This window comes from Streptomyces sp. NRRL F-5650 (assembly GCF_000721365.1).
Taxonomy (GTDB): domain Bacteria; phylum Actinomycetota; class Actinomycetes; order Streptomycetales; family Streptomycetaceae; genus Streptomyces; species Streptomyces ardesiacus.
Map to the genome: position 1 here is coordinate 1 of NZ_JOGV01000046.1, position 56,635 is coordinate 56,635.

44 protein-coding genes and 1 pseudogene are annotated in these 56,635 nt (G+C 71.8%); 25 read left to right on the forward strand and 20 right to left on the reverse strand.

The window, feature by feature from the left end; translation table 11 throughout:
* The 3 genes and pseudogenes from IG88_RS0130740 to IG88_RS0130750 all read right to left on the reverse strand — a co-directional run.
* Positions 1-98, reverse strand: a pseudogene (locus IG88_RS0130740) (PadR family transcriptional regulator); the annotation flags it as partial.
* Between the two features lie 148 nt (positions 99-246).
* On the reverse strand, positions 247-525 hold the full coding sequence (locus IG88_RS0130745; protein ID WP_051852133.1) for a hypothetical protein: 279 nt from the start codon (positions 523-525) through the stop codon (positions 247-249).
* Entirely contained in the window at positions 522-1,460 is a 939-nt protein-coding gene (locus tag IG88_RS0130750) for an SPFH domain-containing protein (protein ID WP_031048346.1), read from the reverse strand. The genes IG88_RS0130745 and IG88_RS0130750 overlap by 4 nt, the downstream gene beginning before the upstream one ends.
* A 248-nt stretch (positions 1,461-1,708) precedes the next feature.
* Between IG88_RS0130750 and IG88_RS0130755 the strand changes: the two genes are divergently transcribed.
* The gene (locus tag IG88_RS0130755; protein WP_031048348.1) at positions 1,709-4,042 is read left to right on the forward strand and encodes a transglycosylase domain-containing protein; all 2,334 of its coding nucleotides are present in this window, start codon (positions 1,709-1,711) and stop codon (positions 4,040-4,042) included.
* Between the two features lie 88 nt (positions 4,043-4,130).
* On the opposite strand, the gene IG88_RS0130760 is transcribed toward IG88_RS0130755, so the two are convergent.
* The 4 genes from IG88_RS0130760 to IG88_RS0130775 form a co-directional block, all read right to left on the reverse strand.
* A complete protein-coding gene (locus IG88_RS0130760; RefSeq protein ID WP_078861664.1) occupies positions 4,131-6,293 on the reverse strand; it encodes a SpoIIE family protein phosphatase in 2,163 nt (720 codons plus the stop codon).
* A gap of 297 nt (positions 6,294-6,590) precedes the next feature.
* Positions 6,591-7,304 (reverse strand): DUF402 domain-containing protein, encoded by a 714-nt coding sequence (locus IG88_RS0130765; RefSeq protein WP_031048351.1) that lies wholly within the window; start codon positions 7,302-7,304, stop codon positions 6,591-6,593.
* A 92-nt stretch (positions 7,305-7,396) separates the two neighbouring features.
* Complete coding sequence (locus tag IG88_RS0130770) at positions 7,397-8,782, reverse strand: class II fumarate hydratase (protein ID WP_031048353.1); 1,386 nt, start codon at positions 8,780-8,782, stop codon at positions 7,397-7,399.
* Between the two features lie 106 nt (positions 8,783-8,888).
* Entirely contained in the window at positions 8,889-10,559 is a 1,671-nt protein-coding gene (locus IG88_RS0130775; protein ID WP_037837071.1) for a fumarate hydratase, read from the reverse strand.
* Positions 10,560-10,784: 225 nt separating this feature from the next.
* Between IG88_RS0130775 and IG88_RS0130780 the strand changes: the two genes are divergently transcribed.
* Positions 10,785-11,462 (forward strand): DUF1707 SHOCT-like domain-containing protein, encoded by a 678-nt coding sequence (locus IG88_RS0130780; protein ID WP_031048358.1) that lies wholly within the window; start codon positions 10,785-10,787, stop codon positions 11,460-11,462.
* A 105-nt stretch (positions 11,463-11,567) separates the two neighbouring features.
* On the forward strand, positions 11,568-11,945 hold the full coding sequence (locus IG88_RS0130785; protein WP_031048361.1) for a WhiB family transcriptional regulator: 378 nt from the start codon (positions 11,568-11,570) through the stop codon (positions 11,943-11,945).
* A gap of 205 nt (positions 11,946-12,150) precedes the next feature.
* Here IG88_RS0130785 and glpX read toward each other — a convergent pair whose 3' ends face one another.
* Entirely contained in the window at positions 12,151-13,182 is a 1,032-nt protein-coding gene (gene glpX, locus IG88_RS0130790; RefSeq protein ID WP_030400798.1) for a class II fructose-bisphosphatase, read from the reverse strand.
* A gap of 126 nt (positions 13,183-13,308) precedes the next feature.
* On the opposite strand from glpX, the gene IG88_RS0130795 reads away from it, so the two are divergent.
* Entirely contained in the window at positions 13,309-13,845 is a 537-nt protein-coding gene (locus IG88_RS0130795) for a DUF4245 domain-containing protein (protein WP_031048364.1), read from the forward strand.
* Positions 13,846-13,942: 97 nt separating this feature from the next.
* On the opposite strand, the gene IG88_RS0130800 is transcribed toward IG88_RS0130795, so the two are convergent.
* Positions 13,943-14,533 carry a malonic semialdehyde reductase gene (locus IG88_RS0130800; RefSeq protein ID WP_031048366.1) on the reverse strand — a complete coding sequence of 197 codons (591 nt, stop codon included), beginning with the start codon at positions 14,531-14,533 and terminating at the stop codon, positions 13,943-13,945.
* 247 nt (positions 14,534-14,780) lie between these two features.
* Between IG88_RS0130800 and IG88_RS0130805 the strand changes: the two genes are divergently transcribed.
* Positions 14,781-14,999 (forward strand): DUF4287 domain-containing protein, encoded by a 219-nt coding sequence (locus tag IG88_RS0130805; protein ID WP_031048368.1) that lies wholly within the window; start codon positions 14,781-14,783, stop codon positions 14,997-14,999.
* A gap of 64 nt (positions 15,000-15,063) precedes the next feature.
* Here IG88_RS0130805 and IG88_RS0130810 read toward each other — a convergent pair whose 3' ends face one another.
* The 4 genes from IG88_RS0130810 to IG88_RS0130825 form a co-directional block, all read right to left on the reverse strand.
* Positions 15,064-15,810, reverse strand: a complete 747-nt coding sequence (locus tag IG88_RS0130810; protein WP_031048371.1) for a phosphotransferase family protein — start codon at positions 15,808-15,810, stop codon at positions 15,064-15,066.
* 176 nt (positions 15,811-15,986) lie between these two features.
* Entirely contained in the window at positions 15,987-16,259 is a 273-nt protein-coding gene (locus IG88_RS0130815; RefSeq protein WP_031048373.1) for an exodeoxyribonuclease VII small subunit, read from the reverse strand.
* A 9-nt stretch (positions 16,260-16,268) separates the two neighbouring features.
* Positions 16,269-17,477: an exodeoxyribonuclease VII large subunit gene (xseA, locus tag IG88_RS0130820; protein ID WP_031048375.1), complete on the reverse strand. Its 1,209-nt coding sequence runs from the start codon at positions 17,475-17,477 to the stop codon at positions 16,269-16,271.
* Between the two features lie 378 nt (positions 17,478-17,855).
* Complete coding sequence (locus IG88_RS0130825) at positions 17,856-19,241, reverse strand: APC family permease (RefSeq protein ID WP_031048377.1); 1,386 nt, start codon at positions 19,239-19,241, stop codon at positions 17,856-17,858.
* Between the two features lie 104 nt (positions 19,242-19,345).
* On the opposite strand from IG88_RS0130825, the gene IG88_RS0130830 reads away from it, so the two are divergent.
* Positions 19,346-20,362, forward strand: coding sequence for a 4-hydroxy-3-methylbut-2-enyl diphosphate reductase (locus IG88_RS0130830; RefSeq protein WP_031048378.1), 1,017 nt, complete (start codon positions 19,346-19,348; stop codon positions 20,360-20,362).
* 53 nt (positions 20,363-20,415) lie between these two features.
* The gene (gene ppgK, locus IG88_RS0130835) at positions 20,416-21,156 is read left to right on the forward strand and encodes a polyphosphate--glucose phosphotransferase (RefSeq protein WP_031048380.1); all 741 of its coding nucleotides are present in this window, start codon (positions 20,416-20,418) and stop codon (positions 21,154-21,156) included.
* Between the two features lie 40 nt (positions 21,157-21,196).
* On the opposite strand, the gene IG88_RS0130840 is transcribed toward ppgK, so the two are convergent.
* Complete coding sequence (locus IG88_RS0130840; protein WP_031048383.1) at positions 21,197-21,805, reverse strand: DUF6542 domain-containing protein; 609 nt, start codon at positions 21,803-21,805, stop codon at positions 21,197-21,199.
* Positions 21,806-21,988: 183 nt separating this feature from the next.
* Here IG88_RS0130840 and ychF point away from each other — a divergent pair, with 183 nt between their 5' ends.
* Positions 21,989-23,077, forward strand: a complete 1,089-nt coding sequence (gene ychF / locus IG88_RS0130845) for a redox-regulated ATPase YchF (RefSeq protein ID WP_031048386.1) — start codon at positions 21,989-21,991, stop codon at positions 23,075-23,077.
* A 571-nt stretch (positions 23,078-23,648) separates the two neighbouring features.
* On the opposite strand, the gene IG88_RS0130855 is transcribed toward ychF, so the two are convergent.
* The gene (locus IG88_RS0130855; protein WP_031048392.1) at positions 23,649-23,888 is read right to left on the reverse strand and encodes a hypothetical protein; all 240 of its coding nucleotides are present in this window, start codon (positions 23,886-23,888) and stop codon (positions 23,649-23,651) included.
* 279 nt (positions 23,889-24,167) lie between these two features.
* Here IG88_RS0130855 and IG88_RS0130860 point away from each other — a divergent pair, with 279 nt between their 5' ends.
* The 3 genes from IG88_RS0130860 (at position 24,168) to IG88_RS0130875 (ending at position 30,818) form a co-directional block, all read left to right on the forward strand.
* On the forward strand, positions 24,168-27,536 hold the full coding sequence (locus IG88_RS0130860; RefSeq protein WP_158854124.1) for an NACHT domain-containing protein: 3,369 nt from the start codon (positions 24,168-24,170) through the stop codon (positions 27,534-27,536).
* A 472-nt stretch (positions 27,537-28,008) separates the two neighbouring features.
* Positions 28,009-28,581, forward strand: a complete 573-nt coding sequence (locus tag IG88_RS0130870) for a helix-turn-helix domain-containing protein (protein ID WP_031048396.1) — start codon at positions 28,009-28,011, stop codon at positions 28,579-28,581.
* A gap of 38 nt (positions 28,582-28,619) precedes the next feature.
* Positions 28,620-30,818, forward strand: a complete 2,199-nt coding sequence (locus tag IG88_RS0130875; RefSeq protein ID WP_031048399.1) for a DEAD/DEAH box helicase — start codon at positions 28,620-28,622, stop codon at positions 30,816-30,818.
* Positions 30,819-31,025: 207 nt separating this feature from the next.
* On the opposite strand, the gene IG88_RS45010 is transcribed toward IG88_RS0130875, so the two are convergent.
* A complete protein-coding gene (locus IG88_RS45010) occupies positions 31,026-33,164 on the reverse strand; it encodes a PQQ-binding-like beta-propeller repeat protein (RefSeq protein ID WP_158854127.1) in 2,139 nt (712 codons plus the stop codon).
* Positions 33,165-33,478: 314 nt separating this feature from the next.
* Between IG88_RS45010 and IG88_RS0130885 the strand changes: the two genes are divergently transcribed.
* From IG88_RS0130885 to IG88_RS0130915, 7 genes are all read left to right on the forward strand, one after another.
* Complete coding sequence (locus tag IG88_RS0130885) at positions 33,479-34,612, forward strand: DUF4190 domain-containing protein (RefSeq protein ID WP_037837069.1); 1,134 nt, start codon at positions 33,479-33,481, stop codon at positions 34,610-34,612.
* 147 nt (positions 34,613-34,759) lie between these two features.
* Positions 34,760-35,512 (forward strand): GntR family transcriptional regulator, encoded by a 753-nt coding sequence (locus IG88_RS0130890; protein WP_031048404.1) that lies wholly within the window; start codon positions 34,760-34,762, stop codon positions 35,510-35,512.
* Positions 35,513-35,914: 402 nt separating this feature from the next.
* On the forward strand, positions 35,915-36,118 hold the full coding sequence (locus IG88_RS0130895) for a hypothetical protein (protein ID WP_031048406.1): 204 nt from the start codon (positions 35,915-35,917) through the stop codon (positions 36,116-36,118).
* 58 nt (positions 36,119-36,176) lie between these two features.
* On the forward strand, positions 36,177-36,611 hold the full coding sequence (locus tag IG88_RS0130900) for a (deoxy)nucleoside triphosphate pyrophosphohydrolase (RefSeq protein WP_031048409.1): 435 nt from the start codon (positions 36,177-36,179) through the stop codon (positions 36,609-36,611).
* Between the two features lie 170 nt (positions 36,612-36,781).
* Entirely contained in the window at positions 36,782-37,228 is a 447-nt protein-coding gene (locus IG88_RS0130905) for an ATP-binding protein (RefSeq protein ID WP_031048412.1), read from the forward strand.
* A gap of 283 nt (positions 37,229-37,511) precedes the next feature.
* Complete coding sequence (locus IG88_RS0130910; RefSeq protein WP_031048415.1) at positions 37,512-40,121, forward strand: SpoIIE family protein phosphatase; 2,610 nt, start codon at positions 37,512-37,514, stop codon at positions 40,119-40,121.
* A 442-nt stretch (positions 40,122-40,563) separates the two neighbouring features.
* The gene (locus tag IG88_RS0130915) at positions 40,564-41,574 is read left to right on the forward strand and encodes a glycoside hydrolase family 18 protein (protein WP_420712109.1); all 1,011 of its coding nucleotides are present in this window, start codon (positions 40,564-40,566) and stop codon (positions 41,572-41,574) included.
* Here IG88_RS0130915 and IG88_RS0130920 read toward each other — a convergent pair.
* The 4 genes from IG88_RS0130920 to IG88_RS0130935 are packed head-to-tail and all read right to left on the reverse strand — an operon-like array spanning position 41,571 to position 45,478.
* Positions 41,571-42,350 carry a succinate dehydrogenase/fumarate reductase iron-sulfur subunit gene (locus IG88_RS0130920; protein WP_031048421.1) on the reverse strand — a complete coding sequence of 260 codons (780 nt, stop codon included), beginning with the start codon at positions 42,348-42,350 and terminating at the stop codon, positions 41,571-41,573. The genes IG88_RS0130915 and IG88_RS0130920 overlap by 4 nt on opposite strands.
* Positions 42,347-44,296 (reverse strand): fumarate reductase/succinate dehydrogenase flavoprotein subunit, encoded by a 1,950-nt coding sequence (locus IG88_RS0130925; protein WP_031048423.1) that lies wholly within the window; start codon positions 44,294-44,296, stop codon positions 42,347-42,349. The genes IG88_RS0130920 and IG88_RS0130925 overlap by 4 nt, the downstream gene beginning before the upstream one ends.
* Positions 44,296-45,132, reverse strand: a complete 837-nt coding sequence (locus IG88_RS0130930; RefSeq protein WP_031048425.1) for a hypothetical protein — start codon at positions 45,130-45,132, stop codon at positions 44,296-44,298. Before IG88_RS0130930 ends, IG88_RS0130925 begins: the two co-directional genes overlap by 1 nt.
* 58 nt (positions 45,133-45,190) lie before the next feature.
* Positions 45,191-45,478, reverse strand: coding sequence for a hypothetical protein (locus IG88_RS0130935; protein ID WP_031048426.1), 288 nt, complete (start codon positions 45,476-45,478; stop codon positions 45,191-45,193).
* A 314-nt stretch (positions 45,479-45,792) separates the two neighbouring features.
* Between IG88_RS0130935 and IG88_RS0130940 the strand changes: the two genes are divergently transcribed.
* The 7 genes from IG88_RS0130940 to IG88_RS0130970 form a co-directional block, all read left to right on the forward strand.
* On the forward strand, positions 45,793-48,111 hold the full coding sequence (locus IG88_RS0130940; protein ID WP_031048428.1) for an ABC transporter family substrate-binding protein: 2,319 nt from the start codon (positions 45,793-45,795) through the stop codon (positions 48,109-48,111).
* Between the two features lie 131 nt (positions 48,112-48,242).
* Positions 48,243-50,159: a translational GTPase TypA gene (gene typA / locus IG88_RS0130945; RefSeq protein WP_031048430.1), complete on the forward strand. Its 1,917-nt coding sequence runs from the start codon at positions 48,243-48,245 to the stop codon at positions 50,157-50,159.
* Between the two features lie 692 nt (positions 50,160-50,851).
* Positions 50,852-51,886: an ABC transporter permease gene (locus tag IG88_RS0130950; RefSeq protein WP_031048432.1), complete on the forward strand. Its 1,035-nt coding sequence runs from the start codon at positions 50,852-50,854 to the stop codon at positions 51,884-51,886.
* 100 nt (positions 51,887-51,986) lie between these two features.
* The gene (locus IG88_RS0130955; RefSeq protein ID WP_031048434.1) at positions 51,987-53,795 is read left to right on the forward strand and encodes an ABC transporter substrate-binding protein; all 1,809 of its coding nucleotides are present in this window, start codon (positions 51,987-51,989) and stop codon (positions 53,793-53,795) included.
* Positions 53,796-53,899: 104 nt separating this feature from the next.
* Positions 53,900-54,877, forward strand: coding sequence for an ABC transporter permease (locus tag IG88_RS0130960; RefSeq protein WP_031048435.1), 978 nt, complete (start codon positions 53,900-53,902; stop codon positions 54,875-54,877).
* Positions 54,878-54,886: 9 nt separating this feature from the next.
* On the forward strand, positions 54,887-55,948 hold the full coding sequence (locus IG88_RS0130965; protein ID WP_031048438.1) for an ABC transporter ATP-binding protein: 1,062 nt from the start codon (positions 54,887-54,889) through the stop codon (positions 55,946-55,948).
* 15 nt (positions 55,949-55,963) lie between these two features.
* The coding region (locus tag IG88_RS0130970) for an ATP-binding cassette domain-containing protein (RefSeq protein WP_031048442.1) at positions 55,964-56,635 on the forward strand (672 nt) is incomplete at its 3' end.

Consider the following 56,635-nt stretch of genomic DNA (forward strand, 5'->3'; position numbering starts at 1 on the left):
CGGTCGTGACCGAACTTCTCGTCGAAGGCGCGCTTGAGGTCGTAACCGTGGCGCGGCCCGGACTCCAGGAGTCCCAGGAGGGTGTGACCGATGGACATGCGGAGCACTCTACACACGGTGTATACGCACTATGTATACGCCCCGTGCAGAGACCATGGCGGCGGGTACAGGCGGACCGCTCCGGTGCAGGTCAGAGGGTGTGTGTCACGGTTTCGCCACGACGGGGCCGTACGCGCGGCCGTGCGGTCAGGGCGGTGGTGCGGCTCCCGGGCCGCCGCTCCTCGGCGGGCGGCCCCGGCGCGGCATGGGCCCGGTGTCGCCGGGCAGTCGGCCGGCCTCCGCCAGCGCCCTGCGGAGCAGGAACTCGATCTGAGCGTTGGCCGAGCGCAGCTCGTCGCCCGCCCAGCGGGCCAGTGCCTCGTACACCTGCGGGTCGAGCCGCAGCAGCACCTGCTTGCGCTGCTGCGGCCGTCGCCTCGGCGCCGGGCCCTCGGACGGCACGGAACCCTCGGGCGAGGTCGTCACTGGTAGAGCGTCCCCGTGTTCAGGACCGGCTGGGCGGCGCGGTCCCCGCAGAGCACGACCATCAGGTTGGACACCATCGCCGCCTTGCGCTCGTCGTCCAGCTCCACGATGTCCTGCTCGCTGATCCGGGCGAGCGCCGCCTCGACCATGCCGACCGCGCCGTCCACGATCTGCCGCCGCGCGGCGACCACCGCGCCGGCCTGCTGCCGCTGGAGCATCGCCGAGGCGATCTCGGGGGCGTACGCGAGGTGCGTGAAGCGGGACTCGATGATCTGCACGCCGGCCGCCTCCACGCGCGCGTGCAGCTCGACGGCGAGCTTCTCGGTGATCTCCTCGGCGTTGCCGCGCAGCGAGAGGCCGTCCTCGTCGTGGGCGTCGTAGGGGTACTCGATGGCGATGTGCCGCACGGCCGCCTCGGTCTGGGTGGAGACGAACTCGACGTAGTCGTCCACCTCGAAGGTGGCCTGCGCGGTGTCCTCCACCCGCCACACCACGACCGCGGCCAGCTCGATGGGGTTGCCGTAGGCGTCGTTCACCTTGAGCACGGCCGTCTCGTGATTGCGCACCCGGGTGGAGATCTTGGTGCGGGAGGTGAAGGGGTTCACCCAGCGCAGGCCGTCCTGCCGGATCGTGCCCCGGTACCGCCCGAAGAGCTGGACCACGCGGGCCTCGCCCGGCGCCACCATGTTGAGCCCGCACATCGCGAGGAACGCCGCCAGGGCGACCACGATGCCTCCGACGATCAGCGCGGCCTTCCCGCCGGCCGCGTCGACCGCGGTGGCGGCGACGACGAGGCCGGCGCCGACGAGCAGCCCGACCAGTCCGAGGAGCAGGGCGAACCCGCCGCCGATGCTGTGCGCCTGGCTCTCGCGGACCCGTGGGGCCGGCATCTGGGGCACATCGGCGGTGGCCTGCGGGGCATCGTGTGTGGACATGGGTGGTCCCCCGTTCTCTCTTTGCTTGCTAAGTGATATCACTTTACACCCCGATCACAACCCTGAACCCCTCTCGTACGTCGGTTCCTTTGGAGCGGGTGCTGATTCTCACGTCCGTACAAGGCTGGATCGGTAGCCCTTTGTCATATCTCCCGGTGTTAGCTTTCTGAGCTGACCTGAGCGACGAACCTGTGTGACGCGTGAGCGAGACGTGCCCACAGATGACCGAAGCGGAGCGGATCGGACCCATGGGGCGAGCGGAAGAGAGAAGAGCGCGACAGCGCGGTGGACGCCGCGCGGCGCCGAAACGCCGCCGTTCGCCGGCCCCCGGCGGAGCTGCGGGCGGCAAGAGCCGGATACGCCGGCTCTTCACCTGGAAGAAGATCGTCGGCACCTTCTTCGGCCTCTGCCTGCTCGGCATGGGCGCCTTCATCGTGCTGTACATGGTGATCGACATCCCCGAGGGGAACCCCGAGGCCGAGCTGCAGAGCAACGTCTACAAGTACAGCGACGGCAGCATCATGGCGCGCACCGGCGACCGCAACCGCGAGATCGTCGACCTCGCCAAGATCCCCAAGGACGTCCAGCGCACCTTCGTGGCCGCCGAGAACAAGACGTTCTACAAGGACGCCGGCGTCGACCTCAAGGGCACCGCGCGCGGTGTGCTCAACACCCTGTCCGGCAAGGGCGCGCAGGGCGGTTCGACGATCACCCAGCAGTACGTCAAGAACTACTACCTGACCCAGGAACAGACGGTCTCGCGCAAGCTGAAGGAACTGGTCATCTCCCTGAAGCTGGACCGGGAGAAGTCCAAGGACTACATCCTCGCCGGCTACATCAACACCAGCTACTACGGCCGCGGCGCCTACGGCATCCAGGCCGCCGCCCAGGCCTACTACCGTGTCGACGCCGAGGACCTGACCGTCGAGCAGGGCGCCTACCTGGCCGCCCTGCTCCAGGCGCCGAACCAGTACGACTGGGCGATCGCCAGCCCGACCGGCAAGAAGCTCGTCCAGGAGCGCTGGAACTACGTCCTGGACAACATGGTCGAGCAGAAGTGGCTGAACGCGGGCGACCGGCAGGGCATGAAGTTCCCGGAGCCCAAGGAGCCCAAGGGCGCCGCCGGAATGGAGGGCCAGACCGGCTACCTGGTGGAGGCCGCCAACTACTCGCTCAAGAAGCAGCTCGTCGCCCAGGGCGCCGCCGAGGACATGGAGCAGGCCAAGGCCCTGGTGGACCTCGGCGGCTACACCGTCACGCTCAACATCGACAAGAAGAAGCAGGCCGCGCTGGAGACGGCGGTCAAGGAGAAGCTCACCAGCAAACTGGACCCCGACAAGCGCAAGGTCGACGCCGACGTCCAGGCCGGAGCCGTCTCCGTCGACCCGAAGACGGGCTCCGTCGTGGCGATGTACGGCGGCGTGAACTACCTGAAGCACTACACCAACAACGCCACCCGCGACGACTACCAGCCCGCCTCCACCTTCAAGCCGGTGATCCTCGCCGCCGCCGTGGACCACGACGCCGAGACCCAGGACGGCGTGCCGATCACGGCCAACACCCTCTACGACGGCGACAGCGAGCGCCCCGTGATGGACGGCGACCAGGAGGTCGGCTTCGCCCCGCCCAACGAGGACGACCACGACTACGGCGAGATCGACGTCCAGGAGGCGATGAACAAGTCCGTCAACTCCGTCTTCGCGCAGATGGGCGTCGACGTCGGGATGACCGAGGTCATGAAGGTCGCGGCCGACCTCGGCATGGACACCGAGGGCGAGCAGGCCGTGCCCGCCCAGACCCTGGGCAGTATGGGCGCCAGCCCGCTGGAGATGGCCGGCGTCTACGCCACCTTCGACAACCACGGCAAGAAGGTCACCCCGGCCATCGTGAAGTCGGTCGAGCACAAGGACCGCACGATCGAGATGCCCGACCCGATCGGCGAGCAGGTCATCAGCCGGGAGGCCGCCGACACGGTCACCTCCGTGCTCACCGGCGTGGTCGACGACGGTACGGCCAAGACGTCCGTGCGCGAGAACCCGCTGCGCGACGGCCAGCAGGTGGCCGGCAAGACCGGTACGTCCGACAACAACAAGTCGGCCTGGTTCACCGGCTTCACCCCGGGGCTGGTCACCTCCGTCGGCCTGTTCGGCGAGGACGACAAGCCGCCGCACCCGCAGGTCCCGATGTACCGGGCGGCCGGCGTCGACTACCGCGTCAACGGCGGTGGGCCCCCGGCGGAGATCTGGGCCGCGTACACCTTCGGCGTCATGGACGAGGTCACCGAGTTCCACCTGAAGACCAAGCAGGGCGCCGCGGTCAAGCCCAGCACGTCGCCGTCCAGCTCCGGTTCGCCGAGCCAGTCGCCGTCCCATGAGGCGTCGACCGAGGCACCGCCGCCCTCGAACGACCCGTCGACCGAGGCGCCGCCCGCGTCCGACGACCCGTCGACCGAGGCGCCGCCCGAGTCGCCGACGCAGTCGCCGTCGAACAGCGCGTCCAGCGGTGAGACACCGCCGGACGGCGGCGGGGGCTCCACCGAGTCGGGCGGCCCGGACTTCCCCGGCGGGGACTGGGTGCCGTAGAGCGGCGGCAGCCGCGAGGACGCACGAAGGGGCGCCCGGTGCTCACCGGGCGCCCCTTCGCGTGCCGCCGCTCGCCGGCCGCGGCTGCTCAGCCGCGGTTCAGCTCGAACCACACCACCTTGCCGGTGCTCAGCCGCGTCGCGCCCCAGCGCCGGGCCAGCCGGTTCACCAGGTACAGGCCGCGCCCGCCCTCGTCGGTCGCCCGCGCCTGCCGCAGCCGGGGGAGCTGCGGCACGTCGTCGCCGACCTCGCAGCGCAGCACGTCCGTGCGCAGCAGCCGCAGGGTGACCGGCTTGGAGGCGTAGCGCACCGCGTTGGTCACGACCTCGCTGACCAGCAGCTCCACGGAGTCCGTGAGGTCCTCCATGCCCCAGCGGGCCAGAGCGCGCCGGGCCAGACGGCGGGCCTTGCCGGGAGCCGCATCCTCCGGCTCCAGGAACCAGTACGACACGTCGCTGGGCGCGATCCCGTCGAAGCGGGCGGCGAGCAGCGCGATGTCGTCGTCCCGGTCGCCCGGGCCGAGCATGTCCAGCACCTCGTCGCACAGGGCTTCCAGGGGCGGCGGGTGATCGGGGCCGGTGAGCTGCGCGGTCGCCGCCAGCCGCTCCCGCAACTGCTCTATGCCGGTCCACACGTCCCGCAGCCGGGACTCGACCAGGCCGTCCGTGTACAGGAGCAGGGTCGCGCCGGCCGGGGCGTCCAGCTCCACGGCCTCGAAGTCCACGCCGCCCACGCCGATCGGGGCGCCGGCCGGGACCCGCAGCACCTCGGCGTGGCCGCCCAGGTGCAGCAGGACGGGCGGCGGGTGGCCGGCGTTGGCGACGGTGATGCGGTGCGAGACCGGGTCGTACACCGCGTACAGGCAGGTGGCCATGCGGTCGGTGCCCAGGCGCTGGGCCTGCTCGTCCAGGTGGTGCAGCACCTCCTGCGGCGGCAGGTCGAGCCCGGCCAGGGTCTGGGCCGTGGTCCGCAACTGGCCCATGATGGCCGCCGACGTCATCGAGTGGCCCATCACGTCCCCGACGACCAGCGCGACCCGGCTGCCCGGCAGTGGGATGGCGTCGTACCAGTCGCCGCCGACCCGCGCGGTCTCGGCGGCCGGCAGGTAGCGGGAGGCCAGCCGTACGCCGGTGCAGCGCGGCAGGTTCTCCGGGAGCATCGTGCGCTGCAGCTCGTCGGCGATGTACGCCTCCCGCCCGTACAGCACCGCCTTGTCGATGCCCAGCGCGCTGTGCGTGGCGAGCTGGGCGGCCACCAGCAGGTCGTCGGCCTCGAAGGCGACGCGCTCCGGGCCGCGCAGGAAGAGCGCGGCACCGATCACCCGGCGCCGCCCGCGCAACGGCGCGAGGATCGCCCTGCGGCCGTCGGGCAGGGCCAAGCCCTTCTCCTCGCCCAGCAGTTCGGGCAGCGCCGCGCGGGCCGCCCGGGTGTCCGTGAAGACCGGGCGCACCCCGCGCAGCACCTCGGCGAGCGCGCTGCCCGGCCGCACCTCGCACAGTTCGGCGCCGAGCGTCTCCAGCTCCGAGGGCTCCGGCTGGACCGCCGGAGTGAAGCCGCCCTCGGTGTCCCGCTCGGCCGGTATGCGGTCGGTGCGCCGCAGCCGCAGCACCAGGGGACCGGTGGGGCGCTCGTCGCCGACGGGCAACGGCTCGCGCAGATAGACGAGGATGGCGTCCGCGAACGTCGGCACGGTGGCCCGGCACAGCCCCATCACGATCTCGTCCAGGTCCATGCCCCGCGCGATCCGCCGGGTCGCGGCGCCCACGAACCGCAGCCGGTCCCCGTCCCGCCGCATCGGCGTGGGCCGCCCGGGCGCGGTGGGCTGTCCGGTACGCCGGTCCGGCTCCGCCCCGCGCCGGGGCGCGGCACCGTCCTGCCGCCCGCCGTCCGGGACCAGGGCCCCCGGGGCGACACCACCGGCGGTCACGTCGCCGGAGGCCGTGCCCGCCGACGGCACGCCCTCCGGCTGCGCGGCGCCCGCCTGCCCGCCGTCGGGCTGGGCCGGGACCCCCTCGGCAACGGGGCGCGGACGGTGCGCGTCGGCCTCGGCGGCCTGCTCCGCGACCGGCTGCGCGTGCTCGGAGGTCCCCGTGGGGTCCGTGCCGGGCGGCGTCTCACCGCTGCGCCCCTGGACCGGTAACGCCGACCCGGAGGAGTCCGCCGGTACGGGGGTATGCAGGAGCGCCCCGCGGGGGTCCGTGGGGTCGGCGCCCGTGGAGGGGCGGTCGAAGGATGTCGGGTGCTCCGTCACGCGTGTCGAATCCATCCGTCCGGGACTGCGCGCGGCGCGTGCAGTTCGTCCCGCAGGAATCCCGATACCCGCAATCCGTGTCCGGGGAACGGGATTCCCGCGTGGTCAGAGGCAGTTCCTGTGTCGCCGGCGGACCGTCTGCGGCCCGTCTCCGTGTTGCCCTCGTACCCCTCGCTCACGTCCTGCCGCCCCTCGGTGACGATCGGTCAAGCACAGTGCGCACTCCGCCGGTTGCCGCTGCCGCGCTCGTTGCGGAGGACGATCCTACGTTTCTTGCCGGGGGGCACATCAAGGGTCTCATGAGGAGACGTGCGCGGGCGTGCGATCCCAGTCCCCCGGCAGGGTGGGCACCGGCCACGCCGGATCGGGCCGCCAGTCCTCCCAGCCGTCGGCGAACGGCGCCCCCCAGGCCCGGATCCCCGCGACCGCGGCCCGGCCCGCCCGCCGCACCCGCTCGGCCTGCGCCGGGTCCATCAGCCCGTCCCGCCCGGCCTGCGCGAACTCGTCCTCGTCGCGCCAGTGCCAGGTGCGGTCCGGGTGGACGGAGATGTCCAGGAAGTGGTCCTCGCTGTCGACCCCGCCCTCCCAACGGGACAGCGGCTCCTCCAGGTTGACGTACCAGTTCTTGAACCGCCAGCCCGGGTCCCAGAACAGCCACACCGACCAGGCCTCGCCGGGCCGCGCCAGCTTCAGCACCCCCGTGCCGAACCACCGGTCACGCTGCACGGTGCGGGGCTTGGTGTAGCGCGAGGCCAGCGGTTCCAGGTGCACGGGCGTGCCGTCCGCGAGGACCGGCTTCACACACTCCGTGCCGGGCGCCAGCCACACGGCGAGCAGTTCGGCGTCGTCCCGGACGACGGTGACGGGGCGGGCGATGTGCACGCGCGGGCCGCCGTTCTCCCGGTAACGCCACAGGATGTGACTGCCGGGCGCCCAGTGGTCCACCGGGGCCGCCGGGCCGTCCGCTGCCGGTCCCCTCGCCGCCGCGCTCACCGCTTCACCGTCTGCCATGGACAGATATTAGGTGCCACGGCCAATCGATGCGCCGAGGACCGCGGGGGCGTGCGCCCGCGCACGCCCCCGGCCCCGGTTGCCGGGTCCCCTCACGGACGGGTCATCCGCAGCACGTCGAGCGCCTCGTCCAGTTGCTCCTCGGTGAGGTCGCCGCGTTCGACGTACCCGCCCTCCACCACGACCTGGCGGATGGTCTTCCGCTCGGCCAGCGCCTTCTTGGCGACCTTCGCGGCCTCCTCGTACCCGATGTACTTGTTGAGCGGCGTGACGACGGAGGGGGACGACTCGGCGTACTCCCGCGCCCGTTCCCGGTGCGCGACGATCCCGTCCACGGTCCGGTCGGCGAGCAGCCGGGAGACGTTGGCCAGCAGCCGCACCGACTCCAGCACGTTCTTGGCGATGACCGGCAGCATGACGTTCAGCTCGAAGTTGCCGGCCGCCCCGGCGGCGGCGACCGTCGCGTCGTTCCCGGTGACCTGGGCGGCGACCATGAGGACGGCCTCGGGGATCACCGGGTTGACCTTGCCGGGCATGATGGACGACCCCGGCTGGAGGTCGGGGAGCGCGATCTCCGCGAGCCCGGTGCGCGGCCCGGACGCCATCCAGCGCAGGTCGTTGGCGATCTTCGTCAGCCCGACGCCGACGGTCCGCAACTGCCCGCTCGTCTCGACGACACCGTCCCGGGCGCCCTGCGCCTCGAAGTGGTCGCGCGCCTCGGTCAGCGGCAGCCCCGTCACGCGGGCCACCTCCTCGATGACGGCCGCGGAGAAGCCGGGCGGGGTGTTGATGCCGGTGCCCACGGCCGTGCCGCCCAGCGGCAGCTCGGCGAGGCGCGGCAGGGACGCCCGGAGCCGCTCGATGCCGTACCGGACCTGGGCCGCGTACCCGCCGAACTCCTGGCCCAGCGTGACGGGCGTGGCGTCCATCAGGTGCGTGCGCCCGGACTTCACCACGTCGGCGAACTCCTCCGCCTTGCGCTCCAGGGCGCCGGCGAGGTGGTCGAGGGCCGGGATCAGGTCACGGGTGACGGCGGCGGTCGCCGCGATGTGGATCGAGGAGGGGAAGACGTCGTTGGAGGACTGGGAGGCGTTGACGTGGTCGTTGGGGTGCACGTCGCGGCCGAGCCGCTCACCGGCCAGGGTGGCGATGACCTCGTTCGTGTTCATGTTGGACGAGGTCCCCGAACCCGTCTGGAACACGTCCACGGGGAAGTGCTCGTCCCACTTCCCCTCGGCGACCTCCGCGGCCGCCTCCTGGATCGCGGCCGCGAGGTCCTCGTCGAGCACCCCCAGCTCGGCGTTGACCTTCGCCGCCGCGCCCTTGATCCGGGCGAGCGCCTCGATGTGCGCGCGCTCGATCCGCTGCCCGGAGACGGGGAAGTTCTCGACGGCACGCTGCGTCTGCGCGCGCCACTTGGCGTGGGCGGGGACGCGGACCTCGCCCATGGAGTCGTGCTCGATGCGGTAGTCGCTCATACCGGGTACAGCGTGCGGGGCGGGGCGGATGTTCCAGGGGGAATCCCCCCGGACCGGGACGGGAAGGGGCGGCGGGCGAAGCATCCCCCCACCGCCCCGGACGGGCCTAGGCCAGCCCCGGGCCCCGCACCGGAATCGTCGTGAACGTCGGCTGCTCGGGTTCCGGCGAAGTGAAGAAGTCGTTGCCCTTGTCGTCCACCACGATGAACGCCGGGAAGTCCTCGACCTCGATCTTCCAGACCGCCTCCATGCCGAGCTCCTCGTACTCGACGACCTCGACCTTCTTGATGCAGTCCTGCGCCAGCCGGGCCGCCGGTCCGCCGATCGACCCCAGGTAGAAGCCGCCGTGCGCGTCGCACGCGTCCGTGACCTGCTTGCTCCGGTTCCCCTTCGCCAGCATCACCTTGGAGCCGCCCGCCGCCTGGAACTGCGCCACGTAGGAGTCCATGCGCCCGGCGGTGGTCGGGCCGAAGGACCCGGACGCGTACCCCTCCGGCGTCTTCGCGGGGCCGGCGTAGTACACCGGGTGGTCCTTCAGGTACTGCGGCATCTCCTCGCCCGCGTCCAGCCGCTCCTTGATCTTGGCGTGCGCGATGTCGCGGGCCACGACCAGCGGGCCGGTCAGCGACAGCCGGGTCTTGACCGGGTGCTTGGTCAGCTCGGCCAGGATCTCGTCCATCGGACGGTTGAGGTCGATCCTGACGACGTCCCCCTCCGACTCGAGGTGCTCGTCCGTCGTCTCCGGCAGGAACCGCGCCGGGTCGGTCTCGAGCTGCTCCAGGAAGACGCCCTCGGCGGTGATCTTCGCGACGGCCTGCCGGTCGGCGGAGCAGGACACGGCGATGGCGACCGGGCAGGACGCGCCGTGCCGGGGCAGCCGCACCACACGCACGTCGTGGCAGAAGTACTTGCCGCCGAACTGCGCGCCGATGCCGATCTTCTGGGTCAGCTCGAAGACCTTCTCCTCCAGCTCCTTGTCCCGGAAGCCGTGCCCGAGCGCAGAACCCTCGGCCGGGATCTCGTCCAGGTAGTGCGCGGAGGCGTACTTGGCGGTCTTCAGCGCGTACTCGGCCGACGTGCCGCCGACCACGATCGCCAGGTGGTACGGCGGGCAGGCGGCCGTGCCCAGCGAACGGATCTTCTCCTCCAGGAACTTCATCATGGAGGTCTCGTTCAGGACGGCCTTGGTCTCCTGGTACAGGAACGACTTGTTGGCCGAGCCGCCGCCCTTGGCCATGAAGAGGAACTTGTAGGCGCCGCCGTCGGTCGCGTACAGCTCGATCTGGGCGGGGAGGTTGGAGCCGGTGTTCTTCTCCTCCCACATGGTCAGCGGGGCCATCTGCGAGTAGCGCAGGTTCAGGTTCTGGTAGGCGTCGTAGATGCCCCGGCTCAGGGCCTCCTCGTCGCCGCCCGCGGTGAGCACGTTCTGGCCGCGCTTGCCCATGACGATCGCCGTGCCGGTGTCCTGGCACATCGGCAGCACGCCCGCCGCCGCGATGTTCGCGTTCTTCAGCAGGTCGAGGGCGACGAACTTGTCGTTGCCGGACGCCTCGGGGTCGTCGATGATGCGGCGCAGCTGCGCCAGGTGGGCCGGGCGCAGGTAGTGCTGGATGTCGTGGATGGCCTCTTCGGCCAGCTTGCGCAGCGCCTCCGGCTCCACCTTGAGGAACGTCCGCCCGTCGGCCTCGAAGGTGGAGACGCCCTCGGCGGTCACCAGCCGGTACGGAGTGGTGTCCTCGCCCTGGGGGAGCAGATCGGTGTACGCGAACTCAGGCATCTCGCCCATTCCTCACTAGACATCACGCGCGGCTGGACTTCGCTGGATCTCCGGCGGAGCTCCCAGCAACGACGGCTGGCCTCCATTGGCAGCGCCCACCAGCGTAAAACCTGCCCGCGGCGGCGAGCTTGTGAGGTAAGGCTCAGTTGGCCGGCCGCCCCGGTCCACGACGTCGTCGTCCACAGGGGCTGGTCGCGATCTATCGCGTTTCGGTACGCTACGGCCGTGGACCTTCACAAGCACGCCCCCGCCGCCCCGCGCACCTCCGAGCTGCGCGCCTCGGACGCCGACCGCGACCGCGTGGCCGACATGCTGCGCGAAGCCCTCGCCGAGGGGCGGCTCACCGCCGACGAGCACGCCGAGCGCGTCGAGGGCGTGCTGGCCGCCAAGACCGTCGGCGAGCTGGACGTCTTCGTACGGGACCTGCCGGCCGCCCATCGCGGCGGCACCCCGGCCCCGGCCCCGCACGCCCCCACCGCCGGCGCCATCCCGGCGGAGCCCGACGAGAACGTGGTGGCGGTCCTCAGCAGCGCCGTCCGCAAGGGCCGCTGGCGGGCCAACCGCCGCATCCACGCCTACGCGGTCTTCGGCAGCGTAGAGATAGACCTCAGCGAGGCGGTCTTCGAGTACCAGCAGGTCGTCATCAAGGCGTTCTCCGTCTTCGGCAGCGTCGACGTCCGTGTCCCGGAGAACGTCTCGGTGCGCGGCGCGGGAGGCAGCGTCCTCGGCAGCTTCGAGGTCCGCACCTGCGACTCCGACGAGGCCGAGGCGCCCGTGATCTACGTGGACGGCTGGGCCGTGCTCGGCAGCGTCGACGTGCGTCCCAAGCGCGGGAAGTTCGTCGCGGACATCCTCGACCGGGTGCAGCGCCGGGTCGAGAAGGGCATGCGCAAGCACCTGTAGCGCGGCCCCGGCGGCGGTTGAGGACTCAGTGCATAGGCGCGCGTACAACGGGTAAGCCTTGACGCATCGTCTCTCGCTAGCGAAGCCGTCGTCAGGAGTAGACCCGTGCTGCAACCGCCGCATTCGTCCCTGCAGGTAGCTGCCGTTCCGGCCCAGCGGGGGCCCGTGCGGGACAGGGACCAAGACGCTCCCTGGCACACCGAGGCGGTGTGCCGGCGCGACGAGGCCGGACTGTTCTTCGCCCCCTCCAAGGAACCGACCGCCGCCCGGCTCTCCCGCGAAGAGGCCGCCAAGCGCGTCTGCGCGCGCTGCCCGGTCATGGTCGAGTGCCGCGAGCACGCCCTCCTGCAACCCGAGCCCTACGGCGTCTGGGGCGGCCTCACCGCCGCCGAACGCCGCGTGGTCCTCGCGCGGCGCCGCCGCCGGGAGATGGAGCTCAAGAAGCCCGCCCGCACGACGGGCCGCATAGCCGCGGCAGGTTAGGTCCCGGGCAAGCGGAAGGGCACCCTCTCCGCACAGAGGGTGCCCCTTTCGGCGTCACGACCTGTCTACGGCACTTCCCGACGCCGGGCACCGCAGCCGGCCAAGGGGCGCGGGGAACCGCGCGACGGCGAGCCACGACGTATGCCGCACCCGCCTCCCGGCGGAGGCACCCCGACTCAGTGGGCGCCCCGCACGTTCGGCGGAGTCACTTCGCCCGGTCGAAGTCGATCGCGCTGTACGCCCGCAGTTTGCTCAGCCGGTGCTCGGAGTCGATCCTGCGCACCGTCCCCGACTTGGACCGCATCACGATCGAGTCGGTCGTCGCCGTCTCCGAGCGGTACCGCACCCCGCGCAGCAGCTCGCCGTCGGTGATGCCGGTGGCGACGAAGAAGACGTTGTCCCCGGAGACCAGGTCGTCGGTGGTGAGCACGCGGTCCAGGTCGTGCCCCGCGGCCACGGCACGCTGCCGCTCCTCGTCGTCCTTGGGCCACAGCTTGCCCTGGATCGTGCCGCCCAGGCACTTCACGGCACAGGCCGAGATGATGCCCTCCGGCGTGCCGCCGATGCCCAGCAGCAGGTCGATGCCGGTGCCCTCGCGCAGGGCCAGGATGGAGCCGGCCACGTCGCCGTCGGAGATCAGCTTGATCCGGGCGCCGGTCTCCCGGACCTCCTTGATCAGGCCCTGGTGCCGGGGCCGGTCGAGGATGACGACGGTGACGTCCTCGGGCGTGCGGCGCTTCGCCTTGGCGATCCGGCGGATGTTCACCGCCACGGGCGCGTTGATGTCGACGAAGTCGGCGGCCTCCGGGCCGGTGACCAGCTTGTCCATGTAGAAGACCGCGGACGGGTCGAACATGGAGCCGCGCTCGGCGGCGGCCAGTACCGCGATCGCGTTGGTCATGCCGTTGGCGGTCAGCGTGGTGCCGTCGATGGGATCGACCGCGATGTCGACCTCGGCCCCGGTGCCGTCGCCGACCCGCTCCCCGTTGAAGAGCATCGGGGCCTCGTCCTTCTCGCCCTCGCCGATGACGACGACGCCGTTCATCGAGACGGTGTGGACGAGGGTGCGCATCGCGCGCACCGCGGCACCGTCGGCGCCGTTCTTGTCACCGCGTCCGACCCAGCGGCCGGCGGCCATTGCCGCGGCCTCGGTGACCCGGACCAGCTCCATGGCGAGGTTGCGGTCGGGGGCCTCCGAGGGGACGTCCAGCTCGGACGGGAGATGATGCTCGGTCATCGGAACGCACCTTTCTGATACGACGACGGCCGGATGAGGGTTTGGCCACGACTCTATCGTCAGTCCGACTAAATGAGCAGGGGACCCCACGTATGAGCACATGGGGGACCTGCGACGATAGGACGCGTGGCAGGTACGAACGGCAAGCAGAAGACGGCCCGGGACATGGTCCTCTCCCTGGGGGTCATCGTTCTCGCGGGACTGGTCATGTGGCTCTTCATCCCGCACGACGACGACGGCGGGCCCGACATCAAGCGGGTGGACTACACGGTCGAGCTGACCACCGCGCGCCGCGCCGCGCCGTACCCGGTGGCGGCGCCCGAGGGGCTGGCCCAGGAGTGGAAGCCGACCTCCGTGCGCTACCGCGGCGCCGAGGACAACACCTGGCACCTGGGCTACCACGCCCCCGACGGGGAGTACGTGGCGGTCGAGCAGTCGACGGGCAAGCCGTCCGAGTTCATCGAGCAGGCCAGCCAGGGCGGGCGCAAGACCGGGACCACCGAGGAGATCGGCGGCCGGACGTGGACCCGTTACACGGGCGGGCGCTACGAGGCGCTGGTGCTGCAGGACACCGACGGCGTGAAGGGCGCGACGACGGTCGTGGCAGGCACGGGGTCGTTCGAGCAGCTCGGCCAGATGGCCGCGGCGCTGAAGCTGGCCTGACCCGGCCGGCCGCGCGGCACCCGTACGCTGCCGGCCGAGCGGCCGCGCACACGACGAAGCCCCCGGCGCACCGGGGGCTTCGTGACGTTCGCCGGTCTCAGACCGTGGTGACGACCTGCTCGTAGTCCAGGCGCGGGGAGCGCGGGAACCAGGCGTCCGGGCCGGGGCGGCCGATGTTGACGACCATCAGCGGGGTGTGGTCGTCGTCCAGGAACTCCTTGCGCACGCCCTCGAAGTCGAGGCCGGTCATCGGCCCGGCGGCCAGGCCGGCGGCGCGGACGCCGACGATGAAGTACGCGGCCTGCAGGGCGGCGTTCAGCGAGGCGGCGCCCTCGCGCACCGGGCGCTCGCTGAAGAAGGCGTCCTTGATCTGCGGGGCGTGCGGCATGAGCTGCGGCAGCTCCTCGTGGAACTCGTTGTCCGCCGACAGGATCGCGACCAGCGGGGCGGTCGCCGTCTTGGGCCGGTTGCCCTCGGCCATGTGCTTGACCAGACGCTCGCGGGCCTCGGCGGAGCGGACCAGCGTGATGCGCAGCGGCGACTGGTTGAAGGCGGTCGGGCCGTACTTGACCAGGTCGTAGATCGCCTGCACCTGCTCGTCGGTCACCGGCTCGTCGGTGAAGGTGTTCGCGGTGCGGGCCTCGCGGAACAGCAGGTCCTGGGCAGTGGGGTCAAGAACGAGAGACATACCTGATCTTTCATGCGGGTGCGTCGGCTTCCTGTGACGTGGGGCAGGAGCCGTTGACGGGGACGACCTTACGGCAAAGAAGTTCAAGCTTCAACCAAAACCGGGGGGCGGTGATCCGCTTCACATGATCACGGCGGGAGTGGTTCGGATCACAGCCGCCCGGCGATCAGTTCCCGGGCGGGCGTCGGTCTCATCTCCTGCGTCAGTCAGTCAGTACACGTCGTCCGAACCCGGGGAGAGCACCGACATGAACAGCAGCACCGTGAAGGGCCCGGCCTCCTACTTTCCGTCCATCGAGAAGAAGTACGGCCGTCCGGTCGCGGAGTGGAAGGACCTGATCCGCTCCTCGCCGCTCACCAAGCACATGGAGCTGGTCACCTGGCTCAAGACGGAGCACGGCCTGGGCCACGGGCACGCCAACGCGCTCGTCGCCCACACCCTGGCCGAGGGCACGGCGAAGGGCTGACCGGGGGCCCGGCGGCGGGGCGGGCCGACGACTCCCGACCCGCGGCGGCCGGGCCCGCGCGGCCTCACATCCGGGACTTCAGCACATCGACCTCGCAGCCGGGCGCGAACGGGTCGAACCCCTGCTCGATCAGCGGGCGCACCGCCAGCAGGCTCCGCAACGACGACCACGCGTGGATCACGTCGAGGTCGACGTCGCTGCCGTAGCCGGCGGCCACGTCGTCGAGGTGTTCCTCGTGGCCGAGCACGAAGGCGGCGAGGTCGTACAAGGGGTCTCCCTGGCCCGCCTCGGACCAGTCGATGATGCCGGTGACCTCGTCGCCGTCGACGAAGACGTGTGCGATCTGCAGGTCGCCGTGGGTGAACGCCGCAGTCCACGGTCGCAGCGCGGCCTCGGCGACCCGGCGGTTGCGGGCGACCAGGCGGGCCGGCAGGACACCGTTCCTCACGAGTGCCTCGCACTCGTCGGCGAGCTCCTGCGCCAACGCGTCGACGCTCCGCCCGGCGCGGCCGGGCCAGGGCGGCAACGGCGCGTCGTGCAGCTTCCTGATGGCGGCACCCGCCGCGGCCCACGCCTCCGGCGACCCGGTCGCCGGTCCCCCGAGGCGCCCCAGGGTCGTGCCCGGGAGCGCGGCGGTCGCGAGCACGGGCGGCTTGCGCCACAGGACCTCCGGGGTCGGAACCGGCGCGAGGGACATCGCCTCGACCTCGACGTCGACGCGCGTTTGATCGGCGTCCACCTTGAGGAACACGTCACCGACGCGCAGGGTCGCGCGCTGGGAATGGGCGACGACGACTTCCACCTCGTCCATGGCCGACCAGTATCCCGGGCCCGGTCGCCCGCGTCGCCGGGTTTGTCACGTGCGACGACGCGGCTCGCCGGGCCCGCCGTCCCGCCGTGTCGCGGTCCCGGGGGCCCCGGGGTTCCGCGGTTCCGAGCACACAGCGCGGGCGCGCGACCCTGACAAGGCCCGGCCCGCCGCTTCCGTCAGGACTCCCGGGAGGACTCGTCCTCGTCCTCGTCCTCGTCCTGCGTGTCCGCCTCCTCGGCCAGCGCCGCGTCCAGGCGGGCCCGGGCGCCGTCCAGCCGTCGGCGGCAGACCTTCGCCAGCTCCTCGCCCCGCTCCCACAGGGCGAGGGACTCCTCCAGCGTCGTGCCGCCGGCCTCCAGCCGCCGGACGACCTCGATCAGCTCGTCCCGCGCCTGCTCGTACCCGAGCGCCTCGGACATCGCCGTCGGCTGCTCCACCTCGCTGGTCATCCACCCACCCTATGCGTCGACTCGTACGGAGAAATCGCCCTCGGACACGCGTGCGCGCAGCGTCTCGCCGGGCTCCACCTCGCCGGGGTCGCGCACCGCGTGGCCGTCGGCCCGCTGCAGTACGGCGTACCCGCGCTTCAGGGTCGCGGCGGGGGAGAGGGCCACCACGCGCGCGTGCGTGTGCGTCAGCTCGGAGTCGGCCCGGTCGAGGTGGTGGCGCAGCGCACGGCGGCCCCGCTCCAGCAGGGCCGTCACCTGCTGGGCCCGCTCCTCGATCATCCGGTGCGGATCCTGTATGGACGGCCGGGCAAGAGCGTGCGCCAGCCCCCGCTCCTCACGGTCGACGAACGCCGCCACGCACCGCCGGGCGCGGTCGCGCAGCAGCCGGACCCGCTCGTACTCCTCGCCGACGTCCGGCACCACCTTCTTGGCGGCGTCGGTCGGCGTGGAGGCGCGCAGGTCGGCGACCAGGTCGAGCAGGGGGCTGTCCGGTTCGTGCCCGATCGCCGAGACGACCGGCGTACGGCAGGCGGCGACCGCCCGCACCAGTTGCTCGTCGGAGAACGGCAGCAGGTCCTCCACGCTGCCGCCGCCGCGCGCGACGACGATCACGTCCACGTCGTCCAGCGCGTCCAGCTCCTTCACCGCCTGCACCACCTGCGGCACCGCGTGCACGCCCTGCACCGGCACGTTGCGCACCTCGAAGCGGACGGCGGGCCAGCGGTGCCGGGCGTTCTCCAGGACGTCCCGCTCGGCCGCCGACGCCCGCCCGCACACCAGGCCGATCAACTGCGGCAGGAACGGCAGCGGCTTCTTGCGCCCGGCCGCGAACAGCCCCTCGCGCGCGAGTGCCTTCTTCAACTGCTCCAGGCGGGCCAGCAGCTCCCCGACGCCCACCGGCTTGATCTCGGCGGCCCGCAGCGACAACTGCCCGCGCGGTGCGTACCACTCCGGCTTGGCGTGCACCACCACCCGCGCACCCTCGCCCACCACGTCCGCCACGGCGTCGAACACCTGCCGGTAGCAGGTCACGCTCACGGAGATGTCGTACGACGGGTCGCGCAGCGTCAGGAACACCACACCGGCGCCCGGCCGCCGCGAGAGCTGGGTGATCTGCCCCTCGACCCACACCGCGCCGAGCCGGTCGATCCAGCCCCCGATCAGCCGGGACACCTCGCCCACGGGCAGCGGGCTTTCGGGAGTCGAGTTGACAGCCATGCGCCCGAGCGTAACGGCCGGGTCCGACAATCAGCCCCGCCCGTACCAGGAGGCCCCGCACGCGCGGCCTGCGCGCGCCCGTCGCCCCGCACGTCCTCGGCCGCGCAGTGTCCCCTCCCCGCTGTGCGTCGCAGGGCGGCGTTCTCCTGGCAGGCTGCGTTGCCCAGCCGCCCCTCAGCCCCGCCAGGGTCGCCCCTCGGCCCCTCGGCCGGCCGACGCCACGGCCCGGGATCTCGCAGAGGGCGGGCCCGCTCCCGTCCTCGGGCCGCGGTGCCTGCGCTCCCGCGCGGTGCGCGTGTTCCCGCGCGGTGCGCGCCCCCGGTCACCGCCGAGCAGCGTTCCCGCGCGGTGTCCGCGTTCCCGCGCGGTGTCCCGGCGTTACACCCCCGTCGGCTCCGCGTCCCCGCGGCGACCACGCCACTGAACAGCCAGCACCACCAGCCCCACCGCCAGCCAGATCGCCCCGACCACCTGGGCGGCCGCCGACGCCTCCACGATGACCGCGACCGTGATCGCCGCGCCCAGCACCGGCACCAGCAGGTGCCGCCACCAGCTCACCGCGCCCCCACCGCGCCGGACCACGAACCAACCCACGACGCTCGCGTGCAGCAGCGTGAAGGCGGTCAGCGCGCCGACGTCGACCACGGAGACCAGGTGGTCGAGACCGTCGCTGCGGCGGGCCGCCCACACCGCCGCCGCCATCGTGATCACGGCCGACACCAGCAGCGCCACGCGCGGCACCCCGGAGTCCGTCCGCGACAGCACCCCCGGCAGCCGCCGGTCGCGGCCCATCGCGAACAGCAGCCGCCCGGCCGCCGCCTGCCCGGCCAGCGCCGCGAACGCCGCGCCGATCGCCTTGCTCACCGCCACCAGGTCGTGCAGCCACGTGCCCACCGACGTGTCCACGGCGTCGTAGAACGCGGCCCCCTGCCGCTCCGGCTCCGCCGCCAGCGTCGCCGACGACACCGGCTCGATCAGCGCCACCAGGTACGTCTGCGCCACGAACAGCACACCGGCCAGCGCCAGACAGAACAGCAGCGCCCGCGCGACCTTCGCCGAACCGCCCGTGACCTCCTCCGCGAACGTGGCGATCGCGTCGAAGCCCAGGTACGACAGCACCGCCACCGACACCGCGCCGACCACGGCCGACAACGCGAACGCCCCCTGGCTGCCGTCCCCGGACAGCGGCGACAGCCAGTCGCGCTCGGCCCCGTCCTGCGCCAGCACCACGATCGCCGCGACCAGGAAGACGATCAGTACGACGATTTCCATGGCGAGGACCAGGAAGCCCACCCGCGCGGCCGTCCGCACCCCCCACAGGTTCAGCAGCGTCGTCACGACGACCGCGATCGCCGTCCACACCCATCGCGACACCTCGGGAACCAGCGCCTCCATCGCGATGCCGGAGAAGAGGTACGCCACCGCCGGGATCAGGACGTAGTCCAGCATCGCCATCCATCCGGCGATGAAACCGGCCCCCGTGCCGAGCCCCGCGCGCGCGTAGGCGAACACCGACCCCGCCTGGGGGACCACCCGCACCATCTGCGCGTAGCTGAATGCGGTGAACGCCATCGCGACCGTGGCGATGACGTAGACGAGGGCCACCGCACCGTGCGACTTGGCGTCCAGCGTGCCGAACACGCCGACCGGTGCCATGGGCGCGATGAACAGCAGCCCGTAGACGACCAGGTCCCTGAAGCCCAGACTGCGTTCGAGCTGCTGCTGCGCACCGGCCCCGCGGGCCGTCATACCGTTCTGCGACATCGTTCCTCCGCCGGCGCCTCGGACTCCGTCTCCAGACGTTCCCGCCAGTCTCCCCGGCCACGCCGTACCCACGCGATCTTTGACCCGCCGAACGCGGCCTTACGATGGGTGCCATGACTGCTTCGCCTGGCCGCCGTGTCCTGCTCGCCGCCCCCCGTGGCTACTGCGCGGGTGTGGACCGCGCCGTGATCGCCGTCGAGAAAGCCCTGGAGCAGTACGGGGCTCCGGTGTACGTCCGCCACGAGATCGTCCACAACAAGTACGTCGTGCAGACCCTGGAGAAGAAGGGCGCGATCTTCGTCGAGCAGACGGAGGAGGTCCCCCCGGGGAACATCGTGATGTTCTCCGCGCACGGCGTGGCGCCCGTCGTCCACGAGGAGGCCGAGCGCGGCAGGCTCGCCACCATCGACGCCACCTGCCCCCTCGTCACCAAGGTCCACAAGGAAGCCGTCCGCTTCGCCAACGACGACTACGACATCCTGCTGATCGGCCACGAGGGCCACGAAGAGGTCATCGGCACCTCCGGCGAGGCGCCCGACCACATCCAGCTCGTCGACGGCCCGGACGACGTGGCCAAGGTGGAGGTCCGCGACCCGTCGAAGGTCGTCTGGCTCTCCCAGACCACCCTGTCCGTCGACGAGACCATGGAGACCGTCGACGCGCTCAAGGACAAGTTCCCGCAGCTCGTCTCCCCGCCGAGCGACGACATCTGCTACGCCACGCAGAACCGCCAGCTCGCGGTCAAGCAGATGGGCGCCGAGGCCGAGCTGGTGATCGTCGTCGGCTCCCGCAACTCCTCCAACTCCAAGCGCCTCGTCGAGGTCGCCAAGCAGGCCGGCTCCCGCGAGGCGTACCTGGTGGACTTCGCCGACGAGATCGACGAGTCCTGGCTGGAGGGCGTCACCACGGTCGGCGTCACCTCCGGCGCCTCGGTCCCCGACGTCCTGGTCGAGCAGGTCCTGGAGTGGCTCTCGCGGCGCGGCTTCGAGGACGTGGAGATCGTCAAGGCCGCCGAGGAGTCGATCACCTTCTCCCTGCCCAAGGAGCTGCGCCGCGACCTGCGCGAGGAGGCGGCGTCCCTGGTGGCGGAGCGGGGCGGTTCCGGTACGGCGGGGGCCTGACCGGCCGGACCACCGCCTGGGTGACTGTCAGTCGTCCGTCGTAACGTAGGGCCATGCAGATCTTCGGCGTGGACATCGGCGGATCCGGGATCAAGGGCGCCCCTGTGGACCTCGACAGGGGCGACCTGGCCCAGGAGCGCTGCAAGGTGCTGACCCCGCACCCGGCGACCCCGGACGGAGTGGCCGACGGTGTCCGGCAGGTCGTCGAGCACTTCGGCTGGGCCGGGCGGGTCGGCCTCACCTTCCCGGGCGTCGTGACCGGCGGCGCCACGGTGCGCACCGCGGCCAACGTCGACAAGAGCTGGGTCGACACCGACGCCCGCGCCCTGTTCAGCGAGCGGCTGGGCGGGCTGGACGTGACGGTGGTCAACGACGCGGACGCGGCGGGCGTCGCCGAGATGCACTTCGGGGCCGGCCGCGGCCGCAAGGGCACGGTCGTCCTGCTGACCTTCGGCACCGGCATCGGCAGCGCCGTCTTCACCGACGGGGTCCTGGTCCCCAACACCGAGCTGGGCCACCTGGAGCTGGACGGGCACGACGCGGAGAAGCGCGCCTCCAGCAAGGTCAAGGACGACCACGACATGTCGTGGGAGCACTGGGCCCGCCGCGTCCAGAAGTACCTCGCACACGTCGAGATGCTCTTCTCGCCCGAGCTGTTCGTCATCGGCGGCGGGGTCAGCCGCAAGGCCCACAAGTTCCTGCCCCGCATCGAGGGCATCCAGGCGGAGATCGTCCCCGCTCAGCTCCAGAACAACGCCGGGATCGTGGGCGCGGCGATGCACGCGGCGGGCTGAGCGGCGCGGGTGCGCGTGCGGTTGCGGTCGGAGGGGCCGGTCACGGTCGGGCAGGGGGCCGGTTCCGGGCCGCCGCCCGTCGCCGCACCAGCCGGATCCGCCGGACGATCACGACCGTCCCGGCGATCAGCGTCCCGCCGTACAGCCATCCCGCCCCGGTGGCCAGCGCGGTCACCAGCCCCATCAGCCGCCCGCTCGGACCGTCCCCGCTCTCGGCCACGGCCACCAGCCCCACGGCGTAGGCGATCGGCACCACCACGGGCGCGGTCAGCAGGTCGCCCCGGCGCACCCAGAGCGCGGTGAGCAGGCTCACGGGCACGAAGAGCACGCCGTACACGGTCAGGGACGCGCCGAACAGCAGCTCGTCGAGGAACCCCAGCAGGGTCATCACGGCCGCGCAGAACAGGCCGCCGCCCAGCCCGGTCAGCCGGGGGTTGGGCAGCCCGCGCAGGGCGCGCACCACCCGGGCCACCGGTGAACCCGGCGGCCCGGGAGCCGGCCGGACCGGTGCCGGTCGCTGCCGCACCGGCCGCCCGACCCGCCCCGCCGGCGGCCGTGCGGTGGCGGCGCCGCCACGCCCCTGGGCGGGCAGCGGCGCCCGGTTCCGTTGCGGTCCGTACTGCGCAGGTCGCGTGCTGTATTGCTCCACTGGACCAACTTAGGTCGGTTTATGTGCCGAATAGCCCGACAGACACGCCGTCGGGCGCGCCTTGGCCAAGCGTTCGACTCCGCGGGGGCCGGCCGCGGCTCACCCCGTAGACTGGTGGATCGGCCCTGCCCGGCCGCCCCATCCCATCCACCGCTCCGCATCTCACGTACGGGAAGTCGCAACGTGTCGCTCACGATCGGAATCGTCGGTCTGCCGAATGTCGGCAAGTCGACCCTGTTCAACGCCCTGACCAAGAACGACGTGCTCGCGGCCAACTACCCGTTCGCCACGATCGAACCCAACGTCGGCGTCGTGGGCGTCCCCGACCCCCGCCTGGCCAGGCTGGCCGAGATCTTCTCCTCCGAGAAGATCCTCCCGGCCACGGTCGACTTCGTCGACATCGCGGGCATCGTGCGCGGCGCGAGCGAGGGCGAGGGGCTGGGCAACAAGTTCCTGGCCAACATCCGCGAGTCCGACGCGATCTGCCAGGTCATCCGTGCCTTCAAGGACGAGAACGTCGTCCACGTCGACGGCAAGGTCTCGCCGAAGGACGACATCGAGACGATCAACACCGAGCTGATCCTCGCCGACCTCCAGACCATCGAGAAGGTCCTCCCGCGCCTCCAGAAGGAGTCGCGCATCAAGAAGGACGTCGCTCCCAAGGTCAAGGCGGTCGAGGAGGCCAAGGAGATCCTGGAGAAGGGCGACACCCTCTTCTCCCGGGGCATCCTCCAGGGCACCGAGCGCGCGGAGCTCCTGCACGACCTCCACCTCCTCACGACGAAGCCCTTCCTCTACGTCTTCAACGTCGACGAGGACGAACTGACCGACGACGACTTCAAGAACGAGCAGCGCGCCCTGGTCGCCCCCGCCGAGGCGATCTTCCTCAACGCCAAGCTGGAGGCCGACCTCGCCGAGCTGGACGAGGACGAGGCCCTCGAACTCCTCCAGTCCGTCGGCCAGGACGAACCCGGCCTCGCCACCCTCGCCCACGTCGGCTTCCGCACCCTGGGCCTGCAGACCTACCTGACGGCAGGCCCCAAGGAATCCCGCGCCTGGACCATCAAAAAGGGCGCCACCGCCCCCGAGGCCGCCGGTGTCATCCACACCGACTTCCAGAAGGGCTTCATCAAGGCCGAGGTCATCTCCTTCGACGACCTGGTCACCACGGGCTCGGTCGCCGAGGCCCGCGCGAAGGGCAAGGCGCGCATGGAGGGCAAGGACTACGTGATGCAGGACGGGGATGTGGTGGAGTTCCGCTTCAACGTCTGACACGTCCGGCGAACGGCCGTCTGACCCGCGGCGGAGCGGGTTGGGCGGCCTTTGCGGTCCGCTGTTCGGCGGCATGGCCGCGTTGGTGTGGTTGAGGCGCTCGGAGACCGTCTTCACGGATTCGCCGTGCTTGATCAGCAGGCTGGCGTGGTGGTGCCGGAGGGCGTGGGGTCCGGTGCCCTTCGGTATGCCGGCCTTCGCGCAGGCGGGCCGCCAGGACGACCCGTCCATGAAGTGCGTGCAGACCACGGGTCCGCTTTGCGGCGCCGTGAGGATCCGGCCCTCGGGCCCCTCGGCGGGGAAGTCCCGCAGGCGGGCCTTCGTCGCATCCACCGCCGTGCGGGGGGAGCGGGACCGTACGAGGTGCCTTTGCTGCGGGAGGGCGCGGAGGTTCCACTGCGTGAGCTCGCAGTGAGGGGGCTGTCCCGCGTCGCCGATCCGGCAGAAGTGCGGGTCAGGAGGAGGGCGACTCTTCGGGCCGGATCCCTGGTCCCTCCCGTGCCGGGATGCCGGTGAGGAAGAGTGGCCCACAGGCGACCGGGGGCCTGAACCGGGCTCGTCGCCGCGGCGATCACAACGGGCGTTTCAGCTCCGCGCAGGCGGCTACCACCTCTGCGCGGTGCCGGGACTCCGTGCCGGACACGGCCGCTTCGATACGCCGGGTGTACTGCCGCTCACGCTCTCGTTCCCGGCGCTCCTCGGTCCGGTGGCGCACCCACCACCGTGCCGTTCCGCCGAGCACCACGAGGACCATGAGCAGCCACCCGTGCCCACCCGCCGAGGCCGCAGCCGCGTTCACCGCACCGACCATGGGGACCGTTCTCCTTCTGCCGTCGAGTCGATTTCCGGTGGTTGAACCGGTGGCGCCAACTCTCCGCGGCGGCCCGAGTTTCCGTCTAGCGTGAGGAAACAGAGGGGAAACCGACCACTGGGTGAGGGGGAGGACATGGGGGGCGGAAGGCCCGTCACGACGGGTGGCGAAGCGCAGCCCGAACTTGGCGAACTGGCCGAGCGGTTCCGTGCGGCCCTGCGAGCCGCGGGGTACGAGAGCCCCCATGCCTTCCTCACCGCGCGCGGTTCGGACCATCGGGTGCCTCACAAGAACACGGTCTACGAGATCATCGGTGCTCGGCGGCTCCATGAGCTGTCCACCACCGAGCAGTTCGGCGAGGTTCTGGGACTGCCACGGCAGGCGGTCGCCGACGTCTGGGGCAGGGCGCGGTTCGCGCTGGAGCGCCGGAAGCTGGCCGCCCGGCGGAACGAGCCCGGTCCTGTTCCCGCTGCCTGGTCCGGAATTCCGCTGCCCGATGCCTGGCTGGAAGACCTGCTCGGCAGTCAGGCGGAGGCCGCCGAGCAGTTCCCGTACGACCTGCTGGGCGTGCGCAAGCCCCCGTTGTCCCACATCCACATCGAGCAGGACCTGCAGCCGCTCTCCGAGAACGCCGCACGGCACGCGCCGCGCACCACGGGCCCCGCACCGACCCTGGCCGCCGCCTTGTCCGCCCACGACCACCTGTTCGTCACCGGTGGTCCGGGCGCGGGCAAGACCACTCTCGGCCGCCATCTGGTCCGGCAGCTCGCCCGCTACTGGCTGCGCGACGAGAGGGCGGAGAAGCCCTGGTGTCAGGAGGCGGTGGTCCCACTACGGGTCACGGCGACCGACCTGCGGACCCGCCGTGCCTTCCACCAACAGCTCAGTGACGCCGCCGACCGCACCGGAACGCTGCGCAGCGCCGTTCCGTCCGATCGATTCGCCGCAAGGCCGCACGGGGCGCGCTGGCTGGTGATCGTCGATGGCCTTGACGAGGTCGCTTCCCCGGACGACCGGCAGTTGATCCTCCAGAACCTCGCCCGGGAGATCCGGCCGCACGGTGTCTTCCGGCTGCTGATCACTTCCCGGCCGCTCCCCCAGGACGAGCTGACGCCCCTGCGGGACCTGCCGTCCATGGGCTTCTACACACTCGCCGGTTTCGACTCCGAACAGCAGTTGGCCTTCGCCCGGCGCTGGTTCGCCGCCCAAGGAGCCGACGACCCGGTCGCCGAAGCCCGGGCTTTCCTGGAGGAGGTCGGGCACGCCGGTCTCGGTGAGGTGCTGCAGGTGCCGTTGCTGACGACCATCGCCGCCGCGCACCGCAGCCGGAATCCCGGCGCGGCGTTGCCACGCGGACGGGTCGCACTGTACGAGCAGTTCCTCGCCGATGTCGCCACCGCCCGGGAGAGCGCGGACGCGGTGGACAAGGGGTTCCGGGCCCGTTGGGAGCGACGTGGCCAGGGACGGTTGGCCGAGTGGCTGCTGGCCCACCGCGATCACCTGGTGGCTCATCTGGCGGAGGTCCGCATCGCGAGCGCCTCCGCTTCTCTGCTGGACGCCGCCGTGCGGTGGCTGGACACGGAGTTGCCCGGGGACCTGGCCTGGCCGGCCGGGGCCCGCGAGGAACTGGGGCAGTTCCTCGGGCAGAGCGGGGCGCTCGTGCACGACCACGGTGAGCTGTCGTTCCTGCATCTGTCCTTCGCCGAGTTCCTCGCCGCGAGGGAGGATGCCGCCCGCATCCCGGCGGATTTCCCGGACCTCGACGACTGGGCCGATGACATCCGCAGCCCGTCCTCCCGGAACCGGGTGCTGTTCACCTTCGCCATGTGGGCCCGGCGCCCGGGGCACGACGTGACCCTGCTCGTACGGCATCTGCTGGCTGGTGACCTCGACCACCGGATCATGGCGCTGCGGCTGATCACCTCCGGCGTACGGCTGGGGGAGGCGCTGGAGGAGGCGGTCATCGAGCGGGTGGCCGACCTCGGGCGCGATTCCGACGACCTGGGCCGGTACCACGGCCGTGGCCGGCAGGTGCTTCGCGAGCTGTCCCAGCTACGGGGCAACCATCGCCTTGCGGCCAACCTGCGAAGGATCGCGGAGACCGACGGACTCCAAGTCTCCTTGCGCGTCGGCGCGGCCGCGGCGTACGCGGAGGTTGCCTCGCTTCCCCAGGGAGTCGCGCTGCTCCAGGACCTCGCACGGCGGCTCCCGGAGGAAGGCGCCCTGGACTGCTGCCGGGAGCTGGCCTCGCTCGATCCCGAGGGTACGGAGTTCCGGGCCGGGCTGCTGTCGGACGTACTCGCTTCGCCGACGACTTCCACCTGGCAACGCCTGACGGCCGCGGAGGAACTCGCCGCGCTGGGGTGTACCGAGGGGCTGGCAGGGTTCGCGTGCTCCATCCTGGCCGGCGATGAGGAGAACGGCGAAGCCCTGAGGCGAGCCGGTCAGTTCCTGTACCGCCTGGAGGGGCCGTCGGCCGCACCGCGCGTCAAGGCGGCGGTGGCAGGCCGCTCCCGCACGCTGGAGTGGGCCAAGGCCGCCCTGGCGCAGGTGCTCCTGCTCTTCGGGCTGGTCGAGGAGGCGCTCCCGCTCCTGGCGTACACCATCCAGAACAGCACGGACAGCGACTCCATCGACGACGTGGTGCGCAGTTGGCTCGACCAGGAGGGCGCGAAGGCCGCCGACGGCTTGGTCGAGTTGCTGCGTGGATACCGGGCCTGGAACTCGGACGAACGCCCGAGCATCGCCATCGACCTGGCCGCGGCAGGGTACCCGCGCCAGGCGGCGGAAGTGGTCCGGCTCAGCTTCGGTGATCCGGACCCCGACCTTCGGCACAACCTCGGGCTGGAGGCCATGGCGCTCATCCGGGCCCTCGGCCCGTCGGCTGCCGAGGAAGTCCTCGGCTGGCTGGACCGGCGCCGGGCGGACGCCGACTCCTACGCCATCGCGCTGCGGGACCTGGCAGAGGCCGGCGCCGACGCGGGCGGCCTGCTGCCGCTGGCGCGACGTTTGCTCCGCCACCCGGGCAGTGGACACGAGGGCTTTGTCTCGGCCGCCCGTGTCCTGTTCCGGCTCGCCGCGGAGGACGCCTGCGCAGAGGTGCTCGCCGCCCTGCGCGACCGCCCGTACGGCGGACCTGCTCTGCGGGCCGCGCTCCTTCCCCTGCTCGCCGAGCACGGTGAGGCGTCGGCCGTACGGGTGCTGGGCCAGGAGCTCCTGGCGGATCCCGGTCTGGTCGGCCGCGAACTGGAGGCCGTGGTCAAGGCATGGCTGGCGGTGGAAGGCCGGGAGGCGGCGTCCGACATCGTGGGCCGCATCCAAGCCGCGGTGCGCCTGACGGCCGAGCAGCACGTTTCCCTCGCACGGCTGTTGACTGCCAAAGGGCTCCCGGAGGCGGCAACCACCCTGTGGTGCCGGGTGGCAACAAACCCTGAGGCCGGTGTCGAGACCCGCTGGCGGGCCGCCCAGGAGCTGCTCGCTTCCGGCGGTGGCGCGCAAGCCGAACTGGGGCTGCGCACCGCGCTGACGGTTGCGCGCGACGCGGACGAGGCTCTGCTGCTGCGTCGCCTGTTGGCCTGGGTACGACCGCCTGGGGACCAGGCAAGGCAGGACGCCGCTGGGTGGTTGGGTGTGCCTGCGCGTGGCTGAGCGGTCTCCGCCACCCGACCTCGGGCTTCTTCGCCCTCGCCCTCGCCCTGGAGCCCGTCCCAGGACTTCAGCAGGACGACGATCCCACCGGCACCACCACCGGTGCCCTCAGGCGCACCGGCACCGGACTGTGCGACGGGAACCTCGTCGTCGCCGGCAAGGCCGTTCCCGTCGTCCGTCGCGGAGAAGGGGTACGTCGACCTGGCCCGGTGTTCACCACCCCAGGTCCAGCGCGTCGCCGGGAGACAGGCCGGTGACCGTCTCGACGAGACGGACGTTCGGCCGCGGGGCGTCGGACGCCGGGCGGGCGGCGTACACGGCGTCCCAGAACGTGACCGCGTCGCTGTCGCTCAGCGGAACTCCTTCCGCCGGGCTCGGCCGGGTCGGCCGGCCGTGAGCCTGGGATGCCGTCAGGGTTGGCAGCCGCCGCCCGAACCGGCACGGAATCTTGCCGTTGTGGCAAGGTGGCCCGATGGACGCCGCAACGGACGACGTACTCGACGCCGTGGGCCCGCGGCTGCGCACGCTGCGCCGGGAGCGCGGCATCACCCTCGCCCACCTCTCGGCCGCGACCGGCGTGTCGGAGAGCACCCTGTCCCGGCTGGAGAGCGGACGGCGCAGGGCGACGCTGGAACTGCTGCTGCCGCTCGCCCGGATCTACGGCGTCCCCCTGGACGACCTCGTCGGCGCCCCGCGCACCGGCGACCCCCGCATCCACCTGAAGCCGGTCAAGCGGTTCGGGATGGTCTTCGTACCGCTCTCCCGGCGGCCGGGCGGCACCCAGGCGTTCAAGATGATCATCCCCAGCCGTCCCGCGCCCCTCGAACCGTCCCCGCAGACCCACGAGGGCTCCGAGTGGCTGTACGTGCTCGGCGGACGGCTGCGGCTGCTGGTCGGCGAGCGCGACCTGACGCTGTCGCCCGGTGAGGCGGCCGAGTTCGACACGTCCCTGCCGCACTGGCTGGGCAGCGCCGACGGCGGCGCGGTGGAACTGCTCGTCCTGTTCGGACTGCAAGGAGTGCGGGCCCATGTGCACAGCGGCTGAGGGCCGTTCGGCGGGGCCGGGAGGGGACACGGTGCGCGATGGGACGCGCTGAGCGGGAGGCGGTCGTCCGCGGCAAGCGGCTCCAGGAGGCGGCGCGTGCCCTGACCGGTGACCACGAGCGGGCCGTCGGGGCCGTGAGCGCGGCCCTCAAGCCGCTGCACGACGCCGCGGCCCGGGAAGCCCTCGACGCCATCCCCGTGACGCGGCTGCTGGAGGCCGGCGGGGGGCGGCTGCGCCTGGAGGCCGTCGAGCGCGCCGGCTTCGGCACGGTCACCGCCGTACTCGACGCCGGGCCCTACCGCCTGCGGCAGATACCGGGGGTCGGGCAGCGCACCGTCGACCAGATCCTGGCCGCCGCACGGCAGTTGGCCGAGGCGGCCGGTGAGGCGGTCGCCGTCCACCTGGACGTGGACCGCCCCGAGCCCGGCACGACCGCGCTGGTCGCGGCCCTCCACGTCCTGGTGCAGGCGGGCCCGGAGGCGCGGCGCGCGGTCGACGAGGCCACCGCGCTGGCGGGCCGGCTCGAACCGCTGCTGACCGACGCCCGTCCGGCCGCCCGGCCCGGCGGACTGCTGCTGGCCGGACGGGCGCGCAGGGCCCGGGCGAGGGAGGCGGTCGCGGCGATCGGGGCCCTCGTGGAGGAGGCGGAGCGGGCCGGTGCCCCCGAGCGGTTCGCCCAGGCGTCGGTGGACCTGCTGCGCGGGCCGGCCGGCGACCTCGCGGCCTGGACCGACTTCGAGGTGCGCTCCGCCGAGTACTACGCGCTGCTCGGCGAGATCGTCACCCGTGCCCCCGACACCGCCGCCGCCCAGGGCTTCCTGCCCGACGACATCGCCGAGGGAGTGCGCGACCAGCATCTGGACGACACCCACCGCCGGGTGTCGCTGCGCGGGTACCAGGCGTTCGGGGCACGGTTCGCCCTCGCGCGGCGCCGGGTGATCCTGGGCGACGAGATGGGCCTCGGCAAGACCGTCCAGGCCATCGCGGCCCTGGCCCACCTGGCCGCGGGCGGCCGCACCCACTTCCTCGTGGTGTGCCCGGCGAGCGTCCTGGTCAACTGGACGCGCGAGGTCGCGTCCCGCAGCACGCTGCGGGTCCTCCCGCTGCACGGTCCTGACCGTCACGACGCCTTCGCCGACTGGCGGGAGCGGGGCGGGGTCGCGGTGACCACCTTCGACCTGCTGCGCCGGCTCCCGGCGCCGGAGACGGAGACGGACGGACTCGGGATGCTGGTGGTCGACGAGGCGCACGCCGTCAAGAACCCGCAGACCCTGCGGGCGCACGCGGTCGGCCGGTGGGCCGCCCGGTGCGAGCACGTCCTGTTCATGACGGGTACGCCGATGGAGAACCGGGTCGCCGAGTTCCGCAACCTGGTCCGGATGCTCGACCCCGAGGTGGCGGACCGGCTGGAGGACGGCACCGGGCCGGTCGACTCGGCGGCCTTCCGCCAGGCGGTCGCCCCGGTCTACCTGCGCCGCAACCAGAAGGACGTCCTGGCCGAACTGCCCAGCCTCCAGCACACGGACGAGTGGGAGGAGCCGAGCGCCGAGGACGAGCGGGCCTACCGCGCGGCCGTGGCCGACGGCAACTTCATGGCCATGCGCAGGGCCGCGTACGCGCGTCCGGAGGCGTCCGCCAAGCTCGGCCGCCTGTGCGAGATCGTGCGGGAGGCCGGGGAGAACGGGCTCAAGGTCGTCGTCTTCACCGCCTTCCGGGACGTGCTGAGCACGGTCCACGACGCCCTGCGCACCGAGGACCCCGGCCCCCGGGCGCCGTACGGCCCGGTGTTCGGGCCCCTGTCCGGCAGCGTGCCGCCCGCGCGGCGCCAGCAGGTCGCCGACGGCTTCACGGCCGTGTCCGGACCGGCGGTGCTGCTCGCGCAGATCCAGGTGGCGGGGATCGGCCTCAACCTCCAGGCGGCCTCCGTGGTGGTCCTGTGCGAGCCCCAGACCAAGCCGACCGCCGAGCACCAGGCCGTCGCCCGGGCCCACCGCATGGGCCAGGTCCGGCCGGTCCGGGTGCACCGGCTGCTGACCACCGGCGGGGTCGACGAGCGGCTGGTGCGGATGCTGCACGGCAAGGCCCGGCTCTTCGACGCCTACGCCCGGCGCAGCGCGGTGGCCGAGGCGACGCCCGACGCCGTGGACGTCCTGGACCCCGACCTGGCCCGCCAGATCGTCGAGGAGGAGCAGGCCCGGCTCGGCGTGGGCGACGGGCGACCCGCCCAGCCCTCCTGAGGGGCGCCCCGCCCAGCCGTCCTGAGGGGGCGTCACGACCGGCCTGAGGGGAATGCTCGGCCGGCCTGAGGGGGGATGCCCGGCCGGAGGGGGCGCCACGCCCGGTCCGCCTGCCGTTCCGGCCCCCGCTCACCGGCGACCGCCCCTCGACCTCCGCTCCGGGGCGGTGCCCTTCCGCTGCCCTTCCGCCGCTGCTCCCGGCCCCTGCTACTCCCTCGGCGGGAACGCGAACGCCACCAGCGTCCCGTCCACCCGGCTCCGGACGATCAGCCGGTCTCCCTGGACCACCGCCCCCGTCAGGTCGTTGAGCCCGGACGGGGCGCCCGGGAGGGAGGCGTCCACCGTCAGACGGCCGCCCCGGACGGGGTCGCCGCCCTTCAGCGGGAAGGCGTAGAGCTGGTCGCCGGTGTCGTGGTCGGAGGCGACGGCCCGGACCGCGCCCCCGGCCGTACCGGGCAGCAGGACGACCTGGCCGGCGTCCCGGTGGAGCGCGTGCTGCCACTTGAGCGCGCCGGTCCGCAGGTCGAAACCGGCCACCACGGTGTCGAACCCGACGTCCAGCGTCCGGTCGTCGGTGGTGAACGCCTTGACGAACACGCCGTCGGTCACCGTTCCCTCCTGCGGGCCCGAACGCGCGCTCACGCCGTCCACCGCCTCGGTCCGCAGCGGCTTCCAGGAGTCGCCGACCCGCGAGTAGTAGAAGCGGTCGCCGTTGGCGTTGTCCCCGAGCGAGACGAGCAGGGGCTCGACGGCGAGCACGGTCAGGACGTCCTTGGGGGTCGGCGTCTCGGGGGCCTTCGGCGGGGACGGGCGGGCCGTGACCTTCCCGGAGCGCAGGTCGAAGCGGCGCAGGGCGAGCGAGCCGCCGAGGCCGCCCCCGTACGAGGCGACGACGCTGTTCCCGGCGACCTCCACGCTGCCGAGGGAACGGGCCTCGCCGTCCTCGTCGGGCTGGTCGGCGCCGGTCCAGCGGACGTTCCCGGAACGGGCGTCGAGGACGACGGGGCCCCTCCCGGTGCCGCTCACCACGTACTCCCCGGCGACGCGCACGGTGGGCGTGCCCATGCCCGCGCCGGATCCGCCGTCGAGGATCTCCTTCGACCAGAGCTGCTTGCCGCGCCGCACGTCGACGGCGACGAGGTGGCCGCAGGGGCCCTGTTCGCCGCGGCGCATCAGGACGGCGACGACGTGGCCGACGGCGGCCGGGGAGACGGCGCAGGCCCGGAAGGCCCCCGGCCGTTCCCCCACGTCCCACAGCTTCTTGCCGCTCGCCACGCCGTAACCGGTCACGAGGGTTCCGGTGACGTGCACGACGACGTCCTCGTCGCCGCCCACCAGGTACTCCGGGTCGGTGCCCTCCGGCGCGGGCGCGCCCGTCGCCCACTGGGCCTCGCGCGTGCCGCCGACGCCGTACACGGGTGCCTGGGCGCTCTCGGTGACGTCGGTGGTCGTCGAGTCGCCGCCGTCCAGGAGCCCGGCCTCCTTGGCGGCGTACAGACCGCCACCGCCGAGGGCGGCGACCAGTACGAGGACCAGGACGAGGACGAGTCCGCCGCGCCCCGCGCGAGGTGCGGGAGGCGCGGGAGGCCCGTACGGCGCGGGCCCGTGGGGAGCACCGGGCGGGGGCGCCGGGGGACCGAAACCCGGCGCCGGCGGTCCGAAACCGGGCGGAGGCGCCGGGTGGCCGGGACCGGGCCGGTCCGGGCCGGGCCGGCCGGTCCGGGGTGCCACCCCGCCCATGGCCCGGAAGCACCGTCCGAGCAGCGCGGTCGCGCCCAGGGCGAGCGCGGCGATCACCGCGCCGACCAGCTTCGGGAGCAGTCCGTCCCCCTTGACGATCATCAGCGACGCGACCAGGACGAACACGCCGTACAGCGCCTGTCCCGTCCGGGCCCCGGCGGGCACCACGCGCACCAGCTCGGGGACCGTGGAGGCCGCGGCGAGGCCCAGGGCGAAGGGCAGCAGCGCGCCCGTCACCAGCGCGGCGAAACCGAAGGAGTTGTCGTACGCCCCCCAGGACGCGCCCATGAAGAGCAGCCAGGCCGCGCCGCCGAGGCCGAACAGCACCAGGACGCCGTTGACCCAGGCGGCCAGCGTCGCCGCGCGGCGGGCGCTCGGGAGGTGGGCGAGCGGGGACCGCTGGGCATCCGGCATGAGGGAGCGCAGCCGGCGGCGCAGTACGAGCACCCGCCGGTAGCCGAGCACGCCCGCGGCCAGCAGCACCGCGCCGATCAGCGCGGCGACGAACCCGGCGGGCCGCTGGGTGACCCCGTGGTGGGCGCCGCCCGCGGTCAGCGGCACGCCGAACAGCACACCCAGCACCGACGGCTTGGACAAGCTCCTCATGCGGCGCACCAGTTGGGCGAGCTCGACCTGTTGCGGCGTCGGCCCGCCGGGCGGCCCGGGCGGCCCAGGCGGCCCGGCTGGTCCGAGTGGCTGGAAACCGTGCACGACATCCCCCCGTACCCGACGACTGTGGCCCGACAGTTTCCCACAGCGTTGTCCGGTTCATGGCGAGAGTGCCCGCCTCCTGGGGTCGCCCCGCGCGGCCCACCCGGCGCCGCCGCGCCCCGCACCTCGTCTCCCCGCCGGGCCGCGCTTACGATGCGCGGGGCCGCGCACGCCGCCGCACCACCCTCGTGAACAGGAGCAAGGCACTCGTGTCGATACCGCCGCCGCCGGGACCCCAAGGGCCCTACCCCCAGGGCCCGTACGCTCCTCCCTGGGGGCACCCCTACGGGCCGTACCCCCGGCAGGCCCCCGTGAACGGACTGGCCGTCGCCTCCTTCGTGCTCGGCGTCCTGTGCTGCGTGCCGGCGGTCGGGCTCGTGCTCGGGCTGATCGCGCTGGCCCGGATCCGCAAGCGGGGCGAACGGGGCAAGGGGTTCGCGGTGGCCGGAAGCGTGCTGTCCTCCGTGGGGCTGGTCCTGTGGGTGCTGGTCTTCTCGACCGGCGCCGCCGCCGACTTCTGGGACGGCTTCCGCGACGCCGCCCGCAGCGGCACCGCCTTCTCCCTCGAGAAGGGCCAGTGCTTCAACACACCCCGCGGCTCGCTCCAGGGCGTGACGTACGACGTCGACGAGGTGCCCTGCGAACAGCGGCACGACGGCGAGGTGTTCGCCGTGTTCGACCTGCCGGACGGCGGCCCGTACCCGGGGGACCGCGAGGTCACCTCGACGGCCGACGAGCGCTGCTACGGGCTCGTGGACGAGTACGCCATGGACACCTGGGCGCTGCCGACCGACGTCGACGTGTACTACCTGACGCCCACCTCGGGCAGTTGGCGGGCGGGCGACCGGGAGATCACCTGCCTGTTCGGCAGCACGGACGAGGGGGCGGGCCTGACCGGCTCGCTGCGCAACGACGCCTCGACGCTCGACGCGGACCAGGTCGCCTACCTGGAGGCGGCGCGGGTCGTGGACGACGCCCTGGAGTCGACGCCGGAGAGCGAGTACTTCGAGGACGACCCGGCCGGGTACCGGGCCTGGGCGGGCCGGGTGGAGAAGGCGCTCGGCGAGCAGATCGGGATGCTCGGCGCGCACTCCTGGCCGTCCGCGGCCGAGCGGCCCGTCACCGAGCTGGTCGCGGACCTCGGGGCGGCACGGAAGGAGTTCGCGGCGGCCGGGGCGACCCCCGGCGCGGACCCGTTCTACGAGCACCTCGACGAGGGGTACGCGCTCGTGGACGGCGACACCACCATCACCGCGCGCGAGTCCCTCGGCCTCGAGACCACGCCGCCGGAGTACGAGGAGCCCGGCGGCGGAGGAGGAGAGAGCCCCGGCAAGGAGGTGTGACGGCCCCCATAGCGGGGAGAAAGTGCCTGCGTAAAGCCCCCGGGCGGTACAAGTCATCACTTCGAGTGATTCTCTGGCCTTCGCTTGCCCGGGCCAACCCCCGGTTGCCACGCTGTTGCTGTCTGTACAACCTGATGGGAGCGGCCAGTGACATTCGGTGAGCAGCCGGCGTATCTGCGTGTCGCGGGTGATCTCCGCAAGAAGATCGCCGACGGCCTGCTGCCGCCCCACACCCGCCTGCCCTCCCAGGCGCGGATCCGCGAGGAGTACGGAGTCTCGGACACCGTCGCCCTGGAGGCCCGCAAGGTGCTGATGGCCGAGGGTCTGGTCGAGGGCCGCTCCGGCTCGGGCACCTACGTGCGCGAGCGGCCCGTCCCGAAACGCGTCGCCCGCTCCGGGTACCGTCCGGCCGGGGGCGCCACCCCCTTCCGGCAGGAGCAGGCCGACGCCGAGGTGCGCGGCACCTGGGAGTCGCGCAGCGAGCAGGCCGAGGCGAGCGGGGCCGTGGCCGAGCGGCTCGGGATCAAGCCCGGCGACCGCGTGATGTGCACCCGGTACGTCTTCCGGGAGGCCGGTGAGGCCGTCATGCTCTCCACCTCCTGGGAGCCGCTGGACCTGACCGGCCGGACGCCGGTGATGCTGCCCGAGGAGGGGCCGCTCGGCGGCATGGGCGTCGTCGAGCGCATGGCCGCCATCGACGTCGTCGTCGACAACGTCACCGAGGAGGTCGGCGCCCGCCCCGGCCTCGCCGAGGAACTGCTCGCCCTGGGCGGCGTGCCGGGACACGTGGTGCTGGTCGTCCACCGCACGTTCTACGCCTCCGGGCGCGCGGTGGAGACGGCCGACGTGGTCGTCCCCGCCGACCGGTACCGGGTGGCCTACCACCTGCCCGTCAGGTAGCCCCTCAAGGAGCGCGGCGGAGCGGGGAGTTCACGCCACTGCGTGGTGTGAGACGACGCACGCCCGTCGTGCGCCTCCCGCGCTCCGTTCCCCCTCCCGCACCCCTGCCGACCCGTCCGCCACCCCCGCGGCACCCTCCGTCCGACGCCGGAATCCGGCCGTTCCCGCAGGTCCCCTCCCCGGCCCCGGCATGCCTGTGACCGGAGGCAACGGAGTGCGCGGACGGCGCGTTCGGTGGCGCGCGCCCCCTGTGTTCTGGCTGGTTGCGTACCTCTTTGTGCAAAGCCGTGTTCGCTCCGTAAAGGTTGGGCGTAGGCTCGGGCATATGCGATTTGCGGTTTCCCCGGCGGGCGGGGCGCGGCACGCGCCGCGGGCCGCGGGAACGTGAGGCGGAGGGGCGCGATGAACGACGGCACGGTCACTCTTCCCTGGCTGGTCTTCCGGCAGGACGACAACGGCAATCGCTACCGCGTGGGCAGGTACGCGACCCGGGCCGAGGCCCAGGAGATCGCGGACACCCTCGACGGTCGCGGCCACCGGCAGCTCTACTGGGTCGAGCGGCTCGGCGCGAAGGACGCGGGCGCGGCCCCGGGCGCGGCGGACTGACCGACGCCGCCACGGGGCCGGCCGGACCCGCCGGGCGGGAGGCCGTAGGCTCCGGCGCATGACGGAACGGATCGTGGTGGGCGCCGCCCTGGTCGACGGCGGACGCCTGCTCGCCGCACGCCGCAGCGCGCCCGCCGAACTGGCCGGGCGGTGGGAGCTGCCCGGCGGCAAGGTCGAGGCGGGCGAGACGCCCGAGGCGGCGCTCGTGCGCGAACTGCGCGAGGAACTGGGAGTGGCGGCCGAGACCGGTGACCGCGTCCCGGGACAGTGGCCGCTGCGCACGCCGTACGTCCTCCAGGTGTGGACCGCCCGCCTGCTCCCCGGCTCCCCCGCCCCCGAACCCCTCGAGGACCACGACGCCCTGCGCTGGCTGACCCCCGCCCAGGTCTGGGACGTGCCCTGGCTCGAGCAGGACGTACCGGCCGTCGAGCGGGTGCTCGCCCTCCTCCGGCCCGAGGGGCGGGCCGCGGCGCACCCCGCGCGCCCCGAATGAGCGGTACCGGGCCCGGACGGGCGGTACCGGGCCCGGACGGGCGGTACCGGGCCCGGACGGGCGGTTCCGGGCCCGGACGGGCGGTACTGACCCCGAATAAGGGGGTATGGGCCCTATGGGCCTGTTGGCCCCCGGAAAAGGGATGCTCGCGGGGGCCGTCGTCCGGGGAAGTGATCGGCGTGAGCGACAACGAGGGCGAGTGCGTCGAGTGGGTCTTCCCCGCGGCGCCGCACGCCGTGCGGACCGCTCGGTCCCGGGTGCGCCGCGCCCTGGAGGACTGGCGGCTCGACGGTGTCGGGGACATCGCCGTGCTGCTCGTCAGCGAACTGGTCACCAACGCCCTGCGGCACGCCGCGGGACCCATCGGCGTCCGCCTGGTGCACGGCCCCGCCGGGCCCGGCGCAGTCGCCGGGGTCCTGCGGGTGGAGGTGTCCGACTCGGTGCCCGACCCGCCCCGCGGCCGCACCGTCGGCCCCGACGACGAGGACGGCCGGGGCCTGCAACTGCTGGCCGCCGTCGCGCGGGACTGGGGCACCCGGCCCCACGGGACGGGGAAGGCGGTGTGGTTCGAACTCGCCCTGCCGGCCGAGGTGCCGACCGATGTGCCTGCGTCGTGACGCTCCGTCATCATCGGCCAGTGATGTGTCCGTAATGTGCCGACATAACCCCTTGCCGCGACCGTCAACCGGTTCAGGCCGACGGCAGTTGTGGAACTGCGTGATTCGATGCCGTGTCCGCTGGTTAGAAGAGTGGAAGTGTTGTCACGGTCCGGACCGAAAACCATCGGGACCGTGCTGTGATCGTGAACACCGTGTCGTGCGGCGCCGTAGTGCTGGATACTGCGGGCAGCCGCCTCCGGTGACCGGTGCCGGACGCGGTGAGCTGGAGGGGACGGTTCGCGTGAGCGAGATACCAGCGAGGGCCGAGGAGCCCACGGAGCCCACGGAGTCCGAGGGCCCGGCGCAGCACGCGCCGCTCGGTGACGCGGTGTGGCAGAGCAGCCCGCCCGGCTCCATCTACGACTACATCAAGGTCGCCTCCTTCTCCATCGGGCCCGACGGGCTCGTCGACCAGTGGAGCCTGCGCGCCGAACAACTGCTCGGCATCCGTGCGGAAGACGCCGTCGGCGCCGACCCCATCGACAGCTTCATCGACCCCGACCTGCGCGAACGCGGTCAGCGCAAGATGACCGAGATCCTCGACGGCCGGGAGTGGACCGGAGTGGTCCCCTTCCGGACGCCGGACGGCGCCACCGGGTCCGGGGACGCGAACGCACCCCGCGGGCAGCGCGGGCTGGCCGAGGTGTACGTCATGCCGACGCGCACCGAGGACGGGCAGAGGGCCGCCGTCTGCATCGTCGTCGACGTCCGCGTCCTGCGCAGCATCGAGACCGACCTCGCCGCCTCGCAGGCCATTTTCGGCCAGTCACCCTTCGGCTTCCTGCTGATCGATCCCGACCTGCGGGTGCGCCGGGCCAACCAGCGCTTCGCCTCGGTCTTCGGCGGCACCCCCGACGACCACCGCGGCAAGGGCGTCCACGACTACCTGCCGCGCGCCGAGGCGGACCGGGTCTCGGCGACCCTGCGCCGGGTCCTGGAGACCGGCGACTCGATCACCGACATGCACGTCACGGGCTTCGTGCCGGGCACGGAGGAACGCCGCCACTGGTCCGTCAACCTCTACCGAGTGCACAGCGGTTCCGGCCGGCCCATCGGCGTCGCCTGGCTCGGCACCGACATCACCGCCCGCCGCCAGGCCGCCCGCGAGGCCGCCGCCGCCCGGCGCAACCTCGCCCTGCTCAACGAGGCCGGCGCCCGCATCGGCAACTCCCTCGACCTGGAGACCACCGCCCGCGAACTCCTCGACGTCGTCGTCCCCGGCTTCTGCGACCTGGCCACCGTCGACCTCTACCAGGGACTGCTGGCCGGCGACGAGACCCCGCCCGGTCTCGCCGACGGCAGCGCGGAACTGCGCCGCGTCGCCTTCTCCAGCGCCGTCTCCGAGGTCCCTTTCCACGGCACCGGCGAGCGGGTCAAGCTCGGCGCCGTCCACCACTACCCGTTCAACTCCCCCTGCGCGGACGCCCTGCGCACCGCCCGGCCGCGCACCGTCCCCGCCGAGGAGGGCGGCCTCGTGCAGTCCACGATCGCCGTGCCGATGGTCGCCCACGACACGGTCGTCGGACTCGTCCAGTTCGCCCGCACCAAGGGCAGCGAGCCGTTCGGCGACCGCGACCGCGACCTCGCCGTGGAACTGGCCGCGCGCGCCGCCGTCTGCATCGACAACGCCCGCCTCTACCGGCGTGAACACGAACGCGCGCTGATCCTGCAGCGCTCACTGCTCCCGCCCGGCGACCCGGAGGCCTCCGGACTCGACATCGCCTGCCGGTACCTGCCCGGCAACGCGGCCACCGGGCGGGCCAGCGAGGTCGGCGGCGACTGGTTCGACGTCATCGAACTCCCCGGACACCGCACCGCGCTGGTCGTCGGCGACGTCATGGGCCGCGGCCTGCGCGCCGCCGTCGCCATGGGCGAACTGCGCACCGCAGTGCGCACCCTGGCCCAGCTCGACCTCGAACCGGCCGAGGTGCTCGGCCAACTGGACGAGATCGCCCGCGGCCTCGGAGCACCGGGAGGCGTCCAGCAGGCCACCCGGGCCGCCCGCCGCCCCCGCGAGGCCGACCTGTCCGAGGTGTACCTGGCGACCTGCGTGTACGCCGTCTACGACGCGGTGACCCGGCGCTGCACCTTCGCCAACGCGGGCCACCTGCCGCCGGTCCTGGTCGAGCCCGGCGAGTCCGCGCTGATGCTGGACGTGCCGCCCGGCCTGCCGCTCGGCGTCGGCGGGGAGCCCTTCGAGGAGGTGGAGGTCGAGCTGCCCGAGGGCGCCCTGCTCGCCCTCTACACCGACGGACTGGTCGAGAGCCGCGACCACCCCCTCGACGAGGGCCTGCGGGCCTTCGTGGGCGCCCTCACCGACCCCGCCCAGCCCCTGGAGGACGTCTGCGACCAGGTTCTCCACACCCTCGACAGTCACCACGGCGAGGACGACATCGCCCTGCTCATGGCCCGCGTCCAGGGCCTGCCCGGCGACTCGGTCGGCGACTGGACCCTGCCGCGCGAACCCCGCAGCGTCGGCCGGGCCCGCGAGTACGCCCGCGCCCAGTTGCTCGCCTGGGACATGGAACCGCTGGTCGACACGACGGAACTGCTCGTCAGCGAACTCGTCACCAACGCGCTGCGCTACGGCGAGGGCGAGATCCGGCTCCGCCTTCTCCTCGACCGCACCCTGGTCTGCGAGGTCTGGGACTCCGGCCTGGTCCAGCCCCGCCGGCGCCGCGCCCGCGACACCGACGAGGGCGGCCGGGGCCTGCAACTGGTCGGCCTGCTCAGCGCCGCCTGGGGCTCACGCCGGACGCCGCACGGCAAGACGGTCTGGTTCGAGCTGCCCCTGCCGGGCGCCGACACCCAGCTCACCGACCCGGCGGAGGCCCTGCTGAGCCTGTTCTGACCCGGCCCGGAGTCGTCCGGTTCCGGGCCCGCCGGGTCCGGCGTACCCGGCCGTACCCGGCCAGCACGAGGGCCGCCCCGGCCGTGACCAGGGGCGGCACCAGATCGGCGGAGACCGTCACCGCACACCCCCGACCGCAACCGGAACACCGGTTCGAGTCGTCCCCGGTGGCAACACGCTCGGAGCGTAGGCGCGAAATCCGGCCACCGCGACCGGGACGGGACGACAGGGAGGGGACACCGTGGCGGACACGGACCGGAAGGACACCGGCCCGGGAGCCGAACCGGAACCTGGCCCGGGATCCGAACCCGAACCGAAGACCGGCCCGGAACCCGGCCCGGAACCCGAACCGAAGACCGGCCCGGAGCCCGAACCCAAGACCGGCCCAGAACCCGGTCCGAAAGCCGGACCGGCAGCCACCGAAGGTGCTCAGCCCCCACCGGTGAGGAAGCGGCTCCGCCGCACCCGCCGCATCGTCCTCGCCGTCCTCATCGTCCTCCTCGTCCCCCTCCTCACCGCCGAGACGGCCCTGCGCGTCAACTACATGGGCGACCCGGCCGACGGCACGCACACCCGCGACCGCGACGCGATCTGGCTCGGCCACGCCTGGGTCGACGGCCGCAAGAAGGACGCGGACCTCACGGCGCTGGCCCGGGAGCTGAGAACCACCGGCATCCGCGACCTGTACGTCCACACCGGCCCGATGGAGCACGACGGCACACTGCCCAAGTCCCGGTACCCCAAGGCCCGCTGGTTGCTGGACGCCGTCCACCGGGAGCTGCCCGGCGTCCGCGTCCAGGCATTCCTCGGCGACGTCCTCGCCACCGAGAGCCCCGACGGCATGCGCCTGGAGCAGGCCGCCACCCGCGCCGCCGTCGTCGACTCCGCCCGCCAGGTCCTGGACACCGGCTACGACGGCGTCCACCTCGACCTGGAACCGCTGCACTCGGGCGACCGTGACTACCTTTCCCTCCTGGACGACGTCCGCACCGTCACCCGTGCCCGCGACGCGCAACTCTCCGTGGCCGCCCACCAGATAGACCCGCTGCCGGGCTTCCACTCCTTCTGGGGCACGGTCGCCGGACACCCCAAGTGGTGGTCCCAGGAGTTCTTCGGCCGGGTCGCCCGCCGCGTCGACCAGATCGCCGTGATGTCGTACGACACCATGCAGCCCCTGGAGAGCCTGTACGGCGGCTACGTCGCCCAGCAGACGTCCCTGGCCCTGGAGGTGACCCCGCCGACGACCCACCTCCTGATGGGCCTGCCCTTCTACCACGAGAACCGTTTCGGCCACTGGAACCAGGCGGAGACCGTCGCCGCCGCCGTCCACGGCGTCCGGCTCGGCCTGTCCCGCACGGACGCCGACCGGGAGCGGTTCGGCGTAGCGGCGTACATCGACTTCGCGGCGACGGAAGAGGACTGGGCCTCCTACCGGGACGGCTGGGTGCGCTAGGCGGTGTCCCTGCCCCTGCGCCCGATCTTCGAGCCCAGCCACACCAGCGGGTCGTACTTGCGGTCGGCGGCCCGCTCCTTCAGCGGGATCAGCGCGTTGTCCGTGATCCGGATGCCCTCGGGGCAGACCTCCGTGCAGCACTTGGTGATGTTGCAGTAGCCGAGCCCGTGGTCGTCCTGGGCGGCGCGCGACCGGTCGAGGCCGGTGTCGGCGGCGGCGTCCAGCGGGTGCATGTCCAGTTCGGCGACGCGCATCAGGAAGCGCGGGCCGGCGAAGGCGGGCTTGTTCTCCTCGTGGTCGCGGACCACGTGGCAGGTGTCCTGGCACAGGAAGCACTCGATGCACTTGCGGAACTCCTGCGAGCGGTCCACGTCCTCCTGCATCATCCGGTACTCGCCCGACCCGAGACCGGCGGGCGGCACGAAGGCCGGGACCTCGCGGGCCTTGGTGTAGTTGAAGCCGACGTCCGTCACCAGGTCCCGGATCACCGGGAAGGCCCGCAGCGGCGTGACCGTGATCGTCTCCTCGCGGGAGAACACCGACATACGGGTCATGCACAGCAGCCGCGGCCGCCCGTTGACCTCCGCCGAGCACGAACCGCACTTGCCCGCCTTGCAGTTCCAGCGCACCGCGAGGTCCGGGGCCTGGGTGGCCTGGAGGCGGTGGACGATGTCGAGGACCACCTCGCCGTCGTTCACCTCGACCGTGAAGTCGTGCAGACCGCCGCCCGCCACGTCACCGCGCCACACCCTGAACCGGGCCTCGTAGCCGCTCATCCGGACAGGCCCTCCAGTTCCTCGTCGGCGAGGTACTTCACCAGCTCCTCCTTCTCGAAGAGGGCGAGCAGGTCGGGCCGGATGGGCTCGGTGGTCTGCCGCTCCAGGGCGATCCGGCCGCGCTCGGGGTCCGCGGTGGCGAGGTCGTCCGCCGGTCCGGCCAGGGAGCAGACCAGGTTGGCCGGGCGCCAGCGCCGGTCCATCGACGGGTGGTCCTCGCGGGTGTGCCCGCCGCGCGACTCGGTGCGCTCCAGCGCGGCCCGTGCCACGCACTCGCTGACCAGCAGCATGTTGCGCAGGTCCAGGGCGAGGTGCCAGCCCGGGTTGAACTGCCGGTGCCCCTCCACCCCGGCCCGGCGGACCCGCACCCGCAGCTCCGCCAGCTTCTCCAGGGCCTGCTTCATTTCCGCCTCGCGGCGGATGATGCCCACCAGGTCGTTCATCGTCTGCTGGAGTTCCTGGTGCAGGGCGTACGGGTTCTCCGGCGGGCCGGCGCCGGGCTCGTGCGCCTCGGCGGAGAAGGGGCGCAACGCCTCCGCGGCGGCGGCGTCGACCTGCGCGTCGCCGACCCGGGGGCGCGTGTCCCCGTCGGTCCGGCCCGCGGCGTACTCGGCCGCGTACCGGCCCGCCCGGCGCCCGAACACCAGCAGGTCGGAGAGCGAGTTGCCGCCCAGCCGGTTGGAGCCGTGCATACCGCCCGCCGCCTCACCTGCCGCGAACAGTCCCGGCACCCCACGGGCGGCGGCGGTGTCCGAGTCGACGGCGATGCCGCCCATCACGTAGTGGCAGGTCGGCCCGACCTCCATCGCCTCCGCCGTGATGTCGACGTCCGCCAGCTCCTTGAACTGGTGGTACATCGAGGGCAGCCGGCGCCGGATCACCTCGGCGGGCATCCGGGTCGACACGTCCAGGAAGACCCCGCCGTGCGGCGAGCCCCGGCCCTCCTTCACCTCGGCGTTGATCGCGCGGGCGACCTCGTCGCGGGGCAGCAGCTCGGGCGGGCGCCGGTGGTGGTCCGGGTCGTCGTACCAGCGGTCGGCCTCCGCCTCCGACTCGGCGTACTTCTCCTTGAAGACGTCCGGGACGTAGTCGAACATGAACCGTCGGCCCTCGGAGTTGCGCAGCACCCCGCCGTCGCCGCGCACCGACTCGGTGACGAGGATGCCCTTCACCGACGGCGGCCAGACCATGCCCGTCGGGTGGAACTGCACGAACTCCATGTTGAGCAGCGGCGCCCCGGCCAGCAGGGCCAGCGCGTGGCCGTCGCCCGTGTACTCCCACGAGTTCGACGTCACCTTGAACGACTTGCCGATGCCGCCCGTGGCGATCACCACCGAGGGCGCCCGCAGGACGAAGAAGCGGCCGCTCTCGCGTTCGTAGCCGAACACCCCCGAGACCCTGCTGCCCTCCTTGAGCACGCGGGTGACCGTGCACTCCTGGAAGACCTTCAGCCGCGACTCGTGGTCCCCGGTCTCGCGGAAGTCCTCCTGCTGGAGCGAGACGATCTTCTGCTGGAGGGTGCGGATCAGCTCCAGGCCGGTGCGGTCGCCGACGTGGGCGAGGCGCGGGTACTCGTGGCCGCCGAAGTTGCGCTGCGAGATCCGGCCGTCCCGGGTACGGTCGAACAGCGCGCCCCACGTCTCCAGTTCCCACACCCGCTGCGGGGCCTCCTGGGCGTGCAGCTCGGCCATCCGCCACTGGTTGAGGAACTTGCCGCCGCGCATGGTGTCGCGGAAGTGGACCTGCCAGTTGTCGCCGGAGTTGACGTTGCCCATGGACGCGGCGATGCCGCCCTCGGCCATCACGGTGTGCGCCTTGCCGAACAGCGACTTGCAGATCACGGCCGTACGGGCGCCCCGCTCACGGGCCTCGACGGCGGCGCGCAGTCCGGCGCCGCCCGCGCCCACCACGACGACGTCCCATTCCTGCCGGTCGGCCACGGACATCAGAACAACCTCGGATCGTCGAAGACACCGGACGCGACCAGATACACGTAGAAGTCGGCGAGCGCCACGCTCACCAGCGACGCCCAGGCGAGCTGCATGTGCCGGGCGTTGAGCCGCCCCGCCCACTGCCACAGCCGGTAGCGCACGGGATGCCGGGAGAAGTGCCGGAGCTTGCCGCCCACGATGTGCCGGCAGGAGTGGCAGGAGAGGGTGTACGCCCAGATCAGCGCGATGTTGGCCAGGAACACCAGGGTGCCCAGGCCCATGTGGCCCCACGCGTAGTGCTCGTCGCGGAAGGCGAGCACGGTGTCGTAGGTGAGGATGCCCGCGACCAGGAGCGCCGCGTAGAAGAAGTACCGGTGGACGTTCTGCAGGATCAGCGGGAAACGGGTCTCGCCGGTGTACTTCTTGTGCGGCTCCGCCACCGCGCAGGCCGGCGGTGAGGCCCAGAAGCCCCGGTAGTAGGCCTTGCGGTAGTAGTAGCAGGTCAGGCGGAAGCCCAGCGGGAAGACCAGGATGAGGATCGCGGGGGAGAGGCCCCACCAGGCGCCGAACAGGCCCCAGTTGGGCCCCGAGCGCATCGGCTCGCAGCTCTCCGCCAGACAGGGGGAGTAGAAGGGCGAGACGTAGGGGGCCGCGTAGTAGTCGGCGCCCGCGAAGGCCCGCCAGGTCGAGTAGACGACGAAGGCCAGCAGGCCTGCCGCGGTGGCGGCCGGCGCCAGCCACCAGCGGTCGGTGCGCAGGTGCCGGGCGCGGATGGCGGCGCGCGTCGGGGTGTGGACGCCGCCGCCCCGGGGACGGTCGTCGGTGGCTGGCGGTTCGGTACCAGTGGCCACTGGGCGGCTCCGGTCGGTCGGGTCGGGTGGAGGGCCTTCTCTCGTCCCGGAGCAGGCCCTAGGGGGCGCGGCGGTCGCTGGCGCCGAGCCCCTCGTCGTCCGAGTCCGTCCACAGCGAGCCGTCGTACGGCGTGTCGGGGATCGACACGAGTTCCGGACGCTTGGGCGCGTCCGGCGCGGCGACCCCGGCCCGCAGCAGCGCGAGGCTCTCGCGCAGGTGGTCGGCGTCGGTGCGGACCCGGCGTACGTCCAGGCCGCCGCCCAGCCGCCGTTCCAGCCGGGTCACCGTCCGGGACAACTCGTCGAGGCTGCGCTGCACGGATGACAGATCGTCGTGCACGGACAAGACGTGACCTCACTTCTGTCGGACACGGCGGCGCGGCCGCCGGGCCTGGCTCGGGGGCAACGCTCCAGCGCCTGAGAGTGTCGCGCGTCACACCGGTCGCTGGGAAGGGGACGTGCAGGGATTGGCCGGGGCACGCCGGTGCGCCGCGGTGCGGGTGGCGTTGGGCCGCGCGGGTGAGCTTGCGCACCGCCGTCGCCGTGTCTCCCGGTGTCGCGGAAGTGTTTCCCCTTCAGTGGCCGCATCCCCGTCCGGATACAAATGATCAACTTGAATACCGCAAATCCGGCAAACGCGGCCTTCCGGAGGTAGCAGAGATGTCCCACGTCGGCGTCGGCCCGCGCGCGGTCGCGCGTTCGGCCGCCTTCCTCACCGCGGGCGCCCTCGCGGTCCCCGCGCTGGCCGGCTGCACCTCCGAGGCCCCGCCCAGCAAGCCGCTCGCCGCGCAGGACGTCGCCCCCGCGGCCCGTGCCTCCGTCGCCGACGGCGGCACCCTGCGCTGGGCCGTGGACTCCGTACCGGACACCCTGAACACCTTCCAGTCCGACGCCGACGCCACCACGAACCGCGTCGCCCAGGCCGTACTGCCCTCGATGTACCGGATGGACGAGAAGGGCAGCCCGGCGCGCAACCCCGACTACCTGGAGTCGGCCAAGGTCGTCGACACCGAGCCCAAACAGGTCGTCGTCTACAAGCTGAACCAGCAGGCCGTCTGGAGCGACGGCCGGGAGATCGGCGCCGCGGACTTCGCCGCCCAGTGGCGGGCGCTGTCCGGCAAGGACAGTGCCTACTGGACCGCCCGCAACGCCGGATACGACCGGATCGAGAAGATCGAGCGCGGCGCCAACGACCTCGAGGTCAAGGTCACCTTCAGCCGGCCCTACGCCGACTGGAAGGCCCTGTTCTCGCCCCTGTACCCGAAGGACGTCATGGGCACCCCCGACGCCTTCAACGACGGCGCGCGGCGCTCCCTCAAGGTCACCGCGGGCCCCTTTGCGGTCAAGAAGGTCGACGCCGGGGCCGACCAGGTCGTCCTCACCGGCAACCCCCGCTGGTGGGGCAGCCCGGCGAAGCTGGAGAAGATCGTGCTGCGCGCCGTGCCCCGCGACCAGCGGGTCTCCGAACTGGCCGCCGGCAAGCTCGACCTCGCGGAGATCGACCCGGAGACCGCCGACGAGGTCACCCTGGCCGCCGCGCCCCGGGACCCGGCCACCGGCACGCCGCTCATGGGCCCGCAGGGCTCCCCGGCCGCCGGCGCGCAGGGCAGGTCCGCCGCCGAGGCGTTGCGCTCCTGGGCCGTGGCCAACGGCTCCGACGAGGAGGCCGCCGAGGAGGAGGTGCTCGCCCGCGAGGAGCGGAGTGAGGCCGAGGCGAAGGCCCGGCGCCGACAGCAGGCGCTGAGCGGGTACGAGGTCCGCAAGTCGCTGGAGCCCGCCTACACCCAGCTCGCCCTCAACGGCTCCGAGGGCCCCCTCGCCGACGAGCGGGTCCGCAGGGCCGTCGCCCGCGCCCTGGACCGCCAGAAGCTGGCCAGAACGGTGCTGAAGCCGCTCGGCCTGCCCGCCGAGCCCGTGGGCAGTCACCTCGCCCTGTCCGGCCAGCCCGCCTACGCCGACGGCAGCGGCGCGCTCGGCGAACCGAACGCCAAGGAGGCCCGGGCCCTGCTTGCGGACGCCGGGTGGGAGCCGGGCGGCCCGGTGAAGAAGAAGGGCGAGGCGGAGAAGGCAGCCGGGGCCGAGAAGGACGCGGAGAAGGCGGAGGGCAAGGACCAGGAGCAGGACAAGGACAAGGAGAAGTCCGAGGGCGACGACGACGGCACGTACATCGTCGGCGAGGACAACAAGAGCGGCGGCGACGACAAGAGCGGCGGCGACAAGACCGCCGACGGCAAGAACAAGGGCGAGGGCGAGGGCGACGGCGGCACCGACCAGGAGAGCGGCGAGAAGCACAGCAGCGGCAAGAACACCGCGCAGGGCGGCGCGCCCGGCGCCTACGCCCCCAAGGGCACCGCGGCCCCGGCCGGCTCCGTGGCGGCCCCGCTCGCCAAGGACGGCAAGGCGCTCACCCTGCGCTTCGTGCTTCCCTCCGGCCCCGGCTCCGAGACCCTGCGCACCGTGGCCGACGGCATCACGGGCATGCTGAAGAAGATCGGCATCGGCACCAGGATCAGCAAGGTGTCCGACGAGAGCTACTTCAAGGACCACATCGCCGCCGGCGAGTACGACCTGGCGCTCTACTCCTGGCCCGCCTCCGCCTTCCCGGCCACCGACGCCCGACCCATCTACGCCAAGCCCGTCCCGGCCGCCGACGGTTCCCTGAACGTCGCCCAGAACTACACCCGGGTCGGCACCGACCAGGTCGACCAGCTCTTCGACCGGGCCATGACCACCCTGGACCAGAAGGAGGCGCGGGACCTGCTGCGCAAGGCCGACTCGCGGATCTGGGCGGCGGCCGGCTCCATCCCGCTCTACCAGCGCCCCCAGCTCATGGTGGCCCGCAAGAACCTCGCCAACGCGGGCGCCTTCGGCTTCCGCACGCCGGTCTACGAGGACATGGGCTTCCTCAAGAAGGGCGCCCAGGGCTCCCGGCCCTCGGCCCCGGCGGCCTCCCGGTCCGCTTCCTCGCCCGCCTCCTGACCCTCCCGGCAAGCCGCAGCCCCCGGAGCCCCGTACCATTGGGTGAGGCCGTGGCATGTACCGCCCGGCAGGCCCGAGTGACACGGACGTCCGCGAGGGTCGTCATCACACCCTCCGGGAGTACGCCTCATATGACCGCGTCCACCACGCGTCACGACATCCGCAACGTCGCCATCGTTGCCCACGTCGACCACGGCAAGACCACGATCGTCGACGGAATGCTCAAGCAGGCCGGCGCCTTCGCCGCGCACCAGCTCGACTCCGTCGACGACCGCATGATGGACTCGAACGACCTGGAGCGTGAGAAGGGCATCACGATCCTCGCCAAGAACACCGCGGTGAAGTACCACCCGAAGGACGGCGGGGACCCGATCACGATCAACATCATCGACACCCCCGGCCACGCCGACTTCGGCGGCGAGGTCGAGCGCGGTCTGTCGATGGTCGACGGCGTCGTGCTGCTCGTGGACGCCTCCGAGGGCCCGCTGCCGCAGACCCGGTTCGTGCTGCGCAAGGCGCTCCAGCAGCGGCTGCCGATCATCCTCTGCATCAACAAGACGGACCGTCCCGACGCCCGGATCGACGAGGTCGTCAACGAGACGTACGACCTCTTCCTCGACCTGGACGCCGACGAGGAGCAGATCGAGTTCCCGATCGTCTACGCCTGCGGCCGCGACGGCGTCGCCTCCCTCACCAAGCCCGAGGACGGCACGGTCCCGGCCGACTCCACCAACCTGGAGCCCTTCTTCTCCACGATCCTGGACTACATCCCGGCGCCGACCTACGACGCCGAGGCCCCGCTCCAGGCCCACGTGACCAACCTGGACGCCGACAACTTCCTCGGCCGCATCGCGCTGCTGCGCGTGCACCAGGGCGAGCTGAAGAAGGGCCAGACCGTCGCCTGGATGAAGCGCGACGGCTCCGTGCAGAACGTGCGGATCTCCGAACTGATGATGACCGAGGCGCTCACCCGCAAGCCCGCCGAGAAGGCCGGCCCCGGTGACATCTGCGCGGTCGCCGGCATCCCCGACATCATGATCGGCGAGACCCTGGCCGACCAGGAGAACCCGGTCCCGCTGCCGCTGATCACGGTGGACGAGCCCGCGATCTCCATGACCATCGGCACCAACACCTCCCCGCTGGTCGGCCGCGGCGCCACCGGAAAGGGCGCCGACAACAAGGCGGCCGTCAAGGACCGCAAGGTCACCGCCCGCCAGGTCAAGGACCGCCTCGACCGCGAGCTGATCGGCAACGTCTCGCTCCGCGTCCTGGACACCGACCGCCCCGACGCCTGGGAGGTGCAGGGCCGCGGCGAGCTGGCGCTGGCCATCCTGGTCGAGCAGATGCGCCGCGAGGGCTACGAGCTCACCGTCGGCAAGCCGCAGGTCGTCACCAAGGAGGTCGAGGGCAAGACGTACGAGCCCGTCGAGCGCATGACGATCGACGTGCCCGAGGAGCACATGGGCGCGGTCACGCAGCTCATGGGCGTCCGCAAGGGCCGGATGGACAACATGTCCAACCACGGCTCGGGCTGGGTCCGCATGGAGTTCGTGGTCCCCTCCCGCGGCCTGATCGGATTCCGGACGGAGTTCCTCACCCAGACCCGCGGCACCGGCATCGCCCACTCCATCCACGAGGGCCACGAGCCCTGGTTCGGCAACCTGACGACCCGCAACAACGGCTCGCTGGTCGCCGACCGCTCCGGCGCCGTCACGGCGTTCGCGATGACGAACCTCCAGGAGCGCGGCGTGCTCTTCACGGAGCCCGGCACCGAGGTGTACGAGGGCATGATCGTCGGCGAGAACTCCCGCGCCGACGACATGGACGTCAACATCACCAAGGAGAAGAAGCTCACCAACATGCGGTCGTCCACGGCCGACGTGACCGAGTCGATCGTGCCGCCGCGCAAGCTCTCGCTGGAGCAGTCCCTGGAGTTCTGCCGCGACGACGAGTGCGTCGAGGTGACCCCGGAGGCCGTTCGCATCCGCAAGGTGAACCTGGACGCCCGCGAGCGCGCCCGCGCCGCGAGCCGCGCCAAGCACGGCTGATCCGCCTGCCGCCGCGGCGGCAGGCAGCGGAGCCCGGGTGCCCCCATCATGGGGGCGCCCGGGCTTTTTTCAACCGGTTTTCCGAGCGCCGGCCGTGCCCTGGTGACCGTCCGGGCACCCCCTTGTGTCCGAAACGCGGAGATCGGCGCCCGATAGCCATGTAACACGTCCGTTTCGCGGTCTTCTCGTCCCGATCGGTTTGTCCAGATTTTGGAAGATCTACCCCGCAGCTGTGACTGAATTGAGATTTAAAGACGGTGGTCGGTTCTTCTGCTCATGGCAGATAGTTAGCCGCGTAACGCTCGGGTCAATGGGTCAAGCGCTGTGGGGACAGTGCCCGACTCACGAGCACCAGGGGGTGACTGAGCTTCCGTCAGGGGTGTCGGAAGCCAGATGACCGCCCCCTCCTGTCGGTGAACACGTGGAGTCATGAGGAGGAACCCATGCGCGGTGTCACGAACACCAGATGGGTCACACGGTCCGTCGCCCGCAACTGCGCCCCGTCGGACGGCGATCGACTCTGAGGAGCGGGCCGGCCGTTGACGTCCGGGCTTCCGGCTACGCGCGTCCGGCTGCGGGTTTCCGGTGTCTTCCGGAACGTCCCGACGCTTCTTCATGATCCGTACCGCGATGGCGCACACCCTGCGCCGGTCGGCGGTTCGGCACACCCACACCTGTGAAATGGGCGAATTGTGACAAGTCCTATCGGCATTGAGGACGGCGGAACGGCGGCCGTCACCGACGGTGCTCCCGAGCCCGCCAAGACGGAAGAGGCGAAGAGCCACGAGGGCCGCTCACCCGGCCAGTTGATGTGGCTGCGGTTCAAGCGCGACCGCACCGGGGTCGTCTCCGCCTGTGTCGTGCTCTTCTTCTTCGTCGTCTCCGCCCTGGCCCCGCTCATCGCGAAGGTGTACGGGAAGAATCCCTACACGCTGTACGCCCAGGAGCCCGACTACCCCTTCCTCCTGGACGACTTCGCCATGCCCAGCGGCTCCTTCGGGGGCATGTCGGGAGACTTCTGGTTCGGGGTGGAACCCAAGCTGGGCCGCGACGTGTTCACCATGCTGCTGTACGGCATGCGGACCTCCCTGTACATGGCCGTGATCGTCACCTCGCTCTGCGTCCTCACCGGCGTGATCATCGGAATGGTCAGCGGATTCTTCGGCGGCCGTGTCGACTACTGGCTGGGCCGGGTCACCGACTTCTTCCTGGCCTTCCCTCAGCAGCTCTTCTTCATCGCCTTCATGCCCGTCGTGACCGCGATGTTCGTCTCCCCGCAGGACGAGACCCCCACCTACCTCCGGGCCGTGGCCATCACGCTGGTGATGTGGTTCCTCGGCTGGATGGGGCTGGCCCGCCTCGTGCGCGGATCCGTACTGACGCTGCGCGAACGGGAGTTCGTGGAGGCGGCCAAGGTGTCCGGGGCCTCTCCCTGGCGCATCGTGCGCAAGGAGATCCTGCCCAACATCGTCACACCGATCCTGGTGCAGGCCACCTACATCCTCCCGAGCACCATCCTGTCCATCGCCTTCCTGTCGTACATCGGCGTGGGCTTCGTCGAACCGACCCCGGACTGGGGCCGCATGTTCGCCATCGGTGCCGACGTGTACGAGCAGGACCCGATGTTCATGTTCTTCCCCGGAGTGGCGCTGGTCGTCTTCGTCCTCTCCTTCAACCTTCTCGGCGACTCCGTCCGGGACGCATTCGACCCCAAGACCGGACGGTAACCGTCCATTGGTGGGTGGGGGAGCTGCCACCCCCGTGCCGGACTTCCGGCCGTCAGGCAGCACTCGTGGACAACTATCGACAGGCAGGTGGACCGGCATCATGAAGCCCATCAGAACCCGCACCACGCGCACCACGCGCGCCATAGCCGTGGCCATCGTGGCCGGCACGCTGGTGCTGACCGGCTGCTCCGGCGACAACGACGGCGACAAGGGCAAGAGCGACGCCAAGACCCAGAAGGACGCCGCCAAGCAGCAGGACCCGGTGGCCTACGGCGACGCCGCGGCGTCCAACGGCCCGGCCGAGGAGGTCGCCGGCGCGAAGTCCGGCGGGTTCATCAACGTCTACATGCAGTCTGACCTGACCCACATGGACCCGGGTCAGATCTACGTGAGCGACGCGGGCCAGTTCGCCAACCTGATCCACCGCGGTCTGACGAACTTCGAGGAGGACGAGAAGGGCAACCTGACCGTCGTCGGCGACATCGCCACCGACTCCGGCCAGTCCTCCGACGGCGGCAAGACCTGGACGTACAAGCTCAAGGACAACATCAAGGACGACCAGGGCAACGCCATCACCTCGGCGGACGTCCGGCACAGCATCGAGCGCCTGTACTCGAAGGTGATCTTCGACGGGCCGACCTACGTCCAGTCCTGGCTCTCGGGCAACGACTACCGCAAGGCGCTGCCGGACGGCCCGTACAAGGGCAAGCACCTGCCGGACTCGGTGCTGGAGACGCCGGACGACAAGACGGTCGTCTTCCACTTCGACCAGCCGCGCCCGGACCTCCCGCAGGCCCTCGCGATGGCCGGCTACTCCATCGTGCCCGAGAAGCGGGACACGAAGGAGAAGTACGACGACGCCCCCGCGGCCCTCGGCCCCTACAAGATCGCCGAGTACAAGCCCGGCAAGTCGATGAAGCTGGTCAAGAACGACCAGTGGGACGCCAAGACCGACCCGGTGCGTCACCAGTACGTCGACGGATACAACTTCACCGCCACCATCGACCAGGCCAGCCAGACCAAGCGGCTGATCGCCGACCAGGGCGAGGCGAAGAACGCCATCCAGTTCACGGACCCGGTCGACTCGGCCCAGATGTCGACGGTCATCGGCGACCCGGCGACGAAGAAGCGCACCATCGCGGGCTACCAGGTCTACGTCTGGCAGTTGAGCTTCAACCTCGACCGCCTCAAGGACAAGAAGGTCCGCGACGCGATCACCTACGCGATCCCGAACCAGTCCATGGTCCAGGCGGACGGCGGCCGTTACGGCGGCGAGGTGGCCGGCGGCCTGCTGGCGCCCACCCTGCCCAACTTCGACCCGAAGTACGACCCGTTCGGCAAGCTGAAGAAGCCCAACGGCGACCCGGAGAAGGCCAAGCAGCTACTGAAGGAGGCGGGGGTCAAGGAGGGCACCAAGCTCACCTACGCCTACTCCAACACCCCCCGCGGCCAGGCCCAGATGGTCATCATCAAGGACGCCCTCGCGAAGGTCGGCTTCAGCGTCCAGGCCAAGGAGATCGACCGGGCCAGCTTCTACGAGCAGGTCGGCAAGCTGAACAACCCCTACGACCTCTACATGACCGGCTGGGGCCAGGACTGGCCCAGCGCCTCCACGGTCATCACCCCGGTCTACGACGGTGAACTGGTCGCCGACGGCGGGTCCAACTACTCGCACATCAACGACCCCGAGGTCAACTCCCTGATCAAGAAGGCCCTGACGCAGGAGCCCGAGGAGGCGGCCAAGACCTGGGAGCAGGCCCACCACCGCATCGTGGAGGAGATCAACCCGGCGGCCCCGGTCTACTACTCGAAGCAGATCCAGCTCTTCGGATCGAACATCGGCGGCGCCCGGTACAGCAACGAGTCGAGCTACATCGACATCAACGACCTGTACCTGAAGCAGCCGTAGCCCGCCGGCCCGGCTGACCGTGGGGGTGCCCGCCCGTCGGGGCGCACCCCCACGGGGGTCGGCTCCACCCGCCGCCGCGTTCCCGAAGAGAGCATCCACCTGCCATGCTTCAGTTCCTCGTTCGCAGGTTGATCGGCGCATGCGTGATCATCTTCCTGATCGGCGCCTTCACCTTCTTCCTGTTCTACACGATCCCCCAGGACTTCGCCGAGCTGTCCTGCGGCAGAAACTGCACCCCACAGAACATCGCGGTGATCCGCGAGAACCTCGGCCTCGACAAGCCCATCACCTCCCAGTTCTGGGAGTTCATGGGGGGCATCGTGAACGGCCGGGACTTCAGCCAGGGCCACTGCTCCGCTCCGTGCCTGGGGGTGTCCTTCGACACCGGAGAGTTCGTCTGGGACTCGATCATGGACCGGTTCCCGCTCACGCTCTCCCTGACGCTCGGCGGACTGGTCATCTTCCTGTTCCTGGGCCTCGGCTCGGGTCTGCTGGCCGCCTGGAAGCGCGGCACCGTCGTGGACAAGGCCGTCAGCGGTGCCTCGATCGTCCTCAGCTCGTTCCAGATCTACTTCCTCGGCCCGATCGTCCTCGGCATCTTCGTGTACCAGTCGGGGATCATGGACAACCCGAAGTACGAGCCGTTCACGGAGAACCCGGTCGCCTGGATGGTCGGTCTGCTCATCCCCTGGTGCGTGATGGCCACCATCTTCACCGCGCAGTACACCCGTATGGCGCGCTCGACCATGATCGAACAGCTTCAGGAGGAGCACGTCCGCACCGCACGGGCCAAGGGCATGAAGCAGCGCTACGTCTTCTTCCGCTACGCCTGGCGGGGATCGCTGATCCCGATCGTCACTATTCTCGGCGTGGACCTCAGCGCGCTGCTGTCCGGGGCCGTGGTCACGGAGTTCACCTTCGACCTCGCCGGCATCGGCCGGCTCGCGGTCGACTCGTCGCTGACCAAGGACCTGCCGGTGACGATGGGCGTCATGCTGTTCGGAGCCTTCTTCATCCTGCTCCTGAACATCGTCGTGGACCTCGCCTACGCCTACATCGACCCGCGTGTGCGGCTCAGCTAGGAGAACTCCGTGAGTACATCGACCAAGACCGAAGGCGAGACGGCCCCCACCGGGCCGGAATCCTTCTTCTCGGTCCGCGACCTGCGGGTGCGGTTCTCCACCGAGGACGGCATCGTCAAGGCGGTCGACGGGCTGTCCTTCGACGTGGAGCGCGGCCGGACCCTCGGCATCGTGGGGGAGTCGGGTTCCGGCAAGTCCGTCACGAACCTCACCGTGCTCGGCCTGCACAACCCCAAGACGACCACCGTCGACGGCGAGATCGTCCTCGACGGCAAGGAACTGGTCACGGCGACCGAGAAGGAGCTGGAGAAGCTCCGCGGCAACAAGGTCGCCATGATCTTCCAGGACCCCCTGACCGCGCTGTCGCCGTACTACACGGTGGGCCGGCAGATCGCCGAGCCGTACATGAAGCACACCGGTGCCTCCAAGAAGGAGGCGCGGGCGCGGGCGATCGAGATGCTGACCAAGGTCGGCATCCCGCAGCCGAAGTCCCGCGTGGACGACTACCCGCACCAGTTCTCCGGCGGTATGCGCCAGCGCGCGATGATCGCCATGGCCCTGGTCTGCGACCCCGACCTCCTGATCGCCGACGAGCCGACCACCGCGCTCGACGTGACCGTCCAGGCGCAGATCCTCGATCTGCTCAAGGACCTCCAGCAGGAGTTCGGCTCGGCCATCGTCTTCATCACCCACGACCTCGGCGTCATCTCCGACATGGCCGACGACCTGCTCGTCATGTACGCGGGGCGGGCGGTGGAGCGCGGCAGCGCCGCCGAGGTGCTGCGCAGCCCGCGGCACCCCTACACCTGGGGCCTGCTCAGCTCGATGCCGCGTCTCGGCGGCAGCCTGGACCAGCCGCTCAGCCCGATCCCGGGCTCGCCGCCCAGCATGCTCAACCCGCCGTCCGGCTGCCCCTTCCACCCGCGCTGCGCGTTCTCGGGGGAGGTGGGCGGCGACCGGTGTGCGACCGAGCGTCCGTCGCTCGGCGAGGGACGCGCCGCGGCCTGCCACCTGACGGCGGAGCAGAAGCAGTCCATCTTCATCGACAAGATCCAGCCCCGGCTGCGCTAGGGAGAAGACCGAGACATGAGCGACGAAGTCACCCTTCCCGCGCAGCAGGGCCCCGCCCCCGCGTCGTCCGAGGTGCTGCTGAAGGTCCAGGGCCTGACCAAGCACTTCCCCGTCTACGGGGGCTTCCCGATCAAACGCAAGGTCGGCGCCGTGCAGGCCGTGGACGACGTCGACCTGACCGTCGGCGCGGGGGAGAGCGTCGGCCTGGTGGGCGAGTCGGGCTGCGGCAAGTCCACCACGGGCCGGCTGATCACCCGGCTCCTGGAGCCGACCGGCGGGAAGATCGAGTACGCGGGCCGGGACATCACCCACGCCTCGCGCAGGCAGTTGGCGCCCGTCCGCTCCGAGATCCAGATGATCTTCCAGGACCCGTACTCCTCGCTGAACCCGCGGCAGACGGTCGGCACGATCATCAAGTCGCCCATGGAGGTCAACGGCATCGACCCCAAGGGCGGCCGGGACAAGAGGGTGCGCGAACTGCTCGAACTCGTGGGTCTCAACCCCGAGCACTTCAACCGCTTCCCGCACGAGTTCTCCGGCGGCCAGCGCCAGCGCATCGGCGTGGCCCGCGCCCTGGCCCTCAACCCCAAGCTGATCGTGGCCGACGAGCCGGTCTCCGCGCTCGACGTCTCGATCCAGGCGCAGGTGGTGAACCTGCTGCAGAAGGTGCAGCAGGAACTGGGCATC

Excerpts from the sequence above, each read along its gene's own strand:
- IG88_RS0130750 (WP_031048346.1), bottom strand. The coding sequence starts at position 1,460 with ATGTCCACACACGATGCCCCGCAGGCCACCGCCGATGTGCCCCAGATG.
- IG88_RS0130755 (WP_031048348.1), top strand. The coding sequence starts at position 1,709 with ATGGGGCGAGCGGAAGAGAGAAGAGCGCGACAGCGCGGTGGACGCCGC.
- IG88_RS0130765 (WP_031048351.1), bottom strand. The coding sequence starts at position 7,304 with ATGGCAGACGGTGAAGCGGTGAGCGCGGCGGCGAGGGGACCGGCAGCG.
- IG88_RS0130770 (WP_031048353.1), bottom strand. The coding sequence starts at position 8,782 with ATGAGCGACTACCGCATCGAGCACGACTCCATGGGCGAGGTCCGCGTC.
- IG88_RS0130775 (WP_037837071.1), bottom strand. The coding sequence starts at position 10,559 with ATGCCTGAGTTCGCGTACACCGATCTGCTCCCCCAGGGCGAGGACACC.
- glpX (WP_030400798.1), bottom strand. The coding sequence starts at position 13,182 with ATGACCGAGCATCATCTCCCGTCCGAGCTGGACGTCCCCTCGGAGGCC.
- IG88_RS0130800 (WP_031048366.1), bottom strand. The coding sequence starts at position 14,533 with ATGTCTCTCGTTCTTGACCCCACTGCCCAGGACCTGCTGTTCCGCGAG.
- IG88_RS0130805 (WP_031048368.1), top strand. The coding sequence starts at position 14,781 with ATGAACAGCAGCACCGTGAAGGGCCCGGCCTCCTACTTTCCGTCCATC.
- IG88_RS0130810 (WP_031048371.1), bottom strand. The coding sequence starts at position 15,810 with ATGGACGAGGTGGAAGTCGTCGTCGCCCATTCCCAGCGCGCGACCCTG.
- IG88_RS0130815 (WP_031048373.1), bottom strand. The coding sequence starts at position 16,259 with ATGACCAGCGAGGTGGAGCAGCCGACGGCGATGTCCGAGGCGCTCGGG.
- xseA (WP_031048375.1), bottom strand. The coding sequence starts at position 17,477 with ATGGCTGTCAACTCGACTCCCGAAAGCCCGCTGCCCGTGGGCGAGGTG.
- IG88_RS0130825 (WP_031048377.1), bottom strand. The coding sequence starts at position 19,241 with ATGTCGCAGAACGGTATGACGGCCCGCGGGGCCGGTGCGCAGCAGCAG.
- IG88_RS0130830 (WP_031048378.1), top strand. The coding sequence starts at position 19,346 with ATGGGTGCCATGACTGCTTCGCCTGGCCGCCGTGTCCTGCTCGCCGCC.
- ppgK (WP_031048380.1), top strand. The coding sequence starts at position 20,416 with ATGCAGATCTTCGGCGTGGACATCGGCGGATCCGGGATCAAGGGCGCC.
- IG88_RS0130855 (WP_031048392.1), bottom strand. The coding sequence starts at position 23,888 with ATGGTCGGTGCGGTGAACGCGGCTGCGGCCTCGGCGGGTGGGCACGGG.
- IG88_RS0130870 (WP_031048396.1), top strand. The coding sequence starts at position 28,009 with ATGGACGCCGCAACGGACGACGTACTCGACGCCGTGGGCCCGCGGCTG.
- IG88_RS0130875 (WP_031048399.1), top strand. The coding sequence starts at position 28,620 with ATGGGACGCGCTGAGCGGGAGGCGGTCGTCCGCGGCAAGCGGCTCCAG.
- IG88_RS45010 (WP_158854127.1), bottom strand. The coding sequence starts at position 33,164 with ATGAGGAGCTTGTCCAAGCCGTCGGTGCTGGGTGTGCTGTTCGGCGTG.
- IG88_RS0130895 (WP_031048406.1), top strand. The coding sequence starts at position 35,915 with ATGAACGACGGCACGGTCACTCTTCCCTGGCTGGTCTTCCGGCAGGAC.
- IG88_RS0130900 (WP_031048409.1), top strand. The coding sequence starts at position 36,177 with ATGACGGAACGGATCGTGGTGGGCGCCGCCCTGGTCGACGGCGGACGC.
- IG88_RS0130920 (WP_031048421.1), bottom strand. The coding sequence starts at position 42,350 with ATGAGCGGCTACGAGGCCCGGTTCAGGGTGTGGCGCGGTGACGTGGCG.
- IG88_RS0130925 (WP_031048423.1), bottom strand. The coding sequence starts at position 44,296 with ATGTCCGTGGCCGACCGGCAGGAATGGGACGTCGTCGTGGTGGGCGCG.
- IG88_RS0130940 (WP_031048428.1), top strand. The coding sequence starts at position 45,793 with ATGTCCCACGTCGGCGTCGGCCCGCGCGCGGTCGCGCGTTCGGCCGCC.
- typA (WP_031048430.1), top strand. The coding sequence starts at position 48,243 with ATGACCGCGTCCACCACGCGTCACGACATCCGCAACGTCGCCATCGTT.
- IG88_RS0130955 (WP_031048434.1), top strand. The coding sequence starts at position 51,987 with ATGAAGCCCATCAGAACCCGCACCACGCGCACCACGCGCGCCATAGCC.
- IG88_RS0130960 (WP_031048435.1), top strand. The coding sequence starts at position 53,900 with ATGCTTCAGTTCCTCGTTCGCAGGTTGATCGGCGCATGCGTGATCATC.